At 56.7% G+C, this 57,671-nt stretch carries 46 protein-coding genes and 1 riboswitch (1 of these 47 running past the window's edge); of the genes, 25 read left to right on the forward strand and 21 right to left on the reverse strand.

Annotated features, from left to right (window positions below):
• The 4 genes from AC6I6N_RS16495 to AC6I6N_RS16510 form a co-directional block, all read right to left on the reverse strand.
• The coding region (locus AC6I6N_RS16495) for a S8 family serine peptidase (protein ID WP_497943668.1) at positions 1–1,622 on the reverse strand (1,622 nt) is incomplete at its 3' end.
• Between the two features lie 421 nt (positions 1,623–2,043).
• Positions 2,044–2,535: a HugZ family pyridoxamine 5'-phosphate oxidase gene (locus AC6I6N_RS16500; protein ID WP_230019310.1), complete on the reverse strand. Its 492-nt coding sequence runs from the start codon at positions 2,533–2,535 to the stop codon at positions 2,044–2,046.
• Positions 2,536–2,840: 305 nt separating this feature from the next.
• On the reverse strand, positions 2,841–6,782 hold the full coding sequence (locus AC6I6N_RS16505) for a DUF3683 domain-containing protein (protein WP_406611554.1): 3,942 nt from the start codon (positions 6,780–6,782) through the stop codon (positions 2,841–2,843).
• A 146-nt stretch (positions 6,783–6,928) separates the two neighbouring features.
• A complete protein-coding gene (locus tag AC6I6N_RS16510) occupies positions 6,929–7,471 on the reverse strand; it encodes a YqaA family protein (RefSeq protein WP_406611553.1) in 543 nt (180 codons plus the stop codon).
• 151 nt (positions 7,472–7,622) lie between these two features.
• Between AC6I6N_RS16510 and ilvA the strand changes: the two genes are divergently transcribed.
• Positions 7,623–9,131, forward strand: a complete 1,509-nt coding sequence (ilvA, locus tag AC6I6N_RS16515) for a threonine ammonia-lyase, biosynthetic (protein ID WP_125277786.1) — start codon at positions 7,623–7,625, stop codon at positions 9,129–9,131.
• 276 nt (positions 9,132–9,407) lie between these two features.
• On the opposite strand, the gene AC6I6N_RS16520 is transcribed toward ilvA, so the two are convergent.
• The 5 genes from AC6I6N_RS16520 to phoB all read right to left on the reverse strand — a co-directional run bounded on the left by AC6I6N_RS16520 (position 9,408) and on the right by phoB (position 13,650).
• Positions 9,408–10,427, reverse strand: coding sequence for a 5-oxoprolinase subunit C family protein (locus AC6I6N_RS16520; protein ID WP_406611552.1), 1,020 nt, complete (start codon positions 10,425–10,427; stop codon positions 9,408–9,410).
• Positions 10,424–11,122: a 5-oxoprolinase subunit PxpB gene (gene pxpB, locus AC6I6N_RS16525; RefSeq protein ID WP_108728499.1), complete on the reverse strand. Its 699-nt coding sequence runs from the start codon at positions 11,120–11,122 to the stop codon at positions 10,424–10,426. Before pxpB ends, AC6I6N_RS16520 begins: the two co-directional genes overlap by 4 nt.
• A gap of 2 nt (positions 11,123–11,124) precedes the next feature.
• Positions 11,125–11,556 (reverse strand): VOC family protein, encoded by a 432-nt coding sequence (locus AC6I6N_RS16530; protein ID WP_094197838.1) that lies wholly within the window; start codon positions 11,554–11,556, stop codon positions 11,125–11,127.
• A gap of 80 nt (positions 11,557–11,636) precedes the next feature.
• Positions 11,637–12,935: a phosphate regulon sensor histidine kinase PhoR gene (phoR, locus tag AC6I6N_RS16535; protein WP_125277788.1), complete on the reverse strand. Its 1,299-nt coding sequence runs from the start codon at positions 12,933–12,935 to the stop codon at positions 11,637–11,639.
• A 4-nt stretch (positions 12,936–12,939) separates the two neighbouring features.
• A complete protein-coding gene (gene phoB, locus AC6I6N_RS16540) occupies positions 12,940–13,650 on the reverse strand; it encodes a phosphate regulon transcriptional regulator PhoB (protein ID WP_094197836.1) in 711 nt (236 codons plus the stop codon).
• Between the two features lie 246 nt (positions 13,651–13,896).
• Here phoB and ubiE point away from each other — a divergent pair, with 246 nt between their 5' ends.
• From ubiE to rfaE2, 6 genes are all read left to right on the forward strand, one after another.
• Positions 13,897–14,667: a bifunctional demethylmenaquinone methyltransferase/2-methoxy-6-polyprenyl-1,4-benzoquinol methylase UbiE gene (ubiE, locus tag AC6I6N_RS16545; protein WP_108728794.1), complete on the forward strand. Its 771-nt coding sequence runs from the start codon at positions 13,897–13,899 to the stop codon at positions 14,665–14,667.
• A gap of 218 nt (positions 14,668–14,885) precedes the next feature.
• Positions 14,886–15,878: a Tim44 domain-containing protein gene (locus tag AC6I6N_RS16550; RefSeq protein ID WP_094197835.1), complete on the forward strand. Its 993-nt coding sequence runs from the start codon at positions 14,886–14,888 to the stop codon at positions 15,876–15,878.
• 180 nt (positions 15,879–16,058) lie between these two features.
• Positions 16,059–16,688 carry a ubiquinone biosynthesis accessory factor UbiJ gene (locus tag AC6I6N_RS16555; protein ID WP_094197834.1) on the forward strand — a complete coding sequence of 210 codons (630 nt, stop codon included), beginning with the start codon at positions 16,059–16,061 and terminating at the stop codon, positions 16,686–16,688.
• 2 nt (positions 16,689–16,690) lie between these two features.
• Positions 16,691–18,247 (forward strand): ubiquinone biosynthesis regulatory protein kinase UbiB, encoded by a 1,557-nt coding sequence (gene ubiB, locus AC6I6N_RS16560; protein WP_094197833.1) that lies wholly within the window; start codon positions 16,691–16,693, stop codon positions 18,245–18,247.
• 174 nt (positions 18,248–18,421) lie between these two features.
• Entirely contained in the window at positions 18,422–19,291 is an 870-nt protein-coding gene (locus AC6I6N_RS16565) for a ferritin (protein WP_094197832.1), read from the forward strand.
• A gap of 1 nt (position 19,292) precedes the next feature.
• On the forward strand, positions 19,293–19,775 hold the full coding sequence (rfaE2, locus tag AC6I6N_RS16570) for a D-glycero-beta-D-manno-heptose 1-phosphate adenylyltransferase (RefSeq protein ID WP_094197831.1): 483 nt from the start codon (positions 19,293–19,295) through the stop codon (positions 19,773–19,775).
• 268 nt (positions 19,776–20,043) lie between these two features.
• Here rfaE2 and AC6I6N_RS16575 read toward each other — a convergent pair whose 3' ends face one another.
• From AC6I6N_RS16575 to AC6I6N_RS16595, 5 genes are all read right to left on the reverse strand, one after another.
• Positions 20,044–21,366 (reverse strand): TolC family outer membrane protein, encoded by a 1,323-nt coding sequence (locus AC6I6N_RS16575; protein WP_108728502.1) that lies wholly within the window; start codon positions 21,364–21,366, stop codon positions 20,044–20,046.
• A 15-nt stretch (positions 21,367–21,381) separates the two neighbouring features.
• Positions 21,382–22,062: a protein-L-isoaspartate O-methyltransferase family protein gene (locus AC6I6N_RS16580; RefSeq protein ID WP_094197829.1), complete on the reverse strand. Its 681-nt coding sequence runs from the start codon at positions 22,060–22,062 to the stop codon at positions 21,382–21,384.
• A gap of 74 nt (positions 22,063–22,136) precedes the next feature.
• Positions 22,137–22,832: a 5'-methylthioadenosine/adenosylhomocysteine nucleosidase gene (locus AC6I6N_RS16585; RefSeq protein ID WP_094197828.1), complete on the reverse strand. Its 696-nt coding sequence runs from the start codon at positions 22,830–22,832 to the stop codon at positions 22,137–22,139.
• Between the two features lie 40 nt (positions 22,833–22,872).
• Complete coding sequence (gene thiD, locus AC6I6N_RS16590; protein ID WP_108728503.1) at positions 22,873–23,691, reverse strand: bifunctional hydroxymethylpyrimidine kinase/phosphomethylpyrimidine kinase; 819 nt, start codon at positions 23,689–23,691, stop codon at positions 22,873–22,875.
• A gap of 7 nt (positions 23,692–23,698) precedes the next feature.
• Positions 23,699–24,505 (reverse strand): thiazole synthase, encoded by an 807-nt coding sequence (locus AC6I6N_RS16595; RefSeq protein WP_108728504.1) that lies wholly within the window; start codon positions 24,503–24,505, stop codon positions 23,699–23,701.
• A 489-nt stretch (positions 24,506–24,994) separates the two neighbouring features.
• On the opposite strand from AC6I6N_RS16595, the gene AC6I6N_RS16600 reads away from it, so the two are divergent.
• The 4 genes from AC6I6N_RS16600 (at position 24,995) to AC6I6N_RS16615 (ending at position 29,591) form a co-directional block, all read left to right on the forward strand.
• The gene (locus AC6I6N_RS16600; RefSeq protein ID WP_094197826.1) at positions 24,995–25,312 is read left to right on the forward strand and encodes a hypothetical protein; all 318 of its coding nucleotides are present in this window, start codon (positions 24,995–24,997) and stop codon (positions 25,310–25,312) included.
• 296 nt (positions 25,313–25,608) lie between these two features.
• Complete coding sequence (locus AC6I6N_RS16605) at positions 25,609–26,121, forward strand: sigma-70 family RNA polymerase sigma factor (RefSeq protein ID WP_094197825.1); 513 nt, start codon at positions 25,609–25,611, stop codon at positions 26,119–26,121.
• Between the two features lie 5 nt (positions 26,122–26,126).
• Positions 26,127–27,104 (forward strand): FecR family protein, encoded by a 978-nt coding sequence (locus tag AC6I6N_RS16610; RefSeq protein ID WP_376912671.1) that lies wholly within the window; start codon positions 26,127–26,129, stop codon positions 27,102–27,104.
• A 63-nt stretch (positions 27,105–27,167) separates the two neighbouring features.
• Positions 27,168–29,591: a TonB-dependent siderophore receptor gene (locus tag AC6I6N_RS16615; RefSeq protein WP_376912672.1), complete on the forward strand. Its 2,424-nt coding sequence runs from the start codon at positions 27,168–27,170 to the stop codon at positions 29,589–29,591.
• Between the two features lie 18 nt (positions 29,592–29,609).
• Here the strand turns inward: AC6I6N_RS16615 and AC6I6N_RS16620 are convergent, their stop codons facing one another.
• Both AC6I6N_RS16620 and AC6I6N_RS16625 read right to left on the reverse strand, forming a co-directional pair.
• A complete protein-coding gene (locus tag AC6I6N_RS16620) occupies positions 29,610–30,512 on the reverse strand; it encodes an ABC transporter substrate-binding protein (RefSeq protein WP_497943669.1) in 903 nt (300 codons plus the stop codon).
• A gap of 214 nt (positions 30,513–30,726) precedes the next feature.
• Complete coding sequence (locus tag AC6I6N_RS16625; protein WP_497943670.1) at positions 30,727–32,571, reverse strand: TonB-dependent receptor domain-containing protein; 1,845 nt, start codon at positions 32,569–32,571, stop codon at positions 30,727–30,729.
• A 69-nt stretch (positions 32,572–32,640) separates the two neighbouring features.
• A riboswitch (cobalamin riboswitch) is annotated at positions 32,641–32,806 on the reverse strand.
• Between the two features lie 143 nt (positions 32,807–32,949).
• Here AC6I6N_RS16625 and metH point away from each other — a divergent pair.
• Both metH and AC6I6N_RS16635 read left to right on the forward strand, forming a co-directional pair.
• Entirely contained in the window at positions 32,950–36,723 is a 3,774-nt protein-coding gene (gene metH / locus AC6I6N_RS16630) for a methionine synthase (protein ID WP_497943671.1), read from the forward strand.
• A gap of 1 nt (position 36,724) precedes the next feature.
• On the forward strand, positions 36,725–37,555 hold the full coding sequence (locus AC6I6N_RS16635) for a helix-turn-helix transcriptional regulator (protein ID WP_094197820.1): 831 nt from the start codon (positions 36,725–36,727) through the stop codon (positions 37,553–37,555).
• 134 nt (positions 37,556–37,689) lie between these two features.
• On the opposite strand, the gene AC6I6N_RS16640 is transcribed toward AC6I6N_RS16635, so the two are convergent.
• Positions 37,690–38,541, reverse strand: a complete 852-nt coding sequence (locus tag AC6I6N_RS16640) for an AraC family ligand binding domain-containing protein (protein ID WP_497943672.1) — start codon at positions 38,539–38,541, stop codon at positions 37,690–37,692.
• 218 nt (positions 38,542–38,759) lie between these two features.
• Between AC6I6N_RS16640 and AC6I6N_RS16645 the strand changes: the two genes are divergently transcribed.
• Positions 38,760–39,650 (forward strand): DMT family transporter, encoded by an 891-nt coding sequence (locus AC6I6N_RS16645; RefSeq protein WP_497943673.1) that lies wholly within the window; start codon positions 38,760–38,762, stop codon positions 39,648–39,650.
• A gap of 56 nt (positions 39,651–39,706) precedes the next feature.
• Positions 39,707–40,405, forward strand: coding sequence for a B3/B4 domain-containing protein (locus tag AC6I6N_RS16650; protein WP_497943674.1), 699 nt, complete (start codon positions 39,707–39,709; stop codon positions 40,403–40,405).
• Positions 40,406–40,490: 85 nt separating this feature from the next.
• Here the strand turns inward: AC6I6N_RS16650 and AC6I6N_RS16655 are convergent, their stop codons facing one another.
• Positions 40,491–41,924, reverse strand: coding sequence for a DHA2 family efflux MFS transporter permease subunit (locus AC6I6N_RS16655; protein ID WP_108728511.1), 1,434 nt, complete (start codon positions 41,922–41,924; stop codon positions 40,491–40,493).
• 77 nt (positions 41,925–42,001) lie between these two features.
• Here AC6I6N_RS16655 and AC6I6N_RS16660 point away from each other — a divergent pair, with 77 nt between their 5' ends.
• The 4 genes from AC6I6N_RS16660 to AC6I6N_RS16675 all read left to right on the forward strand — a co-directional run bounded on the left by AC6I6N_RS16660 (position 42,002) and on the right by AC6I6N_RS16675 (position 44,962).
• Positions 42,002–42,193: a DUF3460 family protein gene (locus AC6I6N_RS16660; RefSeq protein ID WP_009458738.1), complete on the forward strand. Its 192-nt coding sequence runs from the start codon at positions 42,002–42,004 to the stop codon at positions 42,191–42,193.
• 45 nt (positions 42,194–42,238) lie between these two features.
• Positions 42,239–43,081 carry a segregation and condensation protein A gene (locus AC6I6N_RS16665; RefSeq protein ID WP_094197816.1) on the forward strand — a complete coding sequence of 281 codons (843 nt, stop codon included), beginning with the start codon at positions 42,239–42,241 and terminating at the stop codon, positions 43,079–43,081.
• Positions 43,082–43,092: 11 nt separating this feature from the next.
• On the forward strand, positions 43,093–43,941 hold the full coding sequence (gene panC / locus AC6I6N_RS16670; RefSeq protein WP_094197815.1) for a pantoate--beta-alanine ligase: 849 nt from the start codon (positions 43,093–43,095) through the stop codon (positions 43,939–43,941).
• Positions 43,942–44,686: 745 nt separating this feature from the next.
• A complete protein-coding gene (locus AC6I6N_RS16675) occupies positions 44,687–44,962 on the forward strand; it encodes a response regulator transcription factor (RefSeq protein ID WP_094197814.1) in 276 nt (91 codons plus the stop codon).
• Position 44,963: 1 nt separating this feature from the next.
• On the opposite strand, the gene AC6I6N_RS16680 is transcribed toward AC6I6N_RS16675, so the two are convergent.
• Positions 44,964–45,602 (reverse strand): hypothetical protein, encoded by a 639-nt coding sequence (locus tag AC6I6N_RS16680; RefSeq protein WP_094197813.1) that lies wholly within the window; start codon positions 45,600–45,602, stop codon positions 44,964–44,966.
• Between the two features lie 133 nt (positions 45,603–45,735).
• On the opposite strand from AC6I6N_RS16680, the gene coaE reads away from it, so the two are divergent.
• The 6 genes from coaE to AC6I6N_RS16710 all read left to right on the forward strand — a co-directional run bounded on the left by coaE (position 45,736) and on the right by AC6I6N_RS16710 (position 56,342).
• Positions 45,736–46,383 carry a dephospho-CoA kinase gene (coaE, locus tag AC6I6N_RS16685; protein WP_094197812.1) on the forward strand — a complete coding sequence of 216 codons (648 nt, stop codon included), beginning with the start codon at positions 45,736–45,738 and terminating at the stop codon, positions 46,381–46,383.
• Between the two features lie 4 nt (positions 46,384–46,387).
• Entirely contained in the window at positions 46,388–47,143 is a 756-nt protein-coding gene (gene zapD / locus AC6I6N_RS16690) for a cell division protein ZapD (RefSeq protein WP_094197811.1), read from the forward strand.
• Positions 47,144–47,364: 221 nt separating this feature from the next.
• Positions 47,365–48,636 (forward strand): efflux RND transporter periplasmic adaptor subunit, encoded by a 1,272-nt coding sequence (locus AC6I6N_RS16695; protein ID WP_497943675.1) that lies wholly within the window; start codon positions 47,365–47,367, stop codon positions 48,634–48,636.
• Positions 48,637–48,639: 3 nt separating this feature from the next.
• Entirely contained in the window at positions 48,640–51,726 is a 3,087-nt protein-coding gene (locus tag AC6I6N_RS16700; RefSeq protein WP_497943676.1) for a multidrug efflux RND transporter permease subunit, read from the forward strand.
• On the forward strand, positions 51,723–54,827 hold the full coding sequence (locus tag AC6I6N_RS16705) for an efflux RND transporter permease subunit (RefSeq protein WP_497943677.1): 3,105 nt from the start codon (positions 51,723–51,725) through the stop codon (positions 54,825–54,827). The genes AC6I6N_RS16700 and AC6I6N_RS16705 overlap by 4 nt, the downstream gene beginning before the upstream one ends.
• A 6-nt stretch (positions 54,828–54,833) precedes the next feature.
• A complete protein-coding gene (locus AC6I6N_RS16710; RefSeq protein ID WP_094197807.1) occupies positions 54,834–56,342 on the forward strand; it encodes an efflux transporter outer membrane subunit in 1,509 nt (502 codons plus the stop codon).
• Positions 56,343–56,535: 193 nt separating this feature from the next.
• Here the strand turns inward: AC6I6N_RS16710 and AC6I6N_RS16715 are convergent, their stop codons facing one another.
• Entirely contained in the window at positions 56,536–57,261 is a 726-nt protein-coding gene (locus AC6I6N_RS16715) for a spermine/spermidine synthase domain-containing protein (protein ID WP_166727095.1), read from the reverse strand.
• On the reverse strand, positions 57,258–57,671 hold the final stretch of the coding sequence (locus AC6I6N_RS16720) for a Nudix family hydrolase (protein WP_497943678.1). 588 nt of this gene lie beyond the right edge of the window; only the last 414 of its 1,002 coding nucleotides appear in the window; its start codon lies beyond the right edge, outside the window; the stop codon is at positions 57,258–57,260. The genes AC6I6N_RS16715 and AC6I6N_RS16720 overlap by 4 nt, the downstream gene beginning before the upstream one ends.

The following is a 57,671-nucleotide window of genomic DNA, read 5'->3' on the forward strand; positions in this document are numbered from 1 at the left end:
ATGTGGCTGTACTGACCTGTCACCCCATTGGCTGCGTCCATGAAGGAATAGGCCACGTTCTGGCGGAAGGGGCCACCAGCCAGTTTCAGGGTGCCGTCTATATGGGCTGCACCGCCAACCACCAGACGATCGGTCGCACCTGCGGGGCCGACTTCCAGTTCATGCACCGAACCGGCATGGGCGGTATAGTCGCCGCTGACGGTCAGGGTGCCAACTGAGTTGCCTGGAGCCAGGGTGCCGTAGTTATCGACTTGTGCGACCGTACCGGAACCACCCAGCGTTCCCTCACGCTCGACGGTTACGGCAGAGGCCAGCGTGCCATTGACGGCCAGACGACCTCCGCTGACGGTGGTGTCACCGGTATAGCTGTTATTGCCCGTCAGCTCCAAAGAGCCGGAACCGCGCTTGTGCAAGCCTCCGATACCGCTGATGTCATTGGCGAAGGTGGAGTGGTAGCCCAGCGTGTCTACATCGAACAGGCGGGTAAATTGCGCTGGCCCTTGTACGGCCTTGCCCACATTCATCAGACCCCAGCCGTAAATGCTGGGGTCGCCCAGAGGGGTTGCGGTAGTCAGCAGGGTTTGCTGCAAATGGTAAGCGGTGAAATAGGGGAAAGCCTCCTTCACCAAAGCCGCTCCACCCGCGACATGCGGGGAGGCCATAGAGGTGCCGCTAAAAGCGATATAGCCACCCGAGGAATTGACTGAATTAATCCCTGGGTCGTCGTCACCACCGGGGGCGGCCAGACACCACTCGGCTGCCACGCCGCATTTGTTCGCATAGGAGGCTAAAGAGCCATCCTCGCCCAGAGCCGTTACCGCCAGCCAATTATCTTTTAGTTCAGGAAACCAGTAGGGGGAGCCAGCCAGCAGGTCGGGGTGGTCCTGCGATTCATTGCCGGTGGCAAATACCATCAGGGAGCCTGCATCTACGCTGTTGTGAAAAGCCTCGATAGCCAGTGGCTGCCAATCCAGCACGCCTTCGGGTGAGCCGTAGTCCACGACATTACAGGGTGGTGGGGAGCTGGCATTGTTGCAACCATTGACTCCCAGGCTGCTGTTGATGATGGGCAGCTTGAACTGGGCCAAATAGTTCCAACCTTGTGAGGCAACGCGATCAAAGGCGGCGGCCGCTTCACGTGGGTCTGGTTCATAAGGATCATTGCCAAGTATGTCGTCGTCCTCATCCGTGCCGTCGTAAGCGACGGCAAAAAGCTGACTGTTGAACGCGACACCATGCATGCCAACGCCATCACGACGTGCGCCCATAATGCCCGCAACGTGGCTACCGTGACCTGATGGAGGGTCAGAGTCGATGCCTTGGCCATTGGCGTAGGGGGTATTGGTGTTGAAATCAAAGCCACCCGCAATGGCACCGGCAAATTCGGGATGATTGCCTGCAATGCCGGAGTCCAGATAGCCGACCGTCACGCCCTTGCCAGTAAAACCCAGCGAATAGGCTTGGGCGGCGTTGATCATGTCCAGGCCAGGCTGCCGTTTGTATTCTTTAGTCCGCCATTGTTCCAGCGAGCTATCTGGTTCCGCGTGGGCGATGCCAGGCAAAACCAGGCTCAATAAGGCCATTTGCACCAGCACATGGGTGCTGCGTCTCTTATTCGACATCTCTTCCTCTCCAGGGTGTTTTTCTATGCGTGGCGGCAACTCGTTATGAGGTCGTGTTGTCGGGTCCATGCGTGCTATTTAACGTCGTAGCTGTTGAATCTTATAGCGGTCAAATTTACGTTTTGTCATGTTTAGCGTTTGAAGCATGCGAAAACGTGCGACTGAATCGGCAGAGCCTGCAGGGAGAGTGGCGATTCTTCCTGTGAACAAGGCGTTTAATTGATGATCTGATTTCTGTATCTGAAAACCAGTTGGTGATGACTTTGTTGTAGAGCCCACAACATGTTGGGCGAGGTGTGGGCCTTGCAAGAGGCGAAGGCCCCAGAGTTTGTTGCTGTTTTAAGGTGCTTTTTTGAGGGGCTATGGCTGTAGCCGGGCACTAACGCTTTCAAGGCTTGCTGTGATTTCAGTCCGTGGAATCTCAGGCCACAGGCTCGGCCAGCAAGGCGCGTACCAGTTCAGGTTTCAAGGTCCGTGCCGCTGCAAACCCGGCAATATGGCGCACCCTGACCAGGTCCAGCGCGAAGAAATGGAAGTCCGTGAAACTGCTCAGAAACTCCATATCGGGAAAGCGGGCGGTATAGGCCTGCTTGGCTTGTTCCCAGTCGGGCTGCTCGCGCTCCAGTTTGCGAGCCAGCATCTGAAAGGTGACGCGGGGTAGGTCATGGACGGCATCCTGACCGTGTTCGCTTTGGCTGATCATCAGGCTGGCATCGGGGCGTTGTAGCAAATAACGGGTGTGAGCCGCCATTTCGCTGATGTGGATGATGATGCTGGCTTGTTCGGGGCAGATCGCAAAGGGGACGCGGGAGACTACCGGCAATCCCTGATTGCTGAGTGTGCCCAAAGACGCAGTGCGTTCGCTTTGGAGCAGGGCCTGCAGGCTGATTAGCAATGGATCATCAACAGACATAAAAACACCTATTCTGAAAAAGCTCCCACACTGCGCTGTGGGCTTGATGCGCCCGAAGGTTTTACATTGGGCGGTCCGGCAGACAAGGCTCTTCGCAGTACCGTCGTCGTGTTGCTCGTTGAAGGGCGAATTTACTGTTGGAATGGCCCAGCCAGGAAAAAATCCCTGATGTTGCGCCTTCGGCTTGCTGCTCTCCAAGAGGGTGCTTTTATCTCGAGAGCGGCCCAGCGAAAAAAATACCCCCATACCACTGACGAAACAGGCCGACATAAAGCCGGCCTGTTCAGGGGGGGGAGGCGTATGGTTTACACCAGAACGCGCTCAATACCACCATCGTTGGCACGGCGTACGTAGTCCGCCATCCAGTTCTCGCCCAGCATGTGCTTGGCCATTTCCACCACGATGTAGTCCGCATCCATCTTGGTTTCGTCCTCGTAACGGGACAAACCTTGCAGGCAGGACGGACAGGAGGTCAGCACTTTGACTTCGCCCTGGAAGCCATCGGCGCGAACAGCATCCTGGTTCTTCTGCAGTTCTTCGTGCTTGCGGAAACGGATTTGTGTGGAGATATCCGGACGCGACACAGCCAGCGTGCCCGACTCACCACAGCAACGGTCTGCCTTGATGGTACTGTCGCCCACCAAGGATTTGACTGTTTTCATGGGGTCTTGCAGCTTCATGGGGCTGTGGCAAGGGTCGTGGTACATGTAGCGCACGCCTTGCACATCTTCCAGTTTCAAGCCTTTTTCCAGCAGGTATTCGTGGATGTCGATCAGGCGGCAACCGGGGAAGATCTTGTCGAATTCGTAGCCCGCCAACTGGTCGTAACAGGTACCACAGCTGACCACCACGGTTTTGATGTCCAGGTAGTTCAGGGTGGTGGCCATGCGGTGGAACAGCACACGGTTGTCGGTGATGATCTTCTCGGCCTTGTCGCTTTGACCGCTGCCGCGCTGCGGGTAGCCACAGCACAGGTAGCCAGGAGGCAGAACCGTTTGCACGCCTACATGCCAGAGCATGGCCTGGGTTGCCAGGCCTACTTGTGAGAACAAACGCTCCGAACCACAGCCGGGGAAGTAGAACACGGCCTCTGAGTCCACCGAGGTGGCTTCAGGATTACGGATGATAGGCACGTAATCCGAGTTCTCGATATCCAGCAATTTACGAGCCGTCTGCTTGGGCAGGCCACCAGGCATCTTGCGGTTGATGAAGTGGATGACCTGTTCACGAATAGGGGCCTTGCCTATGGTGGCAGGCGGGGTGCTGACCTGTTTGCGGGCGGGAGCTGCCAGCAGATTGTGTGCAGCACGCTGGGCTTTGTAGCCCACTTCAATCATGGCGGTTCGAGTCGCTTTGATGACGCGTGGATCTTTGGCGTTCAAAAAGAACATGGCCGCTGCCGAGCCCGGATTAAAGGACTTCTTGCCCATGCGTTTTAACAAGGAACGCATTTCCATGGATACATCGCCAAAGTCGATATCCACCGGACAGGGGTTGTAGCACTTGTGGCACAGGGTGCAGTGGTCGCCCACGTCTTCAAACTCTTCCCAATGCTTCAGGCTGATCCCGCGACGCGTTTGCTCTTCGTACAGGAAGGCTTCGATCAGCAAAGAGGTGGCCAGAATCTTGTTGCGGGGCGAGTACAGCAGGTTGGCCCGTGGCACGTGGGTGGCACAGACTGGTTTGCACTTGCCGCAACGCAAGCAGTCCTTGATGGCGTGGGAAATGGAGCCGATTTCGCTGCGCTGCATGATCAGCGATTCGTGGCCCAGCAGGTTGAAGCTGGGCGTCCAGGCGCGGCTCAAATCCGCTCCGGGCATCAGCTTGCCGGCGTTGAAGTGGTTGTTCGGGTCCACTTCGCGCTTGTAGTTCTGGAAGGGATCCAGCTCTTCTTGCGTCAGGAACTCGTATTTGGTCAAACCAATACCGTGCTCACCGGAGATCACACCGTCCAGACCACGCGCAATTTGCATGATGCGAGCCACGGTGACATTGGCCTGCTGCAGCATGCCGTAGTCGTCCGAGTTCACGGGGATATTGGTGTGTACGTTACCGTCACCGGCGTGCATGTGCAGAGCCACAAACACACGGCTTTTCAGCACACGGTCGTGAATAGCCTGCAGTTCGGTCAGTACGGCAGCGCAGTCGGCACCAGGGAAAATGTGTTCCAGGTTTTCACGAATCTCGCTCTTCCAGGACGTGCGGATCGTGTGATCCTGCAATAGTTGGAAAATCGAGGTGTTCGGGTCTTCTTGCAAACGCGCGTCGATAGCGGTGCTTTCCAGCGGTACGCCAATCTCGGCCAGCTCAGCTTGCGAGTCCTTCAGCGGCTTGTCCAGATTGTCCTGCAGCCACTGCCAGCGCTGGCGTACAGTGCGTACGATTTGCAGGGCATCGTGACGACGCTCGTTCAGGATCTCTTCGCGTGTGTGCTCGGCGTCGTTGTGGTCTTCGATCTTGCCTACGGGCAGATCGCCTTGCAGGAAATCTTCCAGTTCACGGGTCAAGCGCAGCTTGTTGTCCGTGGACAGCTCAATATTGATGCGTTCGATCTCTTCGGTGTACTCACCCATGCGGCGCAGGGGGATCACCACGTCTTCGTTGATCTTGAAGGCGTTAGTGTGGCGGGCAATGGCGGCGGTACGGGAACGGTCAGCCCAGAATTTCTTGCGGGCTTCGGCGCTGACGGCTACAAAGCCTTCACCGGAACGGCCATTGGCCAGGCGCACTACCTCGGAGGCAGCGGTCGCCACGGCATCGGGATCGTCGCCCACGATGTCGCCAATCAAGACCATTTTGGGCAGGCCATCACGTTTGCTCTTGGTGGCATAGCCCACGGCACGCAGATAGCGTTCGTCCAGGTGTTCCAGACCGGCCAGAATCGCGCCGATACGCTTGCCTTCACCGTTCAGGTAGTCAATGACTTCCACAATGGAGGGTACGGCCTGTTTGGCCTGGCCGAAAAACTCCATACAGACGGTGCGTGTATGCGCAGGCATGCGGTGCAGTACCCAGCGGGCCTGCGTGATCAGACCATCACAGCCTTCTTTCTGAATACCGGGCAGGCCAGCCAGGAATTTGTCGGTAACGTCTTTCCCCAGACCTTCCTTGCGAAAGCGCCGGCCTTCAATATGCAGGGTTTCGCTGCGCAGCAACTGGGCACCAGGGGCGTAACGGCCATCAAACCATTTGACTTCAAAATGAGCCATTTCCACGTCGTGGATCTTGCCCATATTGTGTTCAAGACGGGTCACTTCCAGCCAGTTGCCCTGGGCATCGACCATGCGCCACCAGGCGAGGTTGTCCAGCGCGGTACCCCATAGAACGGCTTTTTTTCCGCCCGCGTTCATGGCGATGTTGCCACCGACACAGGAGGCGTCGGCCGAGGTCGGGTCCACTGCGAAAACGGCACCAGCCGCTTCGGCGGCATCCGCCACACGGCGTGTTACTACGCCAGCACCGGTCAGGATGGTGGTGACGGGTTCGTTCATGCCAGGTAGCGTGGTTTGTTCGGGCTTGCCAATGGCATCGAGCTTTTCGGTATTGATCACCACCGAGCGCCAGCTAAGTGGAATAGCACCGCCCGTATAACCCGTACCACCCCCACGTGGGATGATGGTCAGCTTCAATTCAATACAGGCACGGACCAGCGCGGCCATCTCGTTTTCGTGGTCTGGGGTGAGCACGACAAAGGGATATTCCACGCGCCAGTCGGTCGCGTCAGTGACGTGCGAGACGCGCGATAGACCATCGAACTTGATGTTGTCCTTGGCGGTCAGGCGCGACAGGGAGCGCACGATTTTCTGGCGTAGCTCGCGAGTATCGGTAAATTCCTGTTCGAATGCGGCCACGGCGCCACGGGCAGCGTGCAACAGCCGCAAAACCTTGGCATCGCGATCGGGCACGGCGCTGTCTCGGCGCTGGTCGATTTCGTTCAAGCGATGATTCAAGGCTTCGATCAGTTGACGTTGGCGCTTGGGATTATCCAGCAGATCGTCCTGCAAATAAGGGTTGCGTTTGACAACCCAGATGTCACCCAGCACTTCAAACAGCATGCGTGCGGAGCGGCCGGTGCGGCGTTCAGAGCGTAGCTCAGACAGCTTCTCCCAGGCTTCCTCACCCAGCAGTCGCAGGATAATTTCCCGGTCCGAGTAAGAGGTGTAGTTGTAGGGGATTTCACGCAGGCGCGGCGTGTCGGTGTTGCGTGCCTGGGCAGCCAGGTGCTTGCTTGCAATGGGGGCGTTCATGGCGATAGTTGGCAAGGCCCGTCAAGGGCGGCTCAGCGAGGAGCAGATAGGCAAAAGACAAGTGTATACGAATCGTAGCCAGGCTGCCCCCTTACTACATGGGCAAGTCAGGGATAAGAGGTGCTTTGCAGCCAGTTTGCAGCAAATTACCAACCCAATTTGGGGAAAATCCACAGCAGACCCGCAGTCATGGTGATGTAGCGCGCCAGTTTTCCCACCGCCATGTAAAACAGGCTGGGCCAAAACGGCAGGCGTAGCCAACCGGCGACGGCACACAGGGGGTCACCTACCACTGGTAGCCAGGACAGGAGCAGAGCGGGCGGGCCCATGCGGGTCAGCCAGCGTTGCCCCAGTTCATGCCAGCGACCAGCGGCCTTGTTCTTGGGCGTGTTTCCGTCCTCGGTGTTTTGCGGGTGCTTTTCGCGCCAGGCTTCGTACGCTTTTTCGGCAGCCAGGCCAGTGGCATAGCTGATCGCCCCGCCAGCCGTATTGCCTACCGTGGCCACCAGTACCGCAGACCAAAACATATTCGGGGCCAGGTTGATATAGGCGAACACCGCAGGCTCCGAGCCTAGGGGAAGGAGAGTAGCCGAGACCAGACTGACGATGAAAATGGCACTTAAACCGATTTCGGGCAGAGACAGGGTGGTCAAGAGCCACGAAATAAGATCAGAGATCCAGGCTTGCATAAGTAAAGTGGATGGGTGTTTGAAGAGAGTAATGGACGCCAGTTAGGGCATCTGCCTATGGTATTCTGTTTTTCTTTCCCGGTGAGCAGTCTCAGGCAGGGGCCTGCGACTGGCCTTGGTGGCAAACCGGCTGTTAATTGAAGCCTGAGAAATGTCGAACGATTACCTAAAGCGAATTCTGACCTCGAAAGTGTACGATGTTGCCATCGAAACACCACTTGAACCCGCTCCCCAGGTATCGGCACGAATTAGTAACACGGTACTGCTCAAGCGTGAAGACTATCAGCCTGTTTTTAGCTTCAAGCTGCGCGGTGCCTATAACAAGATGGCCAATCTGTCGGCCGCAGAATTAAAACGGGGTGTACTGGCCGCTTCGGCTGGCAACCACGCACAAGGCGTGGCCATGTCAGCGCGCAAGCTGGGCTGCCGCGCCGTTATTGTGATGCCAACCACCACGCCGCAAGTCAAGATTGACGGTGTGCGCAATCTGGGCGGCGAAGTGGTCCTGGCGGGCGAGAGCTACTCGGACTCCTACCAGCACGCTTTGGAACTGCAAAAGAGCGAAGGCCTGACCTTTGTGCATCCCTTTGATGATCCTGATGTGATCGCCGGGCAGGGCACGGTGGCCATGGAAATCCTGCAACAGCACCCCGGCCCGATTGAAGCGGTCTTTGTCGCGATTGGCGGTGGTGGTCTGGCAGCCGGCGTGGCAACGTACATCAAGGCCCTGCGCCCCGAAATCAAAGTAATTGGCGTGCAGACCGAAGATTCCTGTGCCATGGTGCGCAGTATCAAAGCGGGTCGACGTGTGAATTTGTCGGACGTGGGTTTGTTTTCCGATGGCACTGCTGTCAAGCAAGTGGGGTCGGAAACCTTCCGTCTGGTGCGCCAGTATGTAGATGACTTTGTCATTGTGGATACCGACGCGATTTGCGCGGCTATCAAAGATGTGTTCCAGGACTCGCGTAGCGTGCTGGAACCAGCCGGCGCTCTGGCTTTGGCCGGCGCCAAGCGCTACGCAGCTCAAAACAAGCTCAAGAACAAGACACTGATCGCGGTAACGTCCGGCGCGAACATGAACTTTGATCGTATGCGTATGGTGGCAGACCGTGCGGATGTGGGTCAGGCTCGTGAAGCCTTGTTTGCCTTGACGATTCCCGAGGCCAAAGGTAGTTTTCGTCGCCTTTGTGATGCCCTGGGGACGCGTTCGGTGACTGAATTCAATTACCGCATGTCCAACATGGAAAAGGCGCACGTCTTTGTGGGGATGTCGATTTCTTCGGAAGCGGAAATTGAAAAGCTGGAGGATCGTTTCGTCAAGAAAGGCTTTGGTACCTTGAATCTGACGGGCAACGAGCTGGCCAAAACCCATGTGCGTCACATGGTGGGTGGAGTGTCCAGCCAGGCTACGAACGAAGTCCTGCTGCGTTTCGAGTTTCCAGAGCGCCCTGGCGCCTTGCGTAAATTCCTGTCCAGCATGAATCAGGACTGGAATATCAGCTTGTTTCACTACCGTAATCAGGGCGATGACTATGGCCGTATCCTGATCGGTATCCAGGTGCCGCCTTCGGACAAGAAAGAGTTCAAGGCTTTCCTGGGCAATTTGGGCTATCCGCACTGGGACGAGACGGACAACCCGGCTTACAAGTTGTTTTTGTAAGTCAGTGGACGGCGCCCCACCACTATGGCGTCGTGCAGAGTTGTCAGAACAAAAACACCTCGCTTGTTAAGGCGAGGTGTTTTTTATTTGAAATCTGAGCGTGATGATTGCAGGTGCAGCGGCGTATTGCCTGATAACAAGGGGGGGATTAGCTGGCAGCCCATCGCCACGCTTAATTGAGGTGCTTGTGCCAGGTTGCGCTGTTGGTTTGTGGCCTGAGGGCCGCTTGGAAGCAGGCGTAGTTCAGCCCTAGACACGCTGTCTACGCTTGTTGTGTCAAACCTGTGCTACACACTGCTCTAAGGCTTGCCGCAACGGTTCCAGGCTGTCATTTAGCCGTGTAAAGGCTTGTTCCTGACGAGCGGACAGCGCATGAGCCTGCTCTGGGCTCACCACTTCAAAGCCCAGATTCTGCCCAGGCAGGCGCTGTGCAATTTGAGCTAGATCCACGCTGGCGACCTGTCCGATTCGTGGATAGCCCCCGGTGGTTTGCCGGTCGGCCATCAGCACAATAGGCTGGCCATCGTTGGGGACTTGAATCGTTCCAAAGCAGGTGGGGGCGGAGAGCAGCTCTTTAGCCGTTTTCCGCTGCAATGGCTGACCTTCCAGGCGATAGCCCATGCGTTCCGAGGCGGGGCTGATACGGTAGCTTTGGCTTTGAAACAGTTCCAGTGATTCGTCAGTGAACAAATCGGCTTGATCCAACATGACACGCAGGCGTTCTCGCGGGGCCAAGGCCAGTGCAGCAGGCATGTAAATTCGTAGCTCATCCAGTACGGCTTGCAGCTTGTTCAGTGTCGCTTCCTGATTGGGCAGGGGCCGAGCCAGTTGAATCTGATCGCCCTTTTTCAAGGCGCGACCTTCAAAACCACCCAGACCAACGCGCATATGGGTGCTTTGGCTACCCAGCAAGGATTCGACTTGAAAACCGCCGTAGACAGACAGGTAGCTGCGGGCACCTTGGCCGGGTTTGACGGACTGCATGGTCAGTGTCTGTCCGGCGCGCGCCAGAGTAGGGCGCAGCACTGCCACGGGCTGACCGTCCAGGCTGGCATTCATCTCCGCGCCGGTCAGGACAAACAGGGCGGGTGCGTCAAACCGCAGGCTTGGGCCCTGTACGGTAATTTCCAGGCTGGCCAGGTCTTGTGCAACGGTATTGCCTACCAGCAAATGGGCGAGCCGGTGTGCGCGTTCATCCATGGCACCGCTGGGTGAAACCCCCAGGTGTTGGTGCCCATACCGACCTCGGTCTTGCAGGCTGCTCATCATGCCTGGCTTGAGGATATGTACCGTCATGCAGGTGTCCAGTGATCAAACTGTTCGTGAGGCAGGGGCACAAAGCGCACTTGGTCACCGGGGGCGAGCAGGGCAGCGGGGGAGCGCCGGGCGTCGAACAGGCTAACTGGCGAGCGGCCAATCAAATGCCAGCCGCCAGGAGATTCGTTGGGGTAAATAATGGTTTGCTGGTTGGCAATGGCTACCGAGCCTTTGGGCAGTACGGTGCGGGGGGTGGCACGGCGCGGCACATTCAGTTGTTCGGGCAAGATGCCCACATAGGGGGCACCGGGCGCAAAGCCCACCATAAATACCAGTTGTACTTGACTGCTGTGCAGTTCAATGACTTGTTCCTGGCTCAGTCTCAACTGCTCGGCAATGGCGGGCAGGTCGGGGCCGAAGGGGCCGCCGTAACAGACGGGAATATCCACCAGGGCACCGGGGGCAGCCTGATCCTGGCTGGCATCCAGCTCGGCCAGTGCTTGGTGAACATAGTTGTGCAAACGGGCGAGCTGGTCGCTGCTGCCATCCGGATAAAAGTGGATGGCAACCGCAGTAAAGCTGGGGACCAGATCACGGACACAGGCGGGCGCGTGGTCGCGCAGCAAGCGTGCGGCGCGGGTGCAGCGCAAACCGGTCTCCAAAGAAAGCTCACCGCTGAACTGCACGAGCAAACAGCGGTCGCCTTGTTCGGTAAGTAGCCAGGTTTTGTGCATCTTTATTTGGCGAAAAGGGAGTCCAGGCTGTTGAAGGCTTTGAATTCCAGGGCGTTGCCCGATGGGTCCATGAAAAACATGGTGGCTTGCTCGCCAGGCTCGCCCTTGAAACGGATATAGGGTTCGATCACAAATTGGGTGCCAGCGGCAACCAGCTTGTCAGCCAGGGTTTGCCAGGTGGGCATATCCAGCACGACACCAAAGTGACGCACGGGCACGTTGTGAGCGTCTACCGCACTGGTGGCATTGCTGCCGCATTCTGAAGGAGCCAGATGAGCCACAATCTGGTGGCCGTAGAAATTGAAGTCGATCCACTGATCAGAGGATCGGCCTTCGGGACAGCCTAATGTCTGGCCATAGAACTGGCGTGCAACGGCCAGATCATGGACCGGAAAAGCAAGGTGGAAAGGGCGCAGCTCATGGGTATTGGACATGCTTGGCTCCTGTGCGGCATAAATCCGCCAACGTGGTCTTCAGAGCCGTTTATTGTAGGACCAATATGGCCCCACATGTTCTAGCAGTCCTGCAGTCGAACCCGACTCTTGGGGAAACGCAACATAAACACGCTGCCTACTCCCAGACGGCTTTGAATTTGCAGTTCGGCATTATGTCGCACGATGATGTGTTTGGTAATGGCCAGGCCCAGGCCCGTGCCGCCTGTGGAGCGCGAACGGCCCTTGTCCACGCGGTAAAAGCGCTCGGTCAGGCGGGGAATGTCCTGGGCAGCAATGCCGATACCCGTGTCCTGGACGGAATAACAGGCCTCGCCGCTGTCATTCAAATACCAGCGCACAGTGATGGTGCCGTCCTTGGGGGTATAACGCACTGCATTGGTAATCAGGTTGGAGACGGCCGAGCTTAATTCGGTTTCCATGCCCTGAATGGCAATACGCGGATCAATGTCCGTGACAAAGCTGTGTTGTCCGCCGGAGATGGCCTCGCCTTGTTTCAGCGCGCTTTCAATCAATTGGCTGACCTGCACGGTTTCCCCTTCCACCGTGGGCGAGGATTCCAGTGTCGACAAGGTTAACAAGTCGGACACAATCGACTGCATGTGACGGGTCTGCTCCAGCATCATTTGCTCGTAACGCTGACGCTGCTCCAACGGCAGGCTCTCGGCCGGCATGTCCTGCAAGGTTTCCAGAAACCCCAGCAGGACCGTCAAGGGGGTACGCAGCTCATGGGAGACATTGGCCACAAAGTCTTTGCGGGTGGTCTCCAGCATTTCAACCTGGGTGACATCGCGGGTCACGATCAGGAACTGGCCCAGGCCATAGGGTGTCAATTGCAGTAGCAAGGAGCGTTCGCGTCCGTCTTTGCTCAGGTGCAGCAACAATGGGCCGTCCCATTGGGGTTGGCGGGCGTAACGGGAAAACTCGGGTTCGCGCAAGATATTGAAGATGCTGTGATGACGGTCCGTGGCCAGATTCAGGCCGATGTGCTCACAGGCGGTCTGATTGCACCACTGCAGCTCCATTTCCCCGTTCAGGGTGATGGCACCGTCGGGCAGGGCCTCGGCGGCCATCATGATGCCATCCACGTAGCGATTCAGCTCCTGAATTTCTTGCCGGTCACGGCGCAACTGGCGATAGATGGGGGCCAGAATGGCGTCCCAGGGGCCAATGGCGGGAGGAGGGGGATCACTCAGGTTACGGGTCCAGCGCTCAACGCGGGACAACTGCAAGGTGCTGATGAAAATCAGCATTAACAGGCCGCCGCAAAACAAGGCCAGACCGATGAATGGCCCGAGCCACCAGCCGATCAGGCTGCCCAACAGGGCCCAGATAACAATAGACGTAAATATGCTGAACATGGGATCAGGCGCTTGGGGCCTTTTCCAGAGGAGAAAGGGCAAAACGATAGCCCGAGCCACGGATCGTTTCAATATGTTTGTCGTGTCCGCTAGGCTCCAGCGCCTTGCGCAAGCGACGGATATGGACGTCTACTGTGCGCTCTTCCACAAACACGTGGTCGCCCCAGACCTGATCCAGCAGTTGGGAGCGGGTGAAGACACGTTCGGTGTGCGTCATGAAGAAATGCAGCAGGCGAAACTCGGTAGGCCCAATGGTCAGTGCCATACCCTGGCTGGACAAGCGGTGCGTGCTGGGGTCCAACTGCAGGTCGCCAATGGAGATTACGTCATCGGTTAGCTGAGGTGCGCGGCGGCGCAACACAGCCTTGATGCGGGCAATCAGTTCTTTGGGCGAGAAGGGCTTGGTGATGTAATCGTCCGCGCCGGCTTCCAGACCATCGACCTTGTCCTGCTCCGAGCCTTTTGCCGTCAGCATGATGACTGGGATATGACGGGTACGTTCGTCCGAGCGCAGTTTGCGGGCCAGGTTAATGCCTGAGGAGCCGGGTAGCATCCAGTCCACCAGAATCAAATCAGGCAGCTCGGCGCGAATGAGGATCTGGGCTTGTTCGGCATCGAAGGCGCGCAGCACTTTATGGCCGGCAAAGGACAGATTGACAGAGATCAGCTCCTGGATTGCAGGCTCATCTTCCACGACTAATATGCTTGTACTCATTGTTAGCTTCAGGCTGGTCCGATAAAAATAAAAGATGGTCAGGCAGGCTGTTTGTATTGCACTTGAGCGACTGGTAGTCAGGCGACTCAAGAGAAACACAGGGGGCGCTTCAATCCCTGACTGCACGTAATAACGCCATCATATGGCGTTAATGTTTCAGGTTTGTGAATGTGTAAAAAAGGGCAGCGCTCAGCGAGCTGGATTTTCGTTTCTGTACCGGGAAATCTGCGTTACGATTATGCCATTATGGAAAAACAGCGTCCTCAACACCCTACCGCCCAGCACGCCGATACGCACTTTGGCTTTCAAACCGTCGCTGAAAGTGAAAAAGCGGGCAAAGTTGCCCAAGTCTTTCATTCGGTGGCTAACAATTACGACATTATGAACGATCTGATGTCGGGCGGCCTGCACCGTATCTGGAAAGCCTTCACTATCGGTCGAGCGGCTGTACGCCCCGGCATGAAAGTGCTGGATATCGCGGCGGGAACGGGCGATTTGACCAAGACCTTTGCGCGCCAGGCAGGTGCCGACGGCGAGGTTTGGCATACCGATATCAATAGCTCCATGCTGCGCGTGGGGCGTGACCGTTTGCAGGACAAGGGCATCATCACACCTGTTGCGGTCTGTGATGCCGAGCACCTGCCTTTTCCTGACGGTTATTTTGATCGCGTCTCGGTGGCCTTTGGTTTACGTAATATGACGCATAAAGATCGCGCACTGGCTGAAATGAAGCGGGTGTTGCGTCCAGGCGGCAAATTGCTGGTGCTGGAGTTTTCCCGTGTGGCCAAGCCCTTGCAGGCCCCGTATGACTGGTATTCCTTCAATATCCTGCCTCGCATTGGCAAATTCGTCGCCAAGGACGAGGAAAGCTATCGCTATCTGGCTGAATCCATTCGCATGCATCCCGATCAGGACACTCTGGCTGACATGATGCGCGAAGTGGGGTTGGAGCGTGTGCAATATTTCAATCTGACAGCCGGTGTCGCTGCGCTGCATGAAGGCATCCGCCTGGATTGAGGCCGGGCCTACCCTCTCTCTATATATATAGCGGCACCTTTGGGTGCCGTTCGTTTTTTGGCTTGTCATTTACGGTAAAAAAAACATGGTGCATGAGAACTTGTCATGTTAATGTTCAGCTTATCGTAAGTTTTCTTGAATATTCGACTGGGATGGCTTGGCCGCGGGCTTTAAAGCTCTGTGTCTTAAACGCGTGTTCTGGTCAGGAGTTTGTGACTATGTCTGGACGGCTTTCTCGTTACTTCATGGCTGCTGTACTGGCCTTTAGCACCGGCGCTTTGCTGACCGTTTCTTATGATGCGGAAGCACGTCGCATGGGTGGTGGATCCAGCTTTGGCCGCCAATCCTCCAATATCACCAGCAATCGCTCGGCAGCGACGCCTCCTGCTGCAGCGAATAATGCCACTCGTTCGGCTGCTCCTGCCGCTGGCGCTGCTGCTGCCGGTACGGCCGCAGCGGGTACCGCTGCCAAGTCGGGCATGTCCCGCTTCCTGGGCCCGATCGCCGGTATCGCTGCAGGTCTGGGTATTGCTGCTTTGCTGTCCAGCATGGGTCTGGGCGGCGCTTTCCTGGAAATGATGTCCAGCCTCTTGCTGATTGGTCTGGTTATCTTCGCTGTTCTGTTCATTGTGCGTCGTTTCCGTGGCTCGGCTGCTCGCCCTGCCATGCAACAGGCCGGTGGCCAGTCCATGATGCGTAATGCCGATCCGGCACCGAGCCCCTGGCAACAACCACAGGCTGCGCCAGCACCTGCGCCTGCTGCCGCTCCTGCTGCTCAGCCCGCTGCTGCCGCCGCTGTTCCCGCACCTCCAGTAGACGAAAGCTGGTTCATTCCCGGTGATTTCGACACACCGACCTTCCTGGCCAATGCCAAGACGCAGTTCGTGGAAATCCAGAAACTGTGGGACAAAGGCGATGTGGAACAACTGCGTGCCTTCCTGACCGACGATTTGCTCAAAGAAGCCTCTCCTCAGATTGCTCAGCGCCAGGGCGAGAACGTGACCCAAGTGGTCCTGCTCAATGCCGAGCTGCTGGGCATCGAGAAAGTGGCCGACGGCCATCTGGCCAGCGTGCGCTACTCCGGTATGTTGCGCGAAGAGGCGGGTGCCGAAGCCTTCCGCTTTGAGGAAGTCTGGAATCTGTTCAAGGCCGATGGCGCAGGCTGGCTGCTGGCTGGTATTCAGCAGATCCCGGTTGACCCCAACGCTTGATCTTTGTCTATACAAACAGCCGCCTTCTAATCCAGGCGGCTGTTCTGTTATGAGCGCTCTCGCTTCTCTGTGATTCCCTTTGCCCGTGTTCCTGTCGTCCTGTACATCCGGCCGTGTCTGTGTCGGGTTAAACTGGCTGTTTTAATTGGACTGGTTTACTCGCTGCGGCAGTAGACTTGCATGGACATGCTTGGTATCCCTTCATTCCTAGAACCTGGCGCCGTGGGCGTGCGTTTGCTGAACGCCTTGCTTGATCGCGAGGATTGGGCGCGTGAGCGTTTGCGCAGCTATGCAGGTAAAACCGTCTCGCTGATTGTGGGCCGTTTGCAACTGGTCTACACCATCAGTTCTCAGGGAAAGCTGGAGCAGGGCCATCCTGCCGTGGTGCCCGATGTCACGCTGACTCTTCCTCAGAACAAGCTGCCCGAATTGCCTCAAATCCTGCAAGACGGCGATTTCAGCCGAGTGACGCAGTTAATGCATGTGCAAGGTGAAGCCGGTCTGGCCAATCTGGTGTCGGACCTGGCCGCTAATCTGCGTTGGGATGCCGAGCACGATCTGGCCCAAATTGTTGGTGATGTCATGGCAGTGCGTCTGTTTAGCGGTGCGCGCCGGGCGTTTACCGGCTTGCGGGATCTGGGCCAGCGTCTGGCCGGCAATGCCAGCGAATACCTGACTGAAGAAAGTGGCTTGCTGGTGACGCGTCCCGAGCTTGACCGGCTGCGCGAGCAATCAGCCGTTTTGACTCAGCGCCTGGACAAATTGGACCAGCGTTTGAATCGTCTTGATACGCGTCGGCGGGAGTCCTGAGCATGTTCTCCTTGTGCCGTTTGCTGACCATTTTGCTGGTTGTATTCCGTTATCGCCTGGACGAGCTGGTGCTGTCGAGTATCCGCCATCCCTGGGCTTACCGGTTGTTGCGCGTTGTGCGCCTGGGTCGCAAACCCAAGCTGCCGCGCGGTGTGCGCTTGCGTTTGGCCCTGGAAAGCTTGGGGCCTATCTTCGTCAAGTTCGGTCAGGTGCTCTCTACCCGCCGGGATCTGATTCCGCTGGATATCGCCGAGCAACTGGCTTTGTTGCAAGATCGTGTGCCTCCCTTTCCCTCCGAGGTGGCCGAGGCCACGATTCTGAAGGCCTTGGGTGCGTCGCCTTATGAGCTGTTCAAGAAGTTTGATCGTGAGCCCATCGCCTCGGCGTCGATTGCTCAGGTTCACTTTGCCGAGCTGCACGATGGCCGCGAAGTGGCCGTCAAGGTATTGCGTCCTGGTATGCGCGAGGTCATCCACAAAGATCTGCGCTTGATGCGTGTGCTGGCCGGGTTTATGGAACGCCTGGGCCCTGATGCCCGTCGCCTGAAACCGCGTGAGGTGGTGGCCGAGTTCGACAAGTACTTGAATGACGAGCTGGATCTGATCCGTGAAGCCTCCAATTGCAGTCAGTTGCGCCGCAATTTCACCAAAGATGTAGAGCGGACTGAGTTGCTGATCGTGCCCGAAGTGCATTGGGATTATTGCGCCTCGACTGTGTTCACCATGGACCGTATGAAGGGCATCCCGGTCAACCAGATTGACCGCTTGCGCGCCGCCAATGTGGACTTGAAAGACCTGGCTCGTAAAGGGGTGGAGATTTTCTTCACCCAGGTGTTTACCGACGGTTTTTTCCATGCCGACATGCACCCAGGTAATATTTACGTCTCGGACGCACCGGAATCGTTGGGCCGTTACATTGCCCTGGACTTTGGCATCGTGGGTTCGCTGTCCGAGTTCGACAAGAACTATCTGGCGCAAAACTTTTTGGCTTTCTTCCGGCGCGATTATCGTCGGGTCGCTCAATTGCATATTGAGTCCGGCTGGGTGCCACCTGAAACTCGCGAAGAGGAGCTGGAAGGTTCGGTGCGCGCGGTATGTGAGCCGTATTTTGACCGGCCCTTGTCCGAGATCTCCTTGGGGCAAGTGCTTTTACGCTTGTTCCAGACGTCGCGCCGGTTCAATGTAGAAATTCAGCCGCAGCTGGTGCTGCTGCAGAAAACCCTTCTGAATGTGGAAGGGATGGGGCGGGACCTGGATCCGGAACTGGATCTGTGGGATACCGCCAAACCGTATCTGGAAAAGTGGATGTACCAGCGTATTGGTCCATCGGGCTTTTACTCGCGTTTGAAACAGGAAGCCGGGCAGTGGGCCCAGATCATGCCGCAGCTTCCGCGTCTGGTTTATTCCAGCTTGAATAGACCGGAGACAGGGCAGGCGTTGAACCAGGAACTTAAGCTGTTGCGCCAGTCGCAGCAGCAGACCAACCGATTGCTGACGGCCTTGTGTGCGGTATTGGCGCTTGCGGTCGGTGTGGCCATCTGGGCTTTGGTGGGGCGATAAGTGTGATCTCTCCGCAACGCGTCAGTTTTTTTGTGGCTGACATATTTCTGATAACTGCAGGTTCTACGATAGACGCAGGTCCGCCAGCTGATTGTTAAGCTGGCGCTTTCCGGCGCCTTCCGGACGGTAAATGGCCGCCCTCAAGGAACCGCTTGATTCTTTTTAGGAATCGTTATGCTTTACCATGACTTATTTAAATCCATGGAAGCGGTGCGCTGGAATTTCGCGCATGACATACCGTGGGATGACTTTGATGGCAGCAAGCTCACAGACGAGCAGGCCTACACCATCAAAATGAACGCCATTACCGAGTGGGCTGCCTTGCCTGCTACCGAAATGTTCCTGCGTGACAATAAAGATGACAGCGATTTTTGCGCCTTTATGTCCGTGTGGTTCTTCGAGGAGCAAAAGCACTCGCTGGTTTTGATCGAATACCTGCGCCGTTTCCGCCCCGAGCTGATGCCCACCGAAGAAGAGCTGCATAAAGTGCGCTTTGACTTTGATCCGGCCCCAGCCATGGAAACGCTGATGCTGCACTTTTGCGGCGAAGTGCGCCTGAATCACTGGTACCGTCGTGCCGCCGACTGGCACACTGAGCCTGTGATCAAGGCCATCTACAAGATTGTGGCTCAGGACGAGGCCCGTCACGCCGGTGCTTACCTGCGCTACATGAAGCGTGCTCTGGTGCATAAGGGTCAGGAATTTGGCCTGCAAGCCCGTCTGGCTTTCTCCAAGATCGGTGTTCTGATGGCCTCGGCGCATCGTACCGCTCAAGCGTTGCACCCCACCAACTTGCATGTGAACAAAGCGATGTTCCCGGACGATACGGTGCAGTCCAAGCTGCCATCGCCCGGTTGGCTGGAAACCTGGCTGGATACGCAGATTCGCTTCGACAAGGAATGGGAGCACAAGGTTAGCTCGCGCATCTTGCACAATATGTCGCTGTTGATGGGTAGCTCCTTTGAAACCGTGCAGGAGTTGAACCGCTACCGCAAGGATCTGGCACGCCAGGTCGGCTCGGACTCGACTCTGGTTCAGGCTTGATATGAGCGTACGTTTCGAGGCTAAGGTGCTAGGTCTGGATGCCTTGCGTGAGGCTATGGAACAGGGGCGCCTGGCGCGCCCGCTGGTCTTTACCAACGGTGTGTTTGATATCCTGCACCGTGGACATGTCAGCTACCTGGACGAAGCGGCCCAATTGGGTGCTTCGCTGATTGTCGGTGTGAATACTGACGCCTCGGTGCGACGTTTGAACAAGGGGCCGGAGCGCCCCATCAACCCTGAACAGGATCGTGCCGCTTTGCTGGCTGCGCTGGCTTGTGTGGATGCGGTGGTTTTGTTTGACGAAGACACACCCGAAGCCTTGATCGCGGCACTGCGCCCGGACCTGATCGTCAAGGGCGGTGACTACGATATGGAAGCCTTGCCAGAAACGGCTTTGGTGCGTAGCTGGGGAGGCGATGCGGTCGCCATTCCTTTTGAGTTTCAGCGCTCGACCACGGCCCTGGTTAAAAAGCTGCGTGACTAAACAAGCGGTATTGAAGGATTGAATCCCGGCATAGTCCGGGATTTTTTTGCCTGTTTGATCCAGGCATCGTGTCTTGTACACAAAGACAAGGACATGAGCACTGAAGTTGTCCGCGCAGGGCTTGGCGTTGTTTCGTTTGCGTTTGGATGGCGCTGCTGATGGATCTGACATTGCTGCTGTGAGCAAAGAGCGCGACGTGTATATCTCGGGCTTTCAGAATCTCAAGGATTCAATGGGAGCGCTTTGCTGCAGTCTTGCCTGGGTCGCTTCAGGACGCCGGTTGTAGCAGATCGTTCACGGCCCGCAGGTCGTTTTCGCTCAGCGTGCCGCTGGCTGCTTTCAAGCGTAGGCTGTTCATCAGAACGTCATAACGGGCTTGGGCCAGACTGCGCTGTGCTTCGTAAAGTTGCTGCTGGGCATTGAGCACATCGATATTCACACGCACACCGACCTCGTAAGCCAGCTTGTTGGCCTCCAGAGCGTCTTGGCTGGACTTGGTGGCCGCTTCCAGTGCCTGCACACGGACCAGACCCGAGGTGACGCCGGAGAAGTACTGGCGCGTCTGCTGGATGGACTGCTCAATGGCGAACTGGTGATCGTAGCGGGCCTGTTGCAGGCGCGAGCTTTGTTCACGGACTTGAGAGCTGGTTTCGCCGCCTCGGAAAATGGGGATACTTAGCTCCAGACCGACGGCGCTGTTCAGAGAACGTGGGCCACCGCCAGCTTGGCCAAACAGGGTCTGGTCGCTGCCGCTGCCGGTCTGGGCTTTCAAGGCCAGGGTAGGTTCGTGCAGGGCCTGGGTGCTTTTCAACTGCTCTTGGGCGGCACGTGCCTTGATATCAGCCAGTGCCACACTTAAACCGGATTGGCTGGACTGATCCAACCAGTCTTGTAGATTTGCAGGTTGTGGGGCGGGCAGACGCAAAGGCTCACGTAGGCGAGCCAGTGTTTCATAACGCTCCAGCGTCAGCGCCGCCAGCTTGTCCTGAGCCACTTGCAGGGCATTTTCCGCTTGCAAGACGCTAGCTCGTGTCAGATCCAGACGCGATTTGGCTTCGTAGGTATCGGTAATCGTGGTGCCGCCCAGTTGAAAATTCTGGTCAGCGGCGCGCAATTGCTCGTCAATGGCAGCTTGCTGGGCTTTCAAGGTAGATAGCGCATCTTGTGCTGCCAGCACATCAAAATAGCGTTGGCTGACGCGTAGCATCAAGTCTTGTCGATCCAGCGCCAGTTGAATATCGGCACCCTGCGCCAATAACTGAGCGCGTTCGTAACGAGCCCAGGCGTTGCGGTTGTAAACCGGTTGGCTCAGTGTGAGTGCCCAGGCGGCTCGGTCGCTGGAGTGTTGATTGGACAGCTTGCTGGTTTGGCGGCGCTCTTGCAGTTCGGCTGTGCCGATGGCGCTGATCTGTGGCAACAATTGAGCCCGACTCTGTGGCACTTGTTCTTGGTCGGCTTGATGTGCCGCCTGAGCCGCGCCAAATTGCGGTTCACGAGCCAGGGCCTGATTCCAGGCTTGCAGCAGATCTTGCGACTGGGCCGTGCTGCTTAAGGCAAGCAGGCAGAGCAGCGTCAGGCGCAAGGAGGTCATGAACCGCATAGGCACTTAAAAGCGGAATTGTGAAACGGCCGTGCCGCGCAAAGGTTTGATCCAGGTGTCGAACAGCGGTGTGGTATCGAAGCTGGCGGCGCTGGTGCGAGTAATACGCACGGCTGTCATAACCGGGTTTTGACCGACCACCACCACCAGACGGCCCCCGATACAGAGCTGGTACTTCAAGGCATCAGGAATGGTGGGCACGGAGCCGGTGACCAAAATGGCGTCGTACTCGGTGGTGCCCCAGCCGGCATGTGCATCGCCCACTTCAACCTTGACGTTGCGTACATTGTTGCGCTGCAGGTTTTCCTGGGCAAAAGCGGCCAGTTTGCTGTCAATTTCGACGGAGGTGACTTGTTGGGACAGGTGAGCCAGCAAAGCGGCCTGATAGCCCGAGCCGGTACCAATTTCCAGCACACCGTCGCTAGACTGCAAAAGCAGCTCTTGAGCCAGACGGGCTTCCACTTTGGGCGAGAGCATGGTCTCGTGCGTGTCCACGGCATTGATGATCAGTGGCAGTTCGGTGTCCGAAAAGGCCGAAGAGCGCAAAGACGAGGGAACAAAGCGTTCGCGCTGGACCTCGACCAATGCTTGCAGCACGTTTTCGTCGGATACGTTCCAGGGACGGATCTGTTGTTCCACCATGTAGTAACGGGCACGTTCGAGTTCAGACAGCGCAATATGGTTCATAGCTTCCAGAAAACTAAAGGCTTGGCAAAGAGCCGATTATAAGCCAGCGCATCGATAAAGAGGCGCAGTCGGGCTTAGCAGGACGGCACCATCGCGTGAAGCAAGGTGCTGGCGTTGTTGACGGCAATGGGCAAGAAGGTGTCAAAGTCCATGTGTGCGTCGTTGTTGGCATTGTCTGAAATGCTGCGTATGCAGACAAAAGGCACGGTATTCAGATAGCACACCTGGGCAATGGCGCCACTTTCCATTTCGCAGGCTAAGGCATTAAAGGTGGCGCTTAACCACTGTATTTTATCGTTACATGCGATAAATTGGTCGCCGGTAACAATTCGGCCCGTGTGGACCTGATGCCCTTCAATTTGCTGGGCGGCAGTTTGGGCAATGGCCAGTAAGGCGGGGTCTGTCGGAAAATCAAAGGTATCCAGACGGAAAACCTGTCCTGGCGCCAGACCCAGGGCTTTGAGCTCCACATCGTGCTGGACCAGCGTATCGGCAATGACGATGTCGCCTGGCCGGATGCTGGGCTCAACCGCACCGGCAATACCGATATTGATGATGCTGCCCACGGCAAATTCCGAGATCAGCATCTGGGTGCAAGCGGCGGCATTGACCTTGCCCACGCCGCAGACTACGGCCACCACAGGTTTACCCAGATAGCTGCCGCGATGAAAGTCCATGCCGGCACGCTGGAGGGTCTGGGGCTCTTGCAAGCGTTCCAGCACAATCTCCAGCTCTTCGCGCATGGCGACAATAATTCCAAGTGTAGGCATAAGACAGGGGCCTTCAAGCGACCCGATCAAACGGCACGTATCAGGACGATGGCCACAGTTTATGGAAGTGATGCACCGGACCGTGTCCGTTGCCCACGGTTAGTTCACCCGAGCGGGCAATGGCTTCGTACAAGTACTTTTTGGCAGCCAGGGCGGCGTCAGGCACATTGCTGTATTGGGGCAGCAGGGCGGCTAGCGCAGCTGACAAGGTACAGCCGGTACCGTGTGTATTGGCCGTATCAATACGCTTGGCGGGCATTTCGATCATCTTGTCGCCATCGTGCAGCAGGTCTATGCAGTCCGAACCGGGCAGGTGGCCCCCTTTCAGGAATACCCAGCGCTGATCGCTGTGACTCATCAGGCGACGCAGGCGCTCGGCGGCCTGACGCATTTCCTTGACGGTTTCTACCGGGCGGGCGTCCAGCAGAACACCGGCTTCGGGCAGATTGGGTGTGATCATGGTGCACTGGGGAACCAGTTGCTCGCGCAAGGCATGGACAGCCGACTTTTCCAGCAAATGGTCGCCGCTTTTGGCGATCATCACCGGGTCCAGCACCAGATGCTTGGGTTTGAAGTGAGCCATGCGTTCGGCCACCACGGTGGTGACGGCCTCCTGGCCCAACATGCCTATCTTGACGCCATCAATGCGCACGTCGGCAAACAGCGTATCAATCTGCTGGCGCACAAAGTCGGCAGGAACGGGGCTGATGCCGGTGACCCCTTGGGTATTTTGTGCCGTCAAAGCGGCAATGACAGCGGTGGCATAAGCACCCAGGGCGCTCATGGCTTTGACATCAGCCAGAATACCGGCGCCGCCGGAGGGGTCAACTCCGGCAATGGTCAGCGTATTGGGAATCATGTCTCGATCAGGTACGGGAGTGAATCAGCCCTTCGGTAGGGGAACTGGGGTCGGCATCGTAGTATTTGCGGGGTACACGGCCAGCCAGATACGCCTGGCGACCGGCTTGTACTGCCAGGTTCATGGCACTGGCCATCATTACAGGCTGACGGGCACCGGCAATGGCGGTGTTCATCAGGACACCATCACAGCCCAGCTCCATGGCAATAGCGGCATCCGAGGCCGTACCGACACCGGCATCCACCAGCACCGGCACCTTGCTCTGATCGATGATCAGGCGCAAGTTCCAGGGGTTGATAATGCCCATGCCCGAACCGATCAGGGAGGCCAAAGGCATGATGGCCACACAGCCAATATCTTCCAGCATACGGGCCTGGATAGGATCATCAGCGCAATACACCATCACATCAAAACCTTCATCCACCAGGGTTTTGGCGGCTTTCAGGGTTTCGGGCATATTGGGGAACAGATTGCCGGAGTCGCCCAGCACTTCCAGTTTGACCAGCTTGTGACCGTCCAGCAGTTCGCGGGCCAGACGCAAGGTCCGCACGGCGTCATCGGCGGTGTAGCAACCCGCAGTGTTAGGCAGCAGGGTGTATTTGGAGGGGGGCAGGTAATCGAGCAGATTGGGCTCGTTGGCGTTTTGGCCGATATTGGTGCGGCGAATGGCCACGGTCACAATGTCAGCGCCGCTGGCTTCAATAGCCAGACGAGTTTCATCAAAATCTTTGTATTTACCGGTGCCTACCAACAGCCTGGATTGGTAGCTGGTTCCGGCCAGGATAAAGGGGTCGTTGTTCACTGTTTGGGTCATGGTGGTGCTTTGTTGCGCATCCGTCTTTGGTGACGGAGAGATAAGTGATTTTTGCTGGGCAAACACTGCAAGAATAATCCATTTGGCCGGTACTCGCAGGAAAACCCTTATGTAAGCTTGCTGGTGTTCGGGGGAAGGGCGCGTGAGTAGCAGACAGTAAAGCCTCTTTAGTCGGGGGGCTTGTGGGTGCCCTGCAAAATCACATATCCCTAAGTATAAATTTGATGTTCACAAGGTGATGGAAAGTGTGCCAATGCCTGACAGACAAGCCTTGGGTCAGGTGCGAAAATATCGTTGGTGCAAAAACCGTTGCCCTTTTTTTAACTACTCACGTTTAAAAGTAAATGGACCCTGATCCTTCTATATGGCTTTGTTCCTGTAAAGGGCAAACCTTCTTAATGACCAGTCAATTGGACGCTGGACCACAAAGCGGGCCCCTCTGATGAGGTGAGCACTCTTTCTGGGCCCTCGTGTCCGAAGGAGAATGCTATGTTCCGCCTCAACCTGTTCCGTTCTACTCCACACAATAATGCGCTGCAAGACGCTCTGCGCCTGGCTGCATCCCGCCAGCGCCAGGGCTACCTGCTGGAGCTGCTGCAAACCCACGGTGCGCGCGAGTTTGCCTATGCTCTTAACGACCTGTCCGGTCGCACCATTGAAAACGCACTGTCCACACTGCCTGCTGTAGAGCGCAGCCAGGTCCTCAAGCATCTGTCCCGTCGTGCCAAAGCCCGTCTGAACGATGTGGAAGGCTTGCGCTGCCAACCCACTCACGCTGTGCTGACCCTGCCGTCCTTTGTGATGTAAGGGTTGTTTTGCAGCGTCGTAGATGCCCCTGAAGTTTGGGGAGTGATCCGCGCCGCTGCAAGCTTCTCTGTGTTGACCCTTGGGCGGGCGTGGCCTTTTTGGCTATGTCCGTTTTCTTGATTTCAGCCCGCATCCGCTCCCTGTTTGTTTTAGATGACCCTTGCAGGGTGGTTAGCTGTTTTAGTGGTGATCTGTCGTGGCCAGACGACGCTTGCGGCCTTCGCCGTCAGAATCCTTGTCTTTTCATGTCATAATTTTGGAATGAGAATGATTATTGATTAGTGCATTCAGGGTCTATGGACTATCCGTCAGCACCCATCGGGATGGGAGATTTCTATCAGGATCACCGTAGCTGGTTGTTGCGGTGGTTGCGCGCGCGTTTGCATTGCAGCTTTACGGCAGAAGATCTGGTTCAGGACACGTTTGTGCGTTTGCTGCTGGCCCCCTGTGCCGTTCATCATTTACGCCACCCCCGTGCGTTTCTGGCGACCACGGCCAGAAGGCTGCTAATTGATCGCAGCCGACGCATGGCTGTCGAACAAGCTTATCTGGAGGCCTTGGAGGCGACCTTGGCCCAAGGGGCGCAAGCACCCTCGGCCGAGCAGTGCGCCCACACGCTGGAAGTGCTGGCCTTGTTGGCCCAGGCTCTGGATGAATTGCCCGCGCGGGCTCGCATGGTGTTCCTGAGCTGCTATCTGGACGGGGAAACGCAATCCACGGTGGCCAAGCGCTTGGGTGTCAGTGAGCGCACCGTGCGCAATGATCTGGTGCAGGCTTTGCTTCATGTTCAGACCTTGATTCCAGCTTGAACCCCATGTCCAACGAGGAAATAGAGCGACAAGCCGCCCAATGGGTTGTGCTCTTGTCCGATCCCGAACAATTTACCGAACAGGCCCAGGCCGAGTTCATGGCCTGGCGCGTGCTGGACCCGCGTCATGAAGCAGCGGCTGCGGCTATGGAGGCGGTGCTGTGCAGGGTAAGAAAACTGGCCGTACAGGCTAATACCCCTCCTGGGCGCAGTGCGCTGGATGCAGGATTGTCAGCGCGGCCCAAGCTTTTGCGCGATTGGCGTCAGGGCACGATGCTCCTGCTCTGGGCCGTGGTGCTTATCTTGCCGATTCTGGCCTTTGTATTGCCTTGGTCCAATCAGTCCGTCCTTACCGCCGCTGGACAATGGCGCAGTGTGGTGCTGGAGGATGGCACTCGTTTGGAGCTGGCTGGGGCATCGCAAGTCAAGATTTTATATAGCAAGCAGTACCGGGATATTGAGCTGTTGGAAGGGCAGATTCGTGTGGTGGTGGCCAAGCAGCCGGATCGACCGTTGCGGGTCTTGAGCAGCCAGGCCGTCTCGCAAGCCTTGGGCACTGAATTTATCGTACAGGAACAGCCTCAAGGCACCTTGCTGACCGTGCTGTCCTCTCGGGTTCTGGCGTATCCGCGTACCCAAGGCCCACAAGCGGCTCGCGAACTGGGGCCGGGCGATCAGGTGCAGATCAATGCGCAAGGCCTGGGGGTAAACCGCCAGACGGATGTGAACAGCGTCATACGCACGTGGGACCAGCGGCAACTGCTTCTGGAGCATGTCCCTTTGACGCAGGCTCTGGAGCAGACCACCCGCCAGTATGCCGGCAAAACACAGATCAATCCGCATGGCATGGAGGGCTTGACGGTTAGTGCTGTCTTGCCTGCTGACAAACCCTTGTCGGCCTTGGCGTTGTTGAAGAGTTTGTATCCCCGATTGCAGGTGCAAAACACGCCAAACGAAGGATTGACGATTAATTTCAGGCCTTGATTGCCGCTTTTTTGGGCTCGTGCGTCTTTAACAGATAGACCTTGCCAAAGAAGGAGAGATTTCATGGTCCCGAAGAATGCGCCGCCTTTGGCGCTTGTGAAAACGTCGTTCATGCCCAATGTCTGCCGCCGCTTGCTGGGTCTGGCTTTTGTAGGGGCCTTGATGCTGAATGTGGCACCGGCCTCGGCCCAGACGACCCAAGCTTATGCGCTGGAAGCCGGGGATCTGGCTAGCCGCTTGAGCCAGTTCGCTCAACAGGCCGGGGTGGCGCTGGTGATGGATTCTTCCCGACTGCAAGGTCTGCGCGCACCGCGTTTGCAAGGACAGTATTCCGTGCAGGACGGCTTTGCTGCCTTGCTGGCCGGGCAGCCGTTTCAGGTTCAAAGCCGGGATCAGGGCTATGTCTTGATTGCCCTGCCTGATAGTGACACCTTGGCTGACGGCGCCGGTGTGCAGTCTTTGGCCAGTATTGAAGTACGCCGCAATGCGCTGGGCGACATCACCGAAGGTTCAGGCACGTATGCGGCGGGCACAATTGCCACGGCAACCCGTTTGCGCTTGACACCACGCCAGACGCCGCAGGCCATCAGCGTGACTACACGCAAGCAGATGGACGACTTTAACCTGACCAGTATCGATGACGTAGTGCGTCATACTCCTGGCCTTAGCATCATTACTTATGACAGTGAGCGTACCGCTTATGAAGCACGCGGTTTTGGTGTTCAGAACTTTCAATATGACGGCATCCCCACCTTGCGCGATTCACCGTACTCGGCTGGCCATTCGCTCACGGACACAGCGATTTACGATCGTGTGGAGGTATTGAAAGGCGCCTCCGGTTTGCTCACTGGCAGTGGAACCCCAGGCGCGACGATCAATATGATTCGCAAAAAGCCGACGCGCGAGTTTCAGGGGTATGCCAGTGCGGGCTTGGGCACCTGGAATAATTACCGCGGTGAAGCGGATTTTTCTGGCCCTTTGAACGAGTCAGGTTCTCTACGTGGCCGTCTGGTCGGCGCCTATCAGGACAAGAAAAGCCATCTGGACCACTACCAGCGTCAGACTTTGGTGTTGTACGGCATTGTTGAAGCCGACCTGACACCGGATACCCGCTTGACCCTGGGTGCAGATTTGCAGGACAACGATCCCAAAGGATCAACCTGGGGAGGCATCCCGATTTATGACGCGCAGGGCAACTTCAACGAGATGGACCGTTCCTTTAATAACGGTACGCGCTGGAGTCGTTGGAACCAGTACACCCGTTCGGCCTTTGCTACTTTGGAGCACGAATTCGACAACGGCTGGATGGCCAAGGTGCAGTTCAATCGCTTGATCAATGGTTATGACTCTGAGCTGGCTGCGGTAGCTGCTGGCAATCCCGACCCTTTAACCGGCAAAGGTACTTCCTTATGGTCTGGACGCTACGTGGGCAAGACAGTCTCCAATACGGCTGACTTTTATGCGACTGGTCCCTTTGAGCTGTTCGGCCGCGAGCATGAGCTGGTGGTCGGGGGAGGTGTGTCGCGCCGTCGCTGGACCAATACATCTTACGGAGAAAACAGTAATACCGAGGTCCAGAATTACTATGAATGGGATGGCCGCTGGCCGCGCATGAACTGGCAGCACCTGGGCGACGATCGTGAGGTGACACGTGAAAATGGTCTGTATGTCAGCACACGTCTGAACCTGCGCGATGATTTGAAGTTGCTACTGGGTACACGCTACGCCAACTACAACAAGCTTGAGATGCGTGAGACAGGCATATGGGTGCCTTACCTTGGGGCTGTGTATGACCTGAACGATAATTTCTCGGTCTATGCCAGTTACACCAATATTTTCCAGCCTCAGAGCTTGCAAGACGAGGGAGGCCGTACTCTGGACCCCTTGCGTGGCGATAACTACGAGGTCGGTCTCAAAGGCGAATTCATGGGGGGGCGTTTGACGTCCAGTCTGGCTTATTTCCAACTGCGTCAGGATAACTTCGGCAAGGAAACGGGGGGGCGCACGCCATCGGGAGGTATCGCGTATGAGGCGACTCAAGGTGTGCGCACGCATGGCGTAGAGCTGGAAGTGGCTGGCCAGTTGACGCCGCAATGGCAAATGCATGCGGGTTACGCTTACAAGCTATCGCGCCAGGATGGCGATAAAGTGTCTACCTTGTCGCCCGAGCATCAGTTCAACATCTATACCACGTACGATTTTGAGGGTGACCTGAATGGCCTGACCTTGGGGGGCGGTGCCCGTTGGCAAAGCAAAACCTGGGGTGATGTCAGTCGACCCGGATCGCCGGGTAAGGTTCAGCATACCGTTGCGGGCTATTGGCTGGTGGATGCGATGGCGCGGTATCGCTTCAACAAGAATTTGTCGGCCACCTTTACCGTCAATAACCTGTTCGACAAGCGCTATTACTCTATGTTCTCCTGGTACAGCACGTATACCTGGGGCGAACCGCGCAACATGATGCTGGCAGTGAAGTATCAGTTCTAGGCTGGAGTAGAAAGCCGCTCAGGATACCTGGGCTCGATAGCGATCCAGTTGCTCGCACAGCTCGCGAGTGGCCTCTATCAGCCTGGGGCCGGGGCGGTACAGTGCATCCGGGTTCAGGTTCAGCAAGGCGTGGGGGCTTAGCCCCAGATGTTTTTCCCAGAACAGATGGCGGGCGCGCAATTGGGCCGGATCACGGTAGGCCATGATGACCACCTGCGGGCGCTTGTGCAGCACGTCTTCCAGACTGATGGTGGGGGCGACGGCAGCATGGTGGGCATAGATGTTCTGTGCCTTGCAGGTGTTCAGCACATCCTGAATCAAAGGATCGCGTGCCAAGGTATATAAAGGCTCGGAACCGATTTCCAGAAACACGCTGACGGTCTCGCCCAGGCGGCTGTTATGGCGCAGGGCGGCAATCTGATTGTCCAGCAAAGCAGCGATGGGAACGGCGACATCGGCTGTATCCAGGCTGTCTCCTGCCAGACGGACAAAGGCGGGAATGTCGTCCAGTTTTTCAGGGGCGGCAAAGATCAGGCTGATATGGGTTTGCTGTAGCTGGCGCTGTAATTCAGGCCCGATCTGGTTAGCTTGCCAAGCCCAGACTTGATCGGGTTTTAGTTCCAGCAGCCGTTCGGGGTTCACGCGCAAGGCGTCCCCAACGCGGGGTAGATCCTTGGCGGCAGGGGGGTAGTCACTGGAACTGTCTACGGCGATCAAGTGGTCTTGAGCACCGGCGGCAAACAGGATCTCGGTAATGTGGGGAGCAAGGCTAATCGCGCGGGCTGGAGCGACAGTTGGTGTGGGTGGGGCGTCTTGTTCGGCTGCGGCGTTTTGTGCTTTTTTATCTTGCTGCTGGCTCTGTACTTCTTGAGTGCTTTGCTTTGTGCTGGTCTGTGTCTGTGTCTGTGTCTGTGACTGCAACGGGTCTTGTTCCTGCGCTTGCGTCAGGATGGGCAATCCTAAAAGCAGGGCGCAAAGGCAAAGCAATCCCCATAGCCCCAATCCGCTCCAGACAGAGCGCTTCGAGTGCTGAAGACGATAAGTCGCAGGCAAAGGGGGCATCATGCGCCTTTAAGTCAATGACGCGGCTCTTGAGCAGAACCGCGCCAGAATCAAGCGAAGTTGATTTTACTGCTTACATGCGCCAGGCAAAGTTCAGGAACACGCTGGAGCCGGCGTTGTTATAGCCACGAGCCAAGGTGTAGTCCTTGTCGAACACATTGTTCCAGCGCAGTTGGGCTTCCAGGCTGGAGGTCAGCGGGTAGCTGGCGGTCAGGTTCAACAGGCCGTAACTGCCCAGCCGCTGTTCATTTTTCGCATCTTCATAACGATGGGAGGCGAACAGGTACTCAGCACCGGCTTTCAGGTCACCAAACTTGTGATCAACCGCCACCTTGTAGTTTTGCTTGGCACGGCGCACCAACTGCTTGTCGGTGTTCCTATCTTTGGGGTCGGTGAAGTCCGCGCTGGCGGTCAGCGTGGTGTTGCCCAGTTGCTTCATGGCCGTCAAGGTCAGCCCAGTAATACGCGCTTTTTCGGTGTTGCTTGTTGTGCACTCGAAGTTGGCGTCGCACACATAGGGGTTGATCATGTCGCGGATGCGGTTCTGGTAGACCACCAAGCCCAATTCGGTCGTGTCGTCCGTGTAGCGGATATGACCTTCCACGTTGCGGGATTTTTCCGGTTTCAGATCGGGATTGCCCTGGAAGCCCCAGTTGTACGGCGAGTACAAGTCGGCGAATGTAGGCGCACGGAAACCGGTATTGGCGGCCACACCTACGGTCCAGTTGCTGGTGATGTCCAGGTCATAGCCCAGGCCACCCGTTACCTTGTTGCCATAGCCGCTGATGTTGTCATTACGCAGGCTGGCTTGCAGGTGGTGTTGATTGATGTCGCCACGGTAAATCAGGGCAAAGGCATTGGTATTGCGCTTGTCATCCTTGTGTACGGTCGTGTGTGTCATGCGCTCTTCCAGACGCTCGGCCAGCAAGGACACCGTATGGCCTTGGGCAAATGTCAGGTCGTTTTGCCAACTGTATTGACGTTGCAGGGTGGAATAGCGAGAGGCAAAAGCGCGGTTTTCGACTGTTTCTTTGCTTAGCGAGGCGCTCAGACGGCTGGTCCACAATTCAGACAGCTTGTTGGTGCTGGTCAGACCGTAGGCTTGCTGACGTGTTTGTGTGCTAGGGGTGCGGCGCTCGAACAGGCCGTTGTCGAATTGACCATCCATAAAGCTGTTGATGGCCGTCAGACCCAGGTGTTGGCCTTGAGCCCATTCGTAGCCCAAGGAGCCGTTCAGTCCGTGCTGGGTGTAGCCGTTCTTGTCCGGGTTGTAGCTGAAGGACAGTGGGTTGGTGGCGTTGAAGCCATCGCTGGTGCCGTAGCTGGAGGCCAGGCTGTAGTCCCAGCCTTGAGCTGCACCCGAAAACCCGGCGCTGGCTTTGAAGGTGTCTTGCGAGCCCAGGCCGACATTCCCCCAGGCGCTCAAGGCACGGTCACCGCCACCTTTTTTGGTGATGATGTTCACCACACCACCAATCGCATCCGAGCCATACAGGCTGCTGCCCGCGCCACGCACAATTTCAATGCGCTCGATCAGGGCAGGGTCAATGGCTTGCCAGTTCACCGAACCACTGGTGGAGCTGTTAATGCGCATCCCGTCGATCATGACGCGGGTATGTTGTGGATTGGTGCCGCGCAGGTAAATGCCGGTCGTGGTTTGCGGACCCCCGCTGCTGTAAATCTCCACCCCAGGCTGACGCTGCAAAATCTCGGCCACGCTGCTTTGACCCGCTTTTTGCAGAGTTTCCTGATCAATCACTGTAACGTCACCCACCACGTTTTTCAGTGGCTGTGCCAGACGGCTGGGGGTAACAACAATTTGCTCCAGCTTGGTGACAGGGGCAGTTTGGGCCGTGGCGATCAAAGGCAGGGCGCCCGCCAGGGCGACCATCAAAGGTCTGATGGACAGTAGAGTCATGGAGATTCCTGTGGGATGTGCGTCCCCGCACATCAATAAGCGAAGCCGCCCACCGTGGGACGGCCATGAATTCAGGCTCGAGAAGCAGGCTGGTGTCGGGCTTTGCGTGTAGCAGGTACCGTTGCGGGGGCAGCACGTTTGGCAGTTCCGGGGTGGAACCGCTCACGTTTCCCATTTGACTTTCCCAGGCCCACGGCTGCATGGGCCGGAAAGCACCTCTTTCCGAGCAGAAAATGTTACATGCCGCTGGCGCAAAGGTTAAGTGTTTGGGGTGGATTTGCCGTACAAGGCGCTACAATTGTGGCGCCAATCCACCATTCTCGCGGCTCTTGCTGTCAGATGCCGTCAACGTCCCGTTTCGTGCTACGGAGCTTTTTAGTGTCCTATCCTGCTTTGCCTTATCCGATCTCTGCCTATACGCGTGGTGCTGAATTTGCGCACCGTTTGGGGCAGCAAATTCTGATTCTGGACGGTGCGATGGGCACTATGATTCAGCGTTACAAATTGGGTGAGGCTGATTTTCGGGGCGATCGTTTTGCGGATCACCACAAGGATGTGAAGGGCAATAACGAATTGCTGTCGCTGGTGCGACCCGACATTATTCGTGAAATTCACGAGAAATACCTGGCTGCCGGAGCCGATGTAATTACGACCAATACCTTTGGTGCAACCGATGTGGCCCAGGGTGACTACGATTTGCAGGGCATCAGCTATGACCTGAACCTGGCTTCGGCTCAACTGGCCTGTCAGGCACGTGATGCCTTCAGCACACCTGAATGGCCGCGCTTTGTGGCCGGTGCCTTGGGCCCGCAGCCCAAGACGGCTTCTATTTCCCCGGATGTGAATGACCCGGCTGCTCGTAACGTCACCTTTGACCAGTTGCGCGTAGCCTATACCGAGCAGGTTCGTGCCTTGCTCGATGGTGGCGTCGATATTTTGCTGATCGAAACCGTTTTTGACACGCTGAACGCCAAGGCGGCTGTTTTTGCGCTGGAAACGGTCTTTGATGAGCGTGGTGAGCGCGTGCCGGTGATGGTGTCGGGCACGGTTACGGATGCATCGGGCCGGATCTTGTCCGGTCAGACGGTAGAGGCCTTCTGGAACTCCATGCGTCATGCCCGTCCCATTACGATTGGCCTGAACTGTGCCTTGGGCGCCGCCTTGATGCGTCCTTACGTGGCCGAGCTGTCCAAGATTTGTGACACCTATGTGTGTGTCTACCCCAACGCTGGTTTGCCCAACCCTATGGCAGAAACCGGCTTTGATGAAACGCCAGCCGATACGTCCAGTCTGCTGCAGGAATTCACGCAAGCCGGCTTGGTGAATATGGTCGGTGGCTGCTGTGGTACGACGCCCGAGCACATTGCCGCCATTGCCGAGCTGTGCCGCAAGTTGCCTGCACGCGTTGTTCCCGAGGTTCCTGTCAAAACCCGTTTGTCGGGTCTGGAGCCACTGAATATTGACGAAGATACCCTGTTTGTGAACGTGGGTGAACGTACCAACGTCACGGGCAGTAAGGCTTTCTTGCGCCTGATCCAGCAGGAAAACTACGAAGAAGCCTTGTCGGTGGCCCGTCAGCAGGTGGAGAACGGCGCGCAGATTATCGACATCAATATGGACGAGGGCATGCTGGACTCGGCAGCCTGTATGCACCGCTTCCTGAACATGATTGCTTCCGAGCCGGACATTGCTCGCGTGCCCATCATGATCGACAGTTCCAAATGGGACGTGATCGAAACCGGTTTGCGCTGTGTGCAAGGCAAGGCCATTGTGAATTCGATTTCCATGAAAGAGGGCATTGAGCCTTTCCTGGAACATGCCCGTTTGTGCCGTAAATACGGTGCCGCTATTGTTGTGATGGCCTTTGATGAGCAGGGTCAGGCTGACAACTACGAGCGACGGGTAGAAATCTGCGAACGTGCTTACCGCTTGCTGGTGGATGAGCTTGGTTTCCCGCCAGAGGACATTATTTTTGACCCCAACGTCTTTGCCGTGGCAACCGGCATGGACGAGCACGCCAATTACGGTCTGGACTTCATTCGCGGCGTTAGCTGGATTCACAAGAATCTGCCGCATGCGCGTTTGTCCGGCGGTATTTCCAACGTCAGTTTCTCCTTCCGTGGCAATGAAGCCATGCGCGAGGCGATTCACACGGTCTTCCTGTACTACGCCATCCAGGAAGGCCTGACCATGGGTATTGTGAATGCCGGTCAGTTGGGTGTGTATGCCGATATCGAACCGCATCTGCGTGACCTGATCGAAGACGTGGTTCTGAACCGCGCCGAGCCCAAAGGTAAAACTGATCCGGCGGACGAACGCACCCCTACCGAGCGCCTGGTAGAAATGGCCGAGAGCGTCAAAGGCTCGGGCGCTAAGAAAGAGGAAGACCTGAGCTGGCGCGAAACCACGGTTGAGCAGCGTTTGATCCACTCTTTGGTGCATGGCATCACCAGCTTCATCGTGGAAGATACAGAAGAAGTTCGTCAGAAGATCGATGCCCAGGGCGGTCGCCCTATCAGTGTCATTGAAGGGCCCTTGATGGATGGCATGAATGTGGTGGGTGACCTGTTCGGTCAGGGCAAGATGTTTCTGCCGCAGGTGGTGAAATCTGCGCGTGTGATGAAACAGGCCGTAGCCCACTTGATTCCTTTCATCGAAGAAGAAAAACGCCAGATTGAGGCTGCGGGCGGTGATGTGCGTTCCAAAGGCCGCATGGTCATTGCCACGGTGAAAGGCGATGTGCATGACATTGGCAAGAACATTGTGTCCGTGGTGATGCAGTGCAATAACTTTGAAGTGGTCAATATGGGCGTGATGGTGCCGTGTGCCGAGATCCTCGCCAAGGCCAAGGAAGTGGAGGCCGATATTGTGGGCCTGTCCGGCTTGATCACCCCCAGCCTGGAAGAAATGGCCTACGTCGCGTCCGAGATGCAGCGCGACCCGTACTTCCGTGAGCGCAACATCCCCCTGATGATTGGTGGCGCGACCACCAGTCGTGTACACACGGCGGTGAAGATTGCCCCGCATTACGACGGCCCGGTTATCTACACGCCGGACGCCAGCCGCTGCGTGGGTGTGGCTACTCAGTTGGTGTCAGATAACGTGGACGACTTCTTGGCCGAGGTGCGCGAGGAGTACGAACAAGTGCGCCAGCGCCATGCCAATCGCAAAGCCACACCGTTGATCTCGCTGGAAAAAGCGCGCCAAGACAAGCCAGCCATCGACTGGACCACCTACGTGCCGCCACGCCCCAAATTCATTGGTCGCCGTACCTTCAAGAATTACGACTTGGCCGATATTGCCCAGTTCATCGACTGGACGCCGTTCTTCCAGACCTGGAGCTTGTTCGGCAAGTACCCGGCCATTCTGGAAGACAAGGTGGTGGGCGAGCAGGCCAAGACCCTGTTTGCCGAAGGCCAGGCTATGTTGAAGAAAGTCATTGAGGGTCGCTGGTTGACGGCAAACGGCGTGATTGCGTTCTACCCCGCCAACACCGTCAATGGTGAAGATATCGAGGTCTATTCAGACGAATCGCGCAGTGAAGTCCTGTTCACCTGGCGCAACCTGCGCCAGCAAGGCGTCAAGCGTGAAGGCGTCGATAGCAAGTGTCTGGCCGACTACATTGCTCCCAAAGAAAGCGGCGTGGCTGATTACATCGGCATGTTTGCGGTGACTGGCGGGATTGGCGTGGACAAACTGTCCGAGCGGTTCCAGGCTGCTGGCGATGATTACTCCGACTTGATGATCAAGGCGCTGGGTGACCGTTTTGCCGAAGGCTTTGCTGAATGTCTGCATGCTCGTGTCCGCACGGATTTGTGGGGCTATGTCACCGACGAGCGCCTGTCCAACGAAGAGCTGATCGACGAGAAATACCAGGGCATTCGTCCTGCACCCGGTTACCCGGCTTGCCCGGAGCATGTGGTCAAGCACGACATGTTCCGCGTCTTGCAGTGTGAGGACATCGAGATGTTCATCACCGACAGCTACGCCATGATTCCGGCTTCCAGCGTGTCGGGCTTTTACTTCAGTCACCCGCAGTCCAAGTACTTCAACGTGGGCAATATTGGCCAGGACCAATTGCAAGACTACATCCAACGCAGTGGCCGCACGGAAGAAGACGTACGCCGCACTCTGTCGGGCGTGTTGGGTTGATATGGGAATGACGGGGCCTAATCCGGGCGGCGCCGAGAGCGCGTCCCAAACCCGGCGTCAGGCTTTGGGGCGTTTCTTGCGCCATGCGCGGGAACGCATCCGGCCTGTAGATCTGGGCCTGGCCCCTGGCGTGCGTCGTCGCACTCCTGGCCTGCGTCGTGAAGAAGTGGCTCAACTGTGCGATATCAGCACCACCTGGTACACCTGGATCGAGCAGGGCCGTGACGTGACCGTGTCCCCCACCGTCTGCGCCCGCCTGGCAACGGTCCTGAAATTGGCCCGGGCCGAGCGCCACTACCTGTTTGAGCTGGCCGACTGCGCCGACCCCGAACATTGGCAGGGTGATATTCAACCCTTGCCGCAAGGCTTGAGTGCCTGCGTCGATAGCATCTCCGCCCCAGCTTACATTCTGGATCGTAGTTGGAACGTACTGGCCCGCAACGAAGCCTTGTTGGGTTTGTTCGATGGTTGGCCCGATCGTAGCGAGCAGCCCAATCTACTGCGCTATATCTTTCTGGACCCGGCAGCGCGTGAGCTGGTGGTGGACTGGGAGCAGCGTGCCAGCCGCGTTGTGGCGGAATTCCGCGCCGACGTAGGCGCCCATGCCGATGAAGCCGATGTACAGGCCCTGATTCAGGAGTTGGCGCATCAAAGCCAGGTATTCGCCTTCTGGTGGGGGCGGCAGACCGTGGTGGAGCGGGAAGGGGGCTTGCGAGATTTTCGACACCCCAGCCAGGGCGTGCGCCGCTTTCAGCAATTTACCTTTCGCCTGGCAATACGCCCGGACTGCAAGCTGGTGATGTTGCTGGAAGATGAGGATAAGCCGGTTTAAATTGGCTTCCTTATTATTTATTTTTTAATATTGATTTTATTACCAATCAGGTTTCTTTCTTTTCAATAAAATAAATTATCAAAATTATTGATTCCTGATTTATTGTCTTGAATTACTTATCGAATTCTCTTCAATTACTTGAGCGCCGGAAAATACTGCATTTTGCGAGATTGGGAGAGGGAGCCGGGCGTCAGGCCATAATTTGAGACGAAATGGCGTGTTAAGTGGCTTTGATCTGCAAAACCCGATAAAAGAGACGCTTGCAGCAAGGTGTGTCCTTGCATGATCAGGCGGCGCGCCATTTGCAGCTGACGCTGTAGCCGATACGCATGAGGCGGCAATTGCGTCACAGCTTTGAACGCCCTTAGAAATTGGAATCGGCTTAAACCGGCCTCCGTTGCCAGTTCATTAAGCGAGACCGGGATTTCCGGGTGAGCATCAAGACGAGCTTTGGCTCTGGCTAACTCGGCAGACAGAATCTCCGCTTCCGTGGGCTGAGTATTTCCAAGCAGTGGCACCAGAATCTGAAAAAGCTCCTGCTCCGCAATTTCATCTATCAGTCCTTGCTTGGGCTCGCGGTTTGGATCGGTTAATGCTGCGTACAGGCGCTTGAATGCCATGACCGCCGAGGGGTCGCCAAGAACAGGGTGGATAAACTCCACCCCGGCGCTATGCCCCATGGACTGGGCAAACTGGGCTATCAGCTCTGGGTCCAGATACAGCATGCGCCAGGTTCTTGCCTTGCCTTCTACGGGTCTTCCATCGTGAACTTCGTTGGGGTTGACGGTAATCATGTTGCCGTTGGTGGCTCGTACCTGCCCGCGGCCACTGGCAGAGTCCTGGGCCCCGCTGACCACCACCCCTATCCCAAACTGATCATGAGTATGCCGACCAAACGATTGGCTGGACATCGCTTCAACAGCGACGATATCTGTCTGCCCGCATACCCTCGCTTTGAATTGTTTACTGACCTTCATTTGGGACATTTCCTTTCCTTGTCTAAGAACACACTTCGTGTTCCTGGATGAATAGGGAAATGATTATTCTAGTCGTTTTCTATTTTTGTTTTTATCAAAAAAATAGTGCTCCCTCTTGATGTCTGCGGTTTTCCTGTTTCCTTGCAATATCGTTCAAGATTTTTCTTGGTCAATGCTATTAAATGCCAAGGTTATTACGTGAATTGATTTGTGTCCTAGAGGAAAAGATGTCAAGTCGCACACTTGGATATGTATTGCTGTCCTTGGCCATGATGACGGTTGGATCGACTGTCATTGCTTCCAAGCTGATCGCTGGCAACATGCCTGCTTTTTTGGCAACGGCGCTTCGTTTTGCGCTTGCCTTGCCGGTTTTGCTTGCCCTGGTGTTCTGGCAGCGAGAGCGGTGGCCCAAGCTGTTGTTCCGGGACTGGGTTCTGTTGCTGCTTCAGGCCGGGGCGGGCAGTGTTGGCTATACGACCTTACTGATAGCAGGCTTGTCCCATTTGTCGGCGGCTGATGCGGGCGTGATCATAGGAACATTGCCCGCTGTGTCTGCGCTTTTCTCCGTGATCGTCCTGAGTGAGCGGCCAGGGCTAAGGCTGCTGATCAGCGTCGTGCTGGCGACCTTGGGTGTCATGGCAGTGGCCTGGAAAGGAAACGGCCCGAGTTCGTCGATTGGCATGTTGTACATCCTGGGGGCAGTGGTTTGCGAGAGCGCATTCATTTTGCTTAACAAACGCATCCCCGTGCCGCTGCGGCCTTTATTGCAGGCCACCACGATGACAGGTCTGGGCCTGCTGGTGTCCTTGCCCTTTGCTTTTCTTGAATTACCGCCTTCCATGCCAGATGCCGCAGCGATAGGCGCAGTGGTTTGGTATGCGCTTGTCCCTACTTTTGCAGGGTTTTTGCTGTGGTATGGCGGGGCAGCGCGAGTCAGTGGCAGCGAAGCGTCTGTGTTTACGGCGGTTGCTCCTTTGACAGCCGTCACCCTGGCAGCGCTGGTTTTAGGGGAGCAGATTGGGTGGGTACAGATTGTGGGTGTTGCCACGGTCATTCTTGCCATTTTTGTGTTGACCTTCCCGGTGCGAACCCGAGCACGAACCGTACTGACGCAATAGGCAGTGTGCTTGCCTGTATTTCACATTTTCAATTGGCGAAAGGTGCCTTGCATACCATGTACTTCAATCATTCTGACACTGTGTGGAACCGCTTTCCGGGGCTGACGGCATTGGTCCTGGTTTTACAAGGGGTGAAGGCGGCCGAGCTACAAAACGATGCACTGAGCAGTACATTCACGAGGGTTAGCCAGTTGCTGGAGCAGGGGCCGGAGAGTGAACTCCCGTCTATTCAGGCCTGGCGTCAGGCTTATTCCCAGATGGGCATGAAGCCGACCCAATACCGCTGTGCGGTTGAAGCATTGCTGCGTCGCTTTCGTAAAGATGGATATCTGCCTGGCTTTCATCCCTTGATCGATACCTTGAACGCAGAGTCTATGCAGGCAGCCATTCCGATTGCGGCATTTGATTGCGCCCATATTTCTGGAGGCATCACAGTTCGGCCTGCCGATGGCACTGAAATATATCGAACCTTCCAGGGTGAGGTCGAGCACCCGACAGAAGACGAGATTGTGTTTGCCGATGAGGCCAACCATGCGCACTCACGTCGCTGGGTCTTTCGGCAGGGGGCTCAGTCCGTGGTCTCCAAAGAGTCAGATACGGTGCTGGTCGTCGCGGAGGCATTACATGAGCGGGCTTATGAAGATCTGGAGGCCTTGCACGAACGCATCACGATACGTGCGGCTGAGGTGGGAGTGTCTATTCAGAAAGCCGAGATGCTGAGTCAGTCATACAGGCGTTTTGAGTTCGTTTCGTAGCTTTATTACTAGACTAAAGCCCGTTGCAAACATGCTGCCTGATGAGGGGGCAAGCATGCCTGATGAGCTATAAAACCGTTCGGACCTACTTCTTCTGCAACGACTCACCATCACTGGCTGACAGCCGGGCAAAAGACAGGCTCGATATCGCCGTAATCGCGCCCAGAATCAGAAAGGCCCAGATCGTATCCTGGGTCTCTACGCTGCTGGCCCCGCGCAATGCCATGCTGACATTTAGCGTTACCGCCGCACATGCCACGCCCAAGCTGATGGCCAACTGCTGCGCCATGGCGGCGAAACTGCTGGCCTGGCTCATGGCTTCGGATTCCAGGTCGGCGTAGGTCAGGGTGTTGACGGCGGTGAACTGCAGGGAGCGGAAGAAACCGCCTGCAGTCAGGACGGCAATCATGAGCCACATGGGTGTGGTGGCCTGGAACATGGCGCACAGCGCGATGAACAAGCCTGTCAGCCAGGCGTTGACGATCAGGACTTTGCGAAAACCGTAGCGTCGGATGATGGGTGGAGCCACCAGTTTCATGCCCAGAGCGCCAATCGCCCCGGTGAAGGTGATCAGACCCGCCGACAATGCGCTCATGCCAAAGTTGGTTTGCAGCATGATCGCTAACAGAAATGGTGAGGCCCCTAGCGAGAAGCGGCACAGATTGCCGCCCAATACAGAAATGGCAAAGGTCTTGGTGCGTAGCAAGGACAAATCAATAATGGGATAGGCTACTTGCCGTGCATGCCAGATGTACCATGCCCCCGCGACCAGACCCGCCAAAGTCAGCCAGCCCAGGGTAGCCCAGCTAATGGTGCCGTGGCCTACGTTCTCGAAACTGGTTACCAGCGTGGCCAGACAGATGGCGCTCAAGATAAAGCCCAGCCAGTCCAGGGGCGGGCGTTCGGTGGGGTAGTCCTCGCGGATGTAACGCAGTACCAGAGCGATACCCAGTACCCCCACGGGGATGTTGATCAGGAAAATCCAGTGCCAACTGGCATAGGTGACTAAAAAGCCACCCACAGGCGGACCGATGATAGGGCCCAGCAAGGCGGGTAAAGTCAGCACCGCCATGGCGCTTAAAAGCTCATCTTTAGGCACCCGTCGCAGTAAGATAATGCGACCTACCGGAACCATCATGGCTCCCGCCATGCCTTGTATCACGCGGGAAATGATCAGTTGTGACAGGGTCTGGGACAGGGCACATGCAACAGAACTGGCGGTAAAGAGTAGAATGGCGGCCAGGAACACCTTGCGCGCACCAAAGCGGTCTGCAGCCCACCCACTGATAGGAACGAATACAGCCACGGCCAGCAAGTAGCTGGTAATGATGGTATTCATGCGGATGACGCTGGTATCCAGCGATAAGGCCATCGTGGGCAGAGCAGTGGCGACAACCGTAGAGTCCAGCATTTGCATGAACAATGCACATCCCACAATGTAGGGAATAATGCGTATGGCTCGACGCTCTTGAGGGGACAGGGTTGCCGGTTTGGTGGCTTCGGTCTGTTCAGATGCCATGCGGCGAACTCTCTGGTGTGCGGTGCAGTAAACTCAAACTTTTCTGTTATCCAATTTATTTTAGGCGTACAGGTATTATGGCAAAGAATTTCGAATCCGAAATTACCCAGTTTCTTAAACAGTATAAAGAGCAGAACGCGGATACCGAAGCACGGCAGCGTGAAGGCCGCTATCGTCTGTGGGACAAGCAGATTGATCAGGAACTGCAAGATGGTTACAAGGCTGCTCGTACGCCTCAAAAACCTTACGTGTACTACGAAAACAACTAAATCTGTACGCCCGCGCCTGTGACTGAGATTGCACAGCAGCCCGTTGTGGATACGCCAGCTCCTCAGCCCGAGGATGTGCTGGCGCGTCTTTATGGTGAGCCGCTGTTTGCGATCCCCCAGGATCTGTACATCCCGCCTGATGCGCTGGAAGTGTTTCTGGACGCCTTTGAAGGCCCGCTGGATCTGTTGCTGTATTTGATTCGCAAGCAGAACTTCAATGTGCTGGACATTCCGATGGCTCAGGTCACTGGGCAATATTTGGCTTATGTCGAGCAGATTCGCGCCACGAATCTGGAGCTGGCGGGCGAGTATCTTTTGATGGCGGCGCTGCTGATCGAGATCAAATCTCGGATGTTGTTGCCGGTGCGGCGCGCGGACACGGGTGAAGAAGTTGAGGATCCGCGTGCAGAGCTGGTGCGTCGTTTGCTGGAATACGAGCGCATGAAGGAGGGCGCGCGTCGTCTGGACGAGTTGCCCCTGATGGGACGCGATTATCTGCTGGCCAACGCTCAGGCCGAGTTGGTTGTGGAAGCCATTCCGCCCGAAGTGAGTGCGGATGATTTGCGCCAGGCCTGGCTGGGTATCTTGAAGCGCGCCAAGCTTAATGCCAGTCACAAGATTACGCGCGAGCAGTTGTCGGTACGCGATCACATGAGCCAGATTCTGCGACGTTTGCAGCACGTGCGCTTCATGGAGTTTACTGAGCTGTTTAATGAACGTCTGGATCAGGGTGATCCAGCGGCGGTGCTTGTCGTGCATTTTCTGGCCATGCTGGAATTGGCACGAGAGTCACTGCTTGAAATCACGCAGGCCGAGCCCTACGCTCCTATTTATTTGCGCCTGACCTATATTCGAGCGCAGGCCGATGGGCCTGATCTTATTCCGTAGCGGAGAATTTTTTGAAAGTCGTCCATAACATCCAAGAACTGCGCGATCAGCTCCAGGGTCAGACACGCGTGGCATTTGTTCCAACCATGGGGAATTTGCATCGAGCCCACCTGGACTTGATGAAGATGGCTCGCCAGCATGGCGATCCGGTGGTGGCCAGTATTTTTGTCAATCGTCTGCAGTTTGGTCCTAACGAGGATTTTGACCGTTATCCGCGTACCTTGCAGGATGATGCGGCCAAGATGGAGCAAGAGCGCGATGTCTATGTCCTGTTCGCCCCCTCGGAGCGCGAGATGTACCCGGAGCCGCAAAGTTTCCGTGTCAGCCCGCCTGATCATTTGGGTCGAATTTTGGAAGGCCACTTCCGTCCGGACTTCTTTGAAGGGGTCTGTACGGTTGTGTTGAAGCTGTTTTCCTGTGTGCAGCCGCGTGTGGCCGTGTTCGGGAAGAAGGATTATCAGCAGTTGATGGTGGTGCGCCAGATGGTGCGCCAGTTCCAGTTGCCGGTAGAGATTCTGGCTCACGAGACGGTGCGGGAAGAGGATGGTTTGGCCATGTCTTCGCGTAATCGCTATTTGAGTCCCGAGGAGCGCGCTCAGGCCCCGCAGATTTATGGCACGCTGCAGGAGATGAATGAGCGTTTGCAGCAAGGTCAAAGCCGCGAGCAGATCGAGGCTTATGCGACCAAAAAGATGACGGATCTGGGCTGGAAGGTGGACTATATGGCCTTGCGTCGTCAGTCGGACTTGCTGGAACCAACTGAAGAGCAAATCGCAGCTGGTGAGCCTTTGGTGGCATTGGCCGCGGCCAAGTTGGGCGCGACGCGCTTGATCGACAACCTGGAAATGGTTAAAGCCTGATTTCTTGTGTTATTTGGTGAGAAAAGCACAGCTTTTGCTGTGCTTTTTTTATACCTGTGTGGTTTGATTTTGTAGTCTGTGTCTGTGTCTGTGTCTGTGTCTGTGTCTGTGTCTGTGTCTGCTTTTCTGGTCGTGGGTAGTAGCGCTCTTTGTTCCTTCAAACTGTAGGTGGACTCAGTACGTTGCCCCTCTGGCGTGCGGCTCAGGGGGAAGGCGGACTACTTGCCGGTGCTGTGCACCGGTGCCCTTGGCCAGAGATAGCTCCGGGCGCACCCTGAACTCACCGGGTACTTGGTCCCCCGGACCAAGTACAAGCGTCCGGCTCAAACAGCAGGGTGCTTGCATCCCTACGCTATCTCTGGCCCGCGGCAAGCAGTCTGAATCGCCGTCCCCCTGAGCCGCACGCCAGAGGGGCTCATTGCCGTGGAGTCGGCATCTCTGATGGCTGTTGATGGGTGGGGTTTGTATTCGCGCCTGCCCGCTTAATGAGTTTGGCCTAGGTGATTAGTGTGTTTTGGGCGGGTGATGGGGAACAGGCGTTGTCCCTGCCAATCGCTAACTTTTCAGTTGAAAAGGCTGTTTCTTAGGGTATCGAAATCAGGTTCTTTATATTAGTCATGTGACAAAAACATCCCGTATAAGTTAACAGTCGTGTAGTCCCTGCCTAAAATGACAAACTCTGTCTATGGTTAATTCTTCACCTCGCAGGCGGCCTGTTCGCCTGGTACAGATATACGAGACTGACATGGTATTGAATAGTCACCTTCCCGCCTCTGTGCTTTTTGCAAGCCTGACTCCGCGCGAGCGCGACGTATTGTCTTATATCGCTATTGGTAAGGCGAATAAGGTTATTGCGGCTGAATTGGAGATTTCCCAGCGTACGGTTGAAGCGCATCGGGCACGCGTTTTCCAGAAGTTACGCGTGCGCAATGCGGTTGAGTTGACTCGTTTTGTGTTCAGCGAGCCAGGTCTGCGGGATGTGTTACCGCCCAGCTTGATGGGCGGCCTGTCTGCGCCTTAGCTTAGCGGCAAGCTGGGTTGGCCTGGCCGTCCAGTTCGCTGACCGGGTCGATGTCGGCTTGGCGAGTCAAATGGCTTTCCAGTGTGGGACGCTGCTGGTTGAAGGTGTTGATACGCAAGACGTTGTTGTTCACAAAGCTCAGGTCTGCCAGCGTCGAGTCGTTATCGGCCAACAGGGCGATGCGGGTGGGTTGTGTACCGATTGGAACCCAGCAGCCGCTCTTGTGGTGTTCCTGACCCGCGCCTACTGGGGTGGCACGCATACGCCATTGCCCTGCGGGAGCCAGGGTGACGCTGATTTTGTAGGGCTCGCAAGCGCCGCTTTGTGGCGGGCAGGATAGGGTGCCCAGGAAGGTTTTGGGTTCAGCCAGTTCGGGAACGCTGCGATCTGCCTGGACGGCGGGCTGTTCAGCGCGGGCCGGTGTAATGGCGTGCAGGCCTTCCTGGTTGCCAAACCCCAAATTGATTTGTGAGGGGGCACGGGCGGTACTGCTGCCTTGCGCTTGGCGCAGGGCGTCTTTCTGAGTGGAGCCACGGCCTTCGTTAGGGCTGGGCTGAACGGGCGCCTGGGCACATGCGGCCAGCAAAACGACCGAAAGCAAGGTAAGGGAGCGCAGAGGGGAAATCGTGGAGAAAGACATGGCGGGCTTCCGTGGACGGGTTGATAGCTGAATTCTACGCTAGACCAGGGGGGCGGGACAGTCTCAGGCCTATTGCGGGTAGGAGGATTGGCGCGGGTACGTTACAGTTTTGTTTTTTATCTGTGGATTGTTCATGCTGACGATTGGGCTGACTGGTGGAATTGGATCGGGCAAGAGCCAGGTGGCCCATTTTTTTGCCTCTTGGGGGGCGGCCGTTGTGGATACGGATGTGATCGCGCATGAGCTGACCGCGCCCGGTGGCCTGGCCATTGAACCGATTCGTGCCGCCTTCGGTACGCAGGCCTTGGCAGCGGACGGTTCCATGGATCGGGATTGGATGCGGGCCTGTGTGTTTGCTGACCCCAATGCCCGCCATCGCCTGGAGGCCATCATTCATCCCTTGATTTGGGATGTAACAAAAGCACAGGCCTTGAAAGCGCAAGGATGTTATCTTGTTGTGGTTGTACCCTTGCTGCTGGAGTCAGGACGATGGCGCGACCGTGTGGATCGGATTTGCGTTGTCGATTGTGATGAAGCGACCCAGATCGCGCGCGTACAGAAGCGTAACGGGCTGGCAGTGGCCACAATTGAACGTATCATGGCAGCACAGGCGCAACGTCAGCAACGCTTGGACGTGGCCGACGATGTGGTTCTGAACGATGGGCAGACGACTTTGCCTCTGTTGGAAGAGCGGGCGCGGGCAGTACACCAACGCTGGTGTGCCTTGACGGCCCGACACCACGACGTGTCTGACCCTACAGTCGACAAAAAAAGGTTTTAAACGCGTGACTCTATACGAATACCCCTGCAATGAGCGTGTCCGGGCTTTACTGAGAGTCGAGTATTTGTTCGATAGGCTGTTTCATTTTTCAGCCAACCAGGATGCGTACTCGCATCAGATCGCTGTAGCGACTTTGTTTGATTTGCTGGACATCTCGGATCGGACCGATTTACGTTCTGCCGTTCTTCAGGATCTGGAGCGTCAGCGCGTGGCGCTGGCTGCGCTGCGCGAGCACCCCGGTGTTCAGCTGCAGGCGCTGGACAAGATGATTGAGCAAATTGTGCGTGCGGCTGCTGACCTGTCGGCCCAAGGGCGGGTGGGGCAGGGCCTGCGCGACAATGAATGGTTGACCAGTTTGCGGGGCCGGGTAGCGGTGCCCGGTGGTACGTCTCAGGTGGACATGCCTTCTTATTATTCCTGGCAGCAGCGGCCCGATACGGATCGTGTCCAGGACCTGCGCCGCTGGTCGGAGTCTTTCCTGCCGCTCTATCACGGTCTGGCCTTGATTTTGCGCTTGCTGCGCCAGTCGGGCGACCCGGCTGATCTGCTAGCTCGCGACGGCTCTTATCAAGAAATGCTGGCAGGCAAGACCTTCCAGTTGCTGCGAGTATGGGTGGATGCCGGTGCCTGCATCTATCCGGAAATGAGCGCTAACCGCTACGTCATCTGGATACGCTTTGTGCAGCAAGACAATCAATTGAAACCGCAGGCCGTAACGGTAGATATCCCCTTTAGGCTGGCCCGTTGCAACTTTGGCTAACAACGCTGTTCATATAAGGTTCAGATAGCCGCTTTTATACTTGCTGGGCCAGCGTGGTCTAGCAAGGGGGCTGTTTTGTCAGCGCTTGTATCTCTTGATCGTTTCAGGCTAATTGCTATCGTGTTTTGGCGGCATAATGCGTGTCGCCGTCACGATAGGTAGTGCTTAAACGCTTATTAGACCGTGCATAGAGACAATTAAGTTTTAGCCGGGGAGTATTCATGTCGGAGTTGAACACAGGCAAAGGTCGGCGGTCCCGATCCTTCTATGTCTGGGTGTTGGTAGGGCTGCTGCTGACAGCAGGCCTTGTTTATTACGCCTTGTCTTCCCCTTCAGATACACCTACCCCCATGCGCGGGCCGCGCGGCATGATGGGGGCCAGCAAAGTTCCGGTTCAGGTAGCCACAGTCAAGACGGGTTTGATCGACCAAACAGTCAATGCGATTGCCACGGTCAAGCCCTTGCAGACAGTTGCGGTACGCGGTGAGGTCGATGGCGTGCTGGAGCGTATTCACTTCAAGGATGGGCAGCGTGTGAAGGCCGGCGATTTGTTGGCCGAGATTGATCCGCGTACCTACCAAGTGCAACTGGATCAGGCCCGGGGACAACTGGCACAGAGTCAGGCTCAGTTGAAGGGGGCGCAGCAGGAGCTGGCTCGTCATCGCGTCCTGTTCCAACAGAATTCGATTGCTCGCCAGGCCTTGGAAACCAAGGAAACGGCTGTTCAGCAGTTGCAGGCTCAGATCAAATCCAATCAAGCAGAAGTCGCTCGAGCCCAAGTGCAACTGGATCGCACGCGCATCACGGCGCCCCTGGATGGCCGCTTGGGCCTGCGTAAGCTCGATCAGGGCAATCTGGTCTCTGCCGGTAATACCGACGGGATTGTCGTGATTACTCAGGTTGATCCCATCGGCGTGGAGTTTTCCTTGCCGCAGAACCAATTGAGCAGTCTGCTGGAGGCCATGAAACAAAGCGAGTCGCCTTTGCGTGTGTCCCTGATCGACAGCAAAGCTCAGCTCTTGTCGGATAAAGGCCGCTTGCAGGCTCTGGATAACCAGATCGACATCAATACCGGCACGCTGAGAGTGAAGGCCGAGTTTGATAACGACAACGAAACCCTGTTTGCCAATCAGTTCGTCAATGCCCGCGTCTTTTTGGGCCAGGAACAAGGTCTGCTGATTCCATCGCATGCGATACAGCGGGGTTCGGTAGGTACCTATGTGTACACCCTGGATGACGAGGATAAGGTTCATATTCAGGTGGTAGAGCTGGGTACTGCCACCCTGGAATCGACGCTGATTAAAACTGGCCTGAAAGAAGGCGATCGCGTGGTGGTGGAGGGCACTGACCGTTTGCGCGAAGGCTCGGAGGTCGACGTGATGCAGCAAGATGGCCAGGCCAAGGAAAAACCGGCACCAACTGATGCAGGCGCTCAACCAGAGCAAGACACACGTTCGGGTGAGGGTCGCCGTCCACGTCCTGCAAGCGAGTAAGCCGTGAGCATGTCGCGTATCTTTATCCTGCGCCCGGTGGCTACCACCTTGGCGATGGTGGCTTTGCTGGTGTCCGGTTTGCTGGCCTATCGCATGTTGCCCGTGGCCGCTTTGCCGCAGGTCGATTACCCCACCATCCAGGTGGTTACGCTTTATCCGGGCGCCAGCCCGGATGTGGTGGCGGCCTTGATTACCTCACCGCTGGAGCGGCGCTTTGGCAGTATGTCTGGGCTGTCGCAGATGATTTCGTCCAGTTCGGGTGGGGCATCGCGCATTACCTTGCAGTTCGATTTGGGCTTGCCCCTGGATGTGGCCGAGCAAGAGGTGCAGGCGGCGATTAATGCCGCCTCTACGATGCTACCCAATGATTTGCCCGCGCCGCCTATCTATAACAAGGTCAATCCGGCTGACACCCCAGTCATTTCCCTGGCGGTGACCTCCCCCAATATGCCCTTGCACGAGGTGCGTGACCTGATTGATGTACGGGTTGCACAAAAGCTCTCGCAGGTGACGGGTGTGGGTCTGGTCAGTATTGCGGGTGGCCAGGAGCCGGCCATGCGGATTCAGGCCGATCCCAACGCGTTGGCAGTGCGTAATCTGACGCTGAACCATCTGCGGCAAGCCGTGGTTGCAGCCAATGTGAACCAGCCTAAAGGTAATCTGGATGGGCCTCAGCGCTCCACCAGTATCGGCGCCAACGAGCAGTTGAAAACCGTACAGGATTACGAAAACCTGATCGTCAGCTATAAGGATGGTGCGGCTGTACGCCTGGGCGAGCTGGCCAAGGTGGTGCGGGACGCTCAGGATGTGCGTCAGGCTGCCTGGATGGGCACCGTGCCAGCGATCTTGTTGAATATTCAGCGACAGCCTGGGGCCAATGTCATTGATGTAGTGGACCAGATTCAAAGCCTGCTGCCGGAAATACGTCGTTCCTTGCCGGTTGGTGTGGATGTGACCGTGGCCACGGACCGGACCCAGACCATTCGGGACTCGGTTGACCATGTGCAAAAGGAAATGATGCTGGCCATCGTGCTGGTGGTGCTGGTGACGTTTGTGTTTCTGCGCACGTGGACCGCCACGCTGATCCCTAGTGTTGTCGTGCCTATTTCCTTGATCGCCACCTTTGCCATCATGCTGATGTGGGGCTTCAGTATTAATAACCTGACCCTGATGGCCTTGACGGTTGCCACAGGTTTTGTGGTTGATGATGCGATCGTGATGATTGAGAACATCGCCCGTTACATCGAAAAGGGCGAAACCGCTTTGCAAGCCGCCTTGAAGGGCGCGGCGCAGATTGGTTTTACCTTGCTGTCCTTGACCATCTCCTTGATTGCCGTGCTGATCCCGTTGCTGTTCATGAGCGACGTTATTGGCCGCCTGTTCCGTGAGTTCGCCATTACCCTGGCCGTCGCCATCTTGCTGTCCTTGTTCATTTCGCTGACGCTCACGCCCATGATGTGTGCGCGCATGCTCAAACCCGAGAACGAGCGCCAGTATGGCCGCTTCACCACCTGGTTGGGGAACCGGATGGACCGCATTATTGCGGCTTATGACCGTGGCCTGATTGTGGTGCTGCGTCACCAGACCTTGACCTTGTGGGTTGCGGTGGGGACGGTGGTCTTGACGGGCCTGCTGTACGCGATTGTGCCCAAAGGATTTTTTCCACAACAAGATACCGGCTTGATTCAGGCCATTACCCAAGGGCCGCAAACCGCCTCGTTCCGCGCCATGGGCCATTTGCAGCAGCAAGCTGTGGCGATTGTGCTGGAAGACCCGGATGTAGAGGCCGTCACCTCATTTATCGGGGTAGATGGCACGAACGCCACCTTGAATAATGGCCGTTTGCAAATTGCCTTGAAGCCGATTGGCTCGGGCCGGGCCAGTGCCAATGAAATCATGGACAGGCTCAATGAGCGCTTGAAGGATATTCCCGACTTATCGGTGTATCAGCAGTCCATTCAGGAACTGACGGTAGACGACCAGATCAGTCGCAATGTGTACCAGATGGCTTTGTCTGACCCAGAGACGGAGGTGTTGACCACCTGGATGCCGCGTTGGCTGGATGCCGTCAATGCCTTGCCGCAGATTAAAGAGGCGTCCATGAGCCTGCAAAACGATGGCCTGCAGGTTCTGCTGGATATAGACCGGGATGCGGCGGCTCGTGTGGGCGTGACCAAAGCAAATATTGACGATGCGCTGTATGACGCCTTCGGACAGCGTTTGATTTCCACAATCTACACGCAGTCTGCCCAGTACCGGGTCGTGCTGGAGGTCAAGGATGAGTACCGCCAAGGCCCGCAGGATCTGGAAAATATCCATGTGATGACGGCAGCAGGCACACCCGTGCCGATTACGTCCTTGGCGCGGATCGATCTGGTGCCAACCACGCTATCGGTGGAGCGCTTGGGGCAGTTCCCGTCTGTGAATGTGTCCTTTGATCTGGCCGATGGTTATTCCTTGTCTGATGCCATTGAAGCGATTGAAACCGTGCCCGACCAGATTGGCATGCCCACCTCGATTGATACCCGCTATCTGGGTGCCGCCAAGGCGTTTCATGCTTCCTTGTCCAGCACACTGTGGCTGATGCTGGCTGCTGTGCTGACCATGTATATCGTGCTGGGTGTGTTGTACGAAAGCTATATCCACCCGATTACTATTTTGTCGACCTTGCCCTCGGCAGCGATTGGGGCGCTGCTGGCCTTGCTGTTGGCCGGACGGGATCTGGACATGGTGGGGGTAATCGGGATCATCCTGTTGATTGGTATCGTGAAAAAGAACGCCATCATGATGATCGACTTCGCTTTGGAGGCGCAGCGCGAGCAGGATATGAGTCCTCAGGAGGCGATTCATCAGGCCGCCTTGCTGCGTTTTCGCCCCATTCTGATGACAACGCTGGCCGCCTTGTTCAGTGCCATTCCACTGATGCTGGCGACCGGCTCTGGCGCCGAGCTGCGCCAACCTTTGGGATTGGTGATGGTGGGCGGGCTGTTAGCCAGCCAGGTGTTGACCTTGTTTACGACCCCCGTTATCTACCTGTTCTTTGATCGCTTTACCCGCCGTGGTGCTCAGTCGGTACGCGAGTTGTCATGAAGCGTTTGCTAGGGCTGTTTATCTTCCGGCCAGTGGGCTCCAGCCTGCTGGCACTGGCCATGGTGCTCATGGGGGCTTTGGCACTGCGTTTATTGCCTGTGTCGTCGTTGCCGGAAATGGATTTTCCGGTGATCGCGGTCTCGGCCAATTTGCCCGGTGCCAGCCCTGAAACCATGGCCTCCAGTGTGGCCACCCCACTGGAGCAGGCACTAGGTTCCATTGCCGGTGTCTCTGAGATGAGTTCTCGCAGTAGCGAGGGTTCCACCCAGATCATACTGGTGTTCGATCTGGACCGAGATATTGAAGGGGCTGCCCGTGATGTGCAGGCCGCTATCAATCAGGCTCGCCCGATGTTGCCGTCGGGTATGTCCAGTGTGCCCACCTACGAGAAGGTCAACCCCTCGTCCATGCCTATCATGGTGCTGGCGCTGACGTCGCAAACGGCGAACAAGGCGCAGCTTTTTGATATGGCCAGTGGTATTGTCCAGCAGAAACTGGCTCAGATTCCGGGGGTGGGCTCGGTCGAGGTGGGCGGTGGCTCTTTGCCTGCGGTACGGGTGGGGCTGAACCCCAAGGCGTTGGCCTCGGCCGGTATTGCGCTCGATGATGTGCGCTCGGTGATCAATAACGCCAACAGCCTGCGTCCCAACGGCTATCTGGAAGGTGAGCAGGGCCAGTGGCAGATCAATTCGGGGAAACAATACAATCAGGCCCGTTTTTTTGAGCCCTTGGTTCTGAAGAATCAGGACGGGCAGGTTATCCGTTTGGGAGATGTCGCCAAGGTCGAGGACTCCGTCGAGAACATTCACAGCCTGGGGTATTGGAATAACCAGGAAGCTGTTTTGCTGATTGTGCGTCGGCAGGCCGGTGCCAACATTATTGAGACGGTCAATACTATCCGCGCGCGCTTGCAGGATATCGAGGAAATGCTGCCCAGCCAGGCGCAATTGACGGTGGCGCAGGATCGCACCCCCAGTATCCGCGCCACGCTGGAAGAGGCCCAACTGACGCTGATTATTGCGGTGGCCCTGGTGGTGCTGGTGGTCTTGCTGTTCCTGCGAAACTGGCGCGCTGCCTTGATCCCCGCTATCGCCGTGCCCGCTTCCTTGATTAGCACCTTTGCTTTCATGCATTTGTTCGGCTTTACGCTGAACACCATTTCCTTGATGGCCTTGATTGTGGCCACGGGTTTTGTGGTGGATGACGCCATCGTGGTGCTGGAAAGTATTATGCGTTACCTGGAAAAAGGCTTGTCCCCTATGCGGGCGGCCTTGCGCGGGACGCGGGAGGTGGGCTTTACCGTCACGGCCATGAGCCTGTCGCTGGTGGCGGTGTTTATTCCCTTGTGGTTGATCGGGGGATTGGCTGGGCGCCTGTTCATGGAGTTTGCCGTCACCTTGTGTACGGCCGTGCTGGTGTCCCTGGTGATCTCCTTGATGCTGACTCCCATGATGTCCGCCCGATTGCTGCGCCCAGGACCGCAAGAGCATGAGTCTACCCATCCCCTTAGTCGTTTTCTGGGCTGGATAGGCAGTGTCAGTTGGCGTGCTTACCGTCGCTCTTTGGATTGGGCGCTCAAGCATCATCGCCTGATGTTGTTTTCCTTGTTCGCCACGATAGGGTTGAATGTGTACCTGTATGCGGTGGTGCCCAAGGGGCTGTTTCCACAGCAGGATACCGGTCAGTTGATGGGGTTTTTCCGGGTCGATAGGGGCACCTCGTTCCAGTCCATGGAGCCTAAGCTGGAGTACTTCCGTTCCATCCTGAATCAGGACCCGGACATCCGTTCGGTGGCTGTCTTTGCCGGTGGTCGTAGTGGTAGCACCTCGTCCTTCATTCTGGTTGAGCTCAAGCCCATGGATGAGCGCAAAGCCAGCACAACAGATATTGTGAATCGCCTGCGCGATCCTTTATCCACCACGCCGGGTGCGCGCATGTTCATGGTGCCTCAGCAAGATATTCCGGTCGGTAGCGGCGGCGGCGGGCGCAGTGGCTCTTATGACTACTCCTTGCTGGGGAGCGACCTGGAGTTGCTGAAAACCTGGTTGCCCAAGGTTCAGCAGGCCATGGCCGAATTGCCTGAACTGGTAGACGTGGACACAGGCACGGATGACAAGGCTGGCCTGGTTCAACTGGAAATTGATCGGGATATGGCAACGCGCCTGGGCGTGGATATGTCCATGGTGGCAGGGACCTTGAACAACTCCTTCTCCCAGCGTCAGGTTTCCACAATTTTTGGACGGTTGAACCAGTATCACGTTGTCATGGAGGTCGAGCCGCGTTTTGCTCAGGATCTGGAGTCTTTGAAGGAGATTGAGGTCGTTGCCAAAGATGGCACGCGCGTGCCTTTGTCCGCCTTTACGCGCTTTACGACGGGCACCGCGCCGCGCAGCATTAACCACATGGGTCTGCTGGTGGCCGAGTCTGTGTCTTTTGGTTTGGCCGAAGGCGTCACCCTCAGTCAGGCGACAGAGGCCATTGAGCAGGCCATGGCCCGGATTCAGTTGCCTACCCGCGAGATTCAGGCCGGCTTTGAGGGCAATACGGCGCAGATGCTTGATGCCCTGGCCAAGCAACCCCTGATGTTCCTTGCCGCCTTGGTGGCCTTGTACATTGTGCTTGGGATGCTGTACGAGAGCTATATGCACCCGCTGACCATTCTGTCCACTTTGCCCTCGGCTGGGATTGGGGCCTTGCTGGCCTTGATGATGACCAGTGGCGAGTTCAATCTGATTGCCATGATCGGAGTATTTTTGTTGATTGGTATCGTCAAGAAAAACGCCATCATGATGGTGGACTACGCCTTGCAAATGGAGCGTGAGCGCGGCATGGGCTCGCGTGAGGCTATTTATGAGGCCTGCCTGGTGCGTTTCCGCCCCATCATGATGACAACCTTGTCCGCTATTTTTGGCGCTGTTCCTTTGATTCTGGCCTCCGGGCCGGGCGTGGAAATGCGCCAGCCGCTGGGTGTCACCATTGTGGGTGGTTTGGTGCTCAGTCAAATCCTGACTTTGTACACCACGCCCGTGGTTTATCTTTATCTGGATCGTTTGCGCCATCGCTTCATGCGCGGCAAGAACCAGACAAACTTGAATACATAAGCTGATATGCCTATTTCTACTGCCACGATGTTTCCGCGCTTTGCACTGGCTGGGATGGTGCTGCTCCTGTCCGCATGTGCCGTTGGCCCTGATTATCAGCGGCCTGAGGCCCCAGTGGGGGAGCACTTTCGGGAAAAGGTGCGTTCCACGGCCTGGAAGCAGGCTGAACCGGCTGACTTGAAGGATCGCGGCCCCTGGTGGGAAAGCTTTAATGACGGCGTGCTCAATACCTTGATGCAAAGCCTGAACGAGCAGAACTTTAGCTTGCAGCAAGCACAGGCACGCGTCCGGCAGGCGCAAGCCACCTTGTCCAACACGCGCTCGACTCTGTTTCCGAAAGTGGACAGCTCGGTCGGAACCACGCGACGGGGCGGCGGCTCGGGTGATACCAGCCAAAGCAGCAGCGCTTACGATGCCAGCATCACCGTGAATTGGGAAGTGGATTTGTGGGGGCGGATTCGCCGTCAGGTAGAAGCGGGTGACGCAGGCCTGCAAGCCAGTGCTGCGGATATGGCCGCCACGCGTTTGAGCCTGCAGTCGCAATTGGCCCAAACTTATTTGCAGTACCGCAGTGTGGAATCCAGCGAACGCGTGCTGGATGAAACTGTGGCCGCGTACGAGCGCTCTTTGCAAATTAATCAGAATCGTCTGGACGCCGGTTTTTCGGCCCCGGGAGACGTAGCGGCAGCCTTAAGTCAGCTTGAAAACGCACGTACTCAGCGCCTGGCTTTGAATCGTGAAAAGGCCTCCTATCAGCATGCCATGGCGGTGTTGGTGGGCCGTGCGCCGTCCCAGTTCGAGGTGGTGCCGCATGCGCCTTGGCCAGTGGCTCCGGATATTCCGGTGGGCTTGCCATCCAGCCTGCTGGAACGTCGCCCCGATGTGGCCCGGGCCGAGCGTCGTATGGCGCAGGCCAATGCCCAGATTGGTGTAGCCAAAGCCGCCTGGTTTCCCAGCTTGAGCCTGAAAGCCAGCGGGGGGTTTAGCAGCAGTGATTTAAGTGAATGGCTGACGGCACCCGCGCGTGTCTGGTCCCTGGGGCCTGCCTTCGCCCTGACCTTGCTGGATTTTGGAGCGCGTCGTGCACAAGTCGAGCAGGCCAAGGCCAGTTATGACGAACAATTGGCGGCTTACCGCCAGACGGTTCTGGATGCGCTGAAAGAAGTGGAAGATGCCTTGTCGGAGCGTAATGGCCTGGAGCTGGAGCAAGCTAGTCAAGCGCGTTCTCTGGCGGCGGCCCGCGAGTCCTTGCGGCTGACGCGCAATCAGTTTGATGCCGGTCTGGTGGATTTTCTGAGTCTGGCGCAAACCCAGGCCACGGCCTTGTCAGCCGAGCGGCAGGCCTTGGATCTGGAGTCTCAACGCTTGCGGGCGGCAGTCAAACTGATGGTGGCCTTGGGCGGTGGCTGGGATGCGCAAACTGGGCTGACTTCAGAGGAAGTTACAAAAGCGGGTATGAAGAAAACCGATGGGGCAGAGTCTGTCGCAGACGCATCAGGTCCTGCCGCCGAGTGATGCCCAAGGCCCAGGACGGGCTGGCAGGTTTGCTATGTCATGTAAGCCCGTTTCAGGAATAGGTGAACCAGACCTTGGAGACAGCCAATTCGCTGTGACTTTGAATGTTGCGAAGGCAAAAAAATACCCCAAGAGCGGAGTTGCCAGTCAGTTTCCGGGGTATTTTTTTAAAGCTTGGCTGAGGTTTTTGAACTTAGTCCTGGTCCATCCAGGCATATAGCCCGTCAACCCATTCCTTGCCGTCGTCCAAACCCAAGAGGGCGTGGATCTCTTCAGCACGTTGGTACAAATCATCAAAATCAATTTGTGGCGGGTCTACAAAGGCCAGGGCAACCAGATTCCCGTCATGGGTTTCAGGTAGCCAGACCACGGCAGAGAAGCTCTCTTGCAACGCATGCAGATTGCGCGCATGTACCCGTTCCGACCCCAGTAAATTGACCGTCAATAGTCCTTGCGGCCCCAGAGCTTTGCGGCAGGCCTGGTAAAAGGCTTCGCTTTCCAGTGCAGGGTGCTCGGCCTGATCAGAGTAGACATCAACTTGCAGCACATCCAGCTCGCCATATACCGCGTCCAGATAGTCCAGCGCGTCTACCGTGTGTACGTTCAAGCGTTGGTCGTCGGGCGGTAAATTGAACAGCAGCCGGCTGGCTTGCACCACTTCCGGATTGATTTCCACCGCGTCGATACGCGCCTGGGGGAAATGCTGGTAGCAAAAGCGCGTCAGGCTGCCTGCGCCCAGGCCAAGCTGGGCAATACGGCGCGGATCGGTCTGGAACAAGCTCCAGATCATCATTTGACGGATGTAGTGCAGCTCCAACTGATCGGGAGCATCCAGGCGCATGGCGCCCTGCACCCAGGCCGAGCCCAGGTGCAGGTAGCGCACGCCTTCGTGTTCCGAAATAGAGACCTGCGGCATCATACCGGGTCGCTGTCCAGCATATGGCGCATACCGGCAATGCCGTGTGCGCCGTGATTGCGGGCTTGAGCCAGAGTGTTGGCCGATTGTCCGCCGATTGCAAACACAGGCAGGCCAGCTTGTTCGGCCAGACTGGCAAAACGGGCCCAGCCCATACCGGGATCGCCGGGATGAGAGGCGGTTTCCAGGACATGGCCCAGAACCAGAAAGTCCGCCTGGATTTTGCGGGCTATTTCAATATCACGTTCATTGTGCGTGGACATGCCGATCAAGCCTTTGCTGATCGCGGGAAATGTCGCCAGGGTGTCGTGGCATTTCGCAGACAGGGCTTGGGCGTCGCTGGCGCGCAAGTGCACACCATCGGCGTGGTCCCACCAGCTCTCGGGGTGCAGACTGTTGACCAGGCAGCGCGC

The sequence above is a fragment of the Alcaligenes sp. LTN-3 genome, assembly GCF_059735605.1.

Bases quoted from the DNA above. Each gene is read 5' to 3' on its own strand.
- AC6I6N_RS16695 (WP_497943675.1), top strand. From the start codon at position 47,365: ATGTCGGAGTTGAACACAGGCAAAGGTCGGCGGTCCCGATCCTTCTAT.
- AC6I6N_RS16565 (WP_094197832.1), top strand. From the start codon at position 18,422: ATGCTTTACCATGACTTATTTAAATCCATGGAAGCGGTGCGCTGGAAT.
- AC6I6N_RS16655 (WP_108728511.1), bottom strand. From the start codon at position 41,924: ATGGCATCTGAACAGACCGAAGCCACCAAACCGGCAACCCTGTCCCCT.
- AC6I6N_RS16680 (WP_094197813.1), bottom strand. From the start codon at position 45,602: ATGTCTTTCTCCACGATTTCCCCTCTGCGCTCCCTTACCTTGCTTTCG.
- AC6I6N_RS16675 (WP_094197814.1), top strand. From the start codon at position 44,687: ATGGTATTGAATAGTCACCTTCCCGCCTCTGTGCTTTTTGCAAGCCTG.
- AC6I6N_RS16595 (WP_108728504.1), bottom strand. From the start codon at position 24,505: ATGACCCAAACAGTGAACAACGACCCCTTTATCCTGGCCGGAACCAGC.
- AC6I6N_RS16550 (WP_094197835.1), top strand. From the start codon at position 14,886: ATGTCTGGACGGCTTTCTCGTTACTTCATGGCTGCTGTACTGGCCTTT.
- phoB (WP_094197836.1), bottom strand. From the start codon at position 13,650: ATGAGTACAAGCATATTAGTCGTGGAAGATGAGCCTGCAATCCAGGAG.
- AC6I6N_RS16520 (WP_406611552.1), bottom strand. From the start codon at position 10,427: ATGACGGTACATATCCTCAAGCCAGGCATGATGAGCAGCCTGCAAGAC.
- ilvA (WP_125277786.1), top strand. From the start codon at position 7,623: ATGTCGAACGATTACCTAAAGCGAATTCTGACCTCGAAAGTGTACGAT.
- AC6I6N_RS16600 (WP_094197826.1), top strand. From the start codon at position 24,995: ATGTTCCGCCTCAACCTGTTCCGTTCTACTCCACACAATAATGCGCTG.
- AC6I6N_RS16715 (WP_166727095.1), bottom strand. From the start codon at position 57,261: ATGATGCCGCAGGTCTCTATTTCGGAACACGAAGGCGTGCGCTACCTG.
- AC6I6N_RS16650 (WP_497943674.1), top strand. From the start codon at position 39,707: ATGTACTTCAATCATTCTGACACTGTGTGGAACCGCTTTCCGGGGCTG.
- AC6I6N_RS16575 (WP_108728502.1), bottom strand. From the start codon at position 21,366: ATGACCTCCTTGCGCCTGACGCTGCTCTGCCTGCTTGCCTTAAGCAGC.
- AC6I6N_RS16625 (WP_497943670.1), bottom strand. From the start codon at position 32,571: ATGACTCTACTGTCCATCAGACCTTTGATGGTCGCCCTGGCGGGCGCC.
- AC6I6N_RS16585 (WP_094197828.1), bottom strand. From the start codon at position 22,832: ATGCCTACACTTGGAATTATTGTCGCCATGCGCGAAGAGCTGGAGATT.
- AC6I6N_RS16645 (WP_497943673.1), top strand. From the start codon at position 38,760: ATGTCAAGTCGCACACTTGGATATGTATTGCTGTCCTTGGCCATGATG.
- AC6I6N_RS16605 (WP_094197825.1), top strand. From the start codon at position 25,609: ATGGACTATCCGTCAGCACCCATCGGGATGGGAGATTTCTATCAGGAT.
- AC6I6N_RS16710 (WP_094197807.1), top strand. From the start codon at position 54,834: ATGCCTATTTCTACTGCCACGATGTTTCCGCGCTTTGCACTGGCTGGG.
- AC6I6N_RS16610 (WP_376912671.1), top strand. From the start codon at position 26,127: ATGTCCAACGAGGAAATAGAGCGACAAGCCGCCCAATGGGTTGTGCTC.
- AC6I6N_RS16505 (WP_406611554.1), bottom strand. From the start codon at position 6,782: ATGAACGCCCCCATTGCAAGCAAGCACCTGGCTGCCCAGGCACGCAAC.
- ubiE (WP_108728794.1), top strand. From the start codon at position 13,897: ATGGAAAAACAGCGTCCTCAACACCCTACCGCCCAGCACGCCGATACG.
- ubiB (WP_094197833.1), top strand. From the start codon at position 16,691: ATGTTCTCCTTGTGCCGTTTGCTGACCATTTTGCTGGTTGTATTCCGT.
- AC6I6N_RS16635 (WP_094197820.1), top strand. From the start codon at position 36,725: ATGGGAATGACGGGGCCTAATCCGGGCGGCGCCGAGAGCGCGTCCCAA.
- AC6I6N_RS16615 (WP_376912672.1), top strand. From the start codon at position 27,168: ATGGTCCCGAAGAATGCGCCGCCTTTGGCGCTTGTGAAAACGTCGTTC.
- AC6I6N_RS16510 (WP_406611553.1), bottom strand. From the start codon at position 7,471: ATGCAAGCCTGGATCTCTGATCTTATTTCGTGGCTCTTGACCACCCTG.
- AC6I6N_RS16640 (WP_497943672.1), bottom strand. From the start codon at position 38,541: ATGTCCCAAATGAAGGTCAGTAAACAATTCAAAGCGAGGGTATGCGGG.
- AC6I6N_RS16705 (WP_497943677.1), top strand. From the start codon at position 51,723: ATGAAGCGTTTGCTAGGGCTGTTTATCTTCCGGCCAGTGGGCTCCAGC.
- phoR (WP_125277788.1), bottom strand. From the start codon at position 12,935: ATGTTCAGCATATTTACGTCTATTGTTATCTGGGCCCTGTTGGGCAGC.
- AC6I6N_RS16530 (WP_094197838.1), bottom strand. From the start codon at position 11,556: ATGTCCAATACCCATGAGCTGCGCCCTTTCCACCTTGCTTTTCCGGTC.
- rfaE2 (WP_094197831.1), top strand. From the start codon at position 19,293: ATGAGCGTACGTTTCGAGGCTAAGGTGCTAGGTCTGGATGCCTTGCGT.
- AC6I6N_RS16580 (WP_094197829.1), bottom strand. From the start codon at position 22,062: ATGAACCATATTGCGCTGTCTGAACTCGAACGTGCCCGTTACTACATG.
- pxpB (WP_108728499.1), bottom strand. From the start codon at position 11,122: ATGCACAAAACCTGGCTACTTACCGAACAAGGCGACCGCTGTTTGCTC.
- thiD (WP_108728503.1), bottom strand. From the start codon at position 23,691: ATGATTCCCAATACGCTGACCATTGCCGGAGTTGACCCCTCCGGCGGC.
- AC6I6N_RS16660 (WP_009458738.1), top strand. From the start codon at position 42,002: ATGGCAAAGAATTTCGAATCCGAAATTACCCAGTTTCTTAAACAGTAT.
- coaE (WP_094197812.1), top strand. From the start codon at position 45,736: ATGCTGACGATTGGGCTGACTGGTGGAATTGGATCGGGCAAGAGCCAG.
- AC6I6N_RS16555 (WP_094197834.1), top strand. From the start codon at position 16,059: ATGGACATGCTTGGTATCCCTTCATTCCTAGAACCTGGCGCCGTGGGC.
- AC6I6N_RS16500 (WP_230019310.1), bottom strand. From the start codon at position 2,535: ATGTCTGTTGATGATCCATTGCTAATCAGCCTGCAGGCCCTGCTCCAA.